We start from the raw sequence: 57,671 nt of genomic DNA on the forward strand, positions 1-57,671 counted from the left end.
GACGGCATCGAACTAGACAGCCCGCTAGTCACGAAAGAAGAAATTGAAGAAGCGTATACCTTGCTGGATTCACAGCTGCTTCAGGTGATGAGGCAGGCAATTGAAAATATAAGGGACTATCACGAAAGACAGCTGCAATCCTCATGGTTTTATCACAGAAAAGACGGCTCAATGCTGGGGCAGAAAGTAACGGCGCTTGATTCCGCCGGCGTATATGTGCCGGGGGGGACGGCGGCATATCCATCATCTGTTTTGATGAATGTCATCCCGGCGCTGACAGCAGGTGTGGAAAGAATCGTCCTTGTAACGCCTCCGGGAAAAGACGGGAAGCTGTCTCCCGGGGTTTTAGTTGCCGCTTCCGAGCTAGGCATAAAAGACATTTACAAAATGGGCGGCGCTCAGGCGATTGCGGCGCTGGCGTACGGAACCGAAACCATTGCGCCGGTGGATAAAATTACAGGTCCGGGAAATATTTATGTCGCGCTTGCCAAACGAGAGGTGTTCGGTGATGTCGATATTGATATGATTGCCGGACCGAGTGAAATCGTCGTGCTGGCTGATGATACTGCGATTCCGGGCGAAATCGCGGCCGACCTGCTGTCACAGGCGGAACACGATAAGCTTAGTTCATGTGTGTGTGTCACAGATTCCCTAGCGTTGGCCGAGGCGGTTTCAGCCGAGGTAAGCGAGCAGCTGAAAACGTTGCCGCGAAGAGAAATCGCGGAAGCCTCAATAAGTGATTACGGTTGTATCTATGTAGCGGAAACAATGGGTGAAGCGATTGACACGGTCAATACGCTCGCACCGGAGCATTTAGAAATCCTCACCCAGTCTCCCGAAGCGTTGCTCGGCAGAATCAAACATGCGGGAGCGATCTTCTTAGGCAGATACAGCCCTGAGCCTGTCGGCGATTATTTTGCCGGACCGAATCATGTGCTTCCGACAAACGGAACAGCCAGATTTTCAAGTCCATTAAGCGTAACGGATTTTCAAAAGAAATCGAGCATCATTTCTTACAGCCAAACGGCTTTTGAAGAACATGCCGAAAGCATTGCGGCTTTTGCCAGACTTGAAGGGTTAGAAGCCCATGCCAGATCAATTGAAGCGAGAGAACGGAGGAATTCAAAATGAGAAAAGCACAACGCGCCAGAAAAACAAACGAAACAGATATTGAGCTGGCATTTGCATTAGACGGCGAGGGGCAAGCGGATATCAAAACAGACGTGCCGTTTATGACGCATATGCTGGATTTATTCACGAAACACGGACAATTCGATCTCTCCATTCACGCAAAAGGCGATGTTGATATAGATGATCACCACACGACTGAAGATATCGGCATCTGTTTAGGGCAGGCGCTGCTCGAAGCCTTGGGCGATAAAAAAGGAATCAAGCGCTATGGATCAGCGTTTGTGCCAATGGATGAGGCGCTTGCCCAAGTCGTCATAGATCTAAGCAATCGACCGCACTTGGAAATGCGCGCGAACTTCCCTGCGGCTAAAGTCGGGACCTTTGATACGGAGCTTGTACATGAATTTTTGTGGAAGCTGGCGCTTGAAGCGCGGATGAACCTGCACGTCATCGTTCATTACGGCACAAACACCCACCACATAATTGAAGCTGTTTTTAAAGCGCTGGGGCGTGCGCTTGATGAAGCGACTACGATCGATCCGCGTGTTAAAGGGATACCATCAACGAAAGGGATGCTGTAAATGATCGGCGTGATAGATTACGGAATGGGCAATTTATACAGTGTCTCAAAGGCGCTTGAGCGTGTCGGCGTGCCGTACTTTGTTTCTGAAAAGCCGAAGGAGCTGAAAGAAGCCGATGCCTTCATTTTGCCCGGAGTCGGTTCATTCGGAGACGCGATGGTCAATTTGCGCAACGCGAAGCTCGATCAATTGATTCACGATATGGTTTCAGAGGGAAGACTGCTTCTCGGGATCTGCCTCGGCATGCAGCTTTTATTTGACCAAAGCGAAGAAAACGGGAGCGCGTCAGGCCTTGGGCTGTTAAAAGGAAAAGCAGTCAGACTGAAAACAGAAGATAAGGAAAGAAACAAACTGAAGGTTCCGCATATGGGCTGGAATCGCCTTTCTTTTCATAACGAATCTCCGCTGCTGGCCGAAACAGAAGAAGGCTATGCTTATTTCGTGCATTCGTATTACATCGAGGGGATGGAGGGGGACGCGCTTCTGGCAAGCGCTGATTATGGTGTGCGAGTGCCCGCTGTCGTCGGAAAAGGAAATGTCTTCGGCGCCCAATTTCATCCGGAAAAAAGCAGCACAGTCGGAATGTCCATCCTAACCCAATTCACGAAAATGGCAGCAGAAATGAAGGTGAAAAAATGAGTACTTTTACATTATATCCGGCAATTGATATGAGAAACGGCAAATGTGTCCGTCTCGTCCAAGGAGATTATAATAAGGAAACCATTTACGGCGATTCACCGTACGATATGGCCGCGTTATTTGCGAGTGAGGGTGCCGAATGGATCCACCTCGTTGATCTCGACGGAGCCAAAGAAGGGAAAAGAGTGAATGACCGCCATGTGATTGAGATTGCGCAAAAGCTGAACCTGAAAGTCGAAATCGGCGGCGGAATTCGATCTGAAAATGACGTCTATGAATATTTATCGGCAGGAGTCGATCGAGTGATCCTGGGAAGCTCAGCTGTTTCTAACCCTCCGTTTGTCAAAAAAATGCTGAAACAATATGGCGGAAACATCGCAATCGGCCTGGATGCGAGAAACGGTTTTGTTTCAACTGAAGGATGGCTGGAAACATCAACCCTTAAAGCAGCTGAACTCGGCAAAGAGCTTGCCAATGAAGGAGCGGAGGTCTTTATTTTTACTGACATCGCGACAGACGGGATGCTGTCAGGCCCCAATATTGAAAGCACGGTCGAGCTTGCGAAGGAAACGGGGAAATCGGTGATTGCTTCCGGCGGCGTCAGCTCCGTCGAGGATCTCGAAGCCCTCGCCCGCTACCAGGAGGACGGCGTCTCTGGAGCGATCATCGGAAAAGCGCTGTATACCAATCAGTTTACACTCAGCGAGGCGTTTGAAAGGATGAAGCGCAAATGATCACAAAACGGATTATTCCATGTCTTGATGTCAAAGAAGGACGCGTTGTCAAAGGAATTCAATTTCTCGAATTAAAGGATGCCGGTGACCCAGTTGAGCTGGCGGAAGTGTACGGCCAGGAAGGGGCGGATGAACTCGTTTTTCTTGATATCTCCGCCTCGCATGAAGGGCGCAAAACGATGGTTGACGTTGTGGAGCAGGTTGCCGCGAAGCTTGCGATCCCGTTTACAGTCGGCGGCGGCATCAACCAGCTCAGCGATATGAAAACGATTCTGCGTGCCGGCGCGGATAAAGTTTCTGTGAACACAGCAGCTGTTCTCCGGCCTGAGCTGATTACAGAAGGAGCCGAGTTTTTCGGTTCACAATGCATCGTTCTTGCCATCGATGCCAAGTATGACCAAGAATCCGGCACATATAAGGTCTACACGCACGGCGGCAGAAAGAAAACAGACTGGGAAGTCACCGCATGGGCAACAGAAGGCGTCAAACGCGGAGCAGGAGAAATATTGCTGACAAGCATGGACTCCGACGGTGAAAAAAAAGGCTTTGACCACAGGCTGACAAGGCTTGTTTCTGAAGCTGTCCCCGTACCTGTTATCGCCTCGGGCGGAGCGGGGAACGGACAGCATATGCTTGAGGCTTTTACAAAAGGAGAAGCCGACGCCGCGCTGGCCGCTTCTATTTTTCATTATAAAGAAACATCGATTAAAGAAGTGAAATCATACTTAAAAGAGCACGGGGTGAATGTGAGATGAAACAGGCAGATGAACTGCGTTTTAACGAGGATGGATTAATTCCCGCCATCGTGCAAGATGCGGCAAGTAAAGAAGTGCTGACCCTTGCCTATATGAACAAGGAATCGTACGAAAAAACGCTGGAAACGAAAGAAACATGGTTTTACAGCCGTTCGCGCCAAGAGTTATGGCATAAAGGAGAAACCTCAGGCAACACGCAAGCCGTTAAGGGCATCCGATATGACTGCGACCAAGACGCATTGATCGTACTCGTAGAGCCATCCGGCCCGGCATGCCACACAGGCAGCTACAGCTGTTTTACAAAGGAACAATCAGAAGAACAGGCTGCGGGACGATTTGACATCATGAACGAACTGGAACGCGTGATCGCGGAGCGGCAAGCGGAAATGCCTGAGGGAGCATACACCACTTATCTTTTCCGTGAAGGTGTCGATAAAATTCTGAAAAAAGTCGGTGAAGAAGCATCCGAGGTGATCATTGCCGCGAAAAACCGAGACCGCGAGGAACTCAAATGGGAAGCGGCAGACTTGCTGTATCACCTGCTTGTCTTGCTCAGAGAACAAGCTCTGCCGCTGGATGATGTGCTTGATGTGTTGAAGAAACGCCATACTGAAAAGTAAGAGGAGTGGAGCTGTTCATTAGCAGCTCCCTTTTTATGCATCTTTACGCCTGATCCATTTGTCGTGTTTCGGTAAATAAAGTGTAAAAAAGCACTGCTCACAAAAAATAGACATCAAAAAACCAATCGAATTCCCTATTCATCGAAAATTTTCCATGATGTAACATAACTAAGGATGAAAATCCCTGTTGGATAGCAGGTCTTTAGCATGATTTTGTGGAAACCGGTAAGGAGAGCAAAAAAAGGCATATCATGAAAAAGGAAGTACATTCGAAAATGGGGAGAGAATGGTGAACGAAAAAATTGATGAACTGAACAAAAGAGTTGGACGTTTGGAACAAGAACTGGCCAATGTCAAAAAAGAGATCGCATATCTCACGGCAGGCAAGCAAGAACAAGTTATAGCCAAAACGGTAGAACATCCAAAAATCAACAAAGAAACCGAAGTGCCAAAACAAACAACGGCTCCGTCAAAAGAGCGCCGCACTTTAGAAAACATAGCAGGAAATTGGCTTCCGAAAATCTTTATTTTTGTTTTTCTTCTTGGCATGATTTGGGCGTTTGCGGCAGCTGCTGAAAAAGGCTGGGTCAACACATATATGAGGGTGGCGGCAGGGCTCATGGTCTCCATTGTGCTATATGTTCTCGGCAGCAGGCAATATAAGAAAAATGCCAGTGTGCTGGGCGTCTCATTATTGGCGGGCAGTAACATTGTCTACATCGTTTCTTTATTTGCGGGGAACATGCTGTACCAGATGATCCCGACCCCGCTTACAGTGATCCTTCTTGCTGCAGGCGTTGCGGGCGGTGTGTACATATCAAGAAAATATCGGTCACAAGCACTCATTGCGATTATCGGCGCAGGTGTTTACTTGTATCCGTTTTTATTTGGCGGGGAACAAGGAAACGAATACATTTTTTATGTATATGAGTCATTGGTTTTCGCAGGCTTAATGTATGAGACAGTCAAACAAAAGTACAGCGTGGCGTGGAATATAGCAAACTATGCATTTATATTAGCGATTTTTGCTTTCTTATCATTTACCGATGCACAGGTATCGGTTTGGACACTTACTGTCTTTACGATGCAGCAGGCGATCATGATCTTCTCGGCCTTACGATCGCACATCCCATTTCAAAAAGCTGTCTACCTCACAGCTGTTTCAATCGGAGCTTTTGTCGTTTTCATTACAGGGTTTGTCCTGTATCTAAAAAACGATACAGCGTTATACGCCTTTTATACTGTTGCTTTTGTCATTTACCTATTGTTAAGTTTATGGAAAAGAAAAGATTTAGTCGAAATCACACATACGTTTTTTCTCATTTCTATGATTTATTTTAATGTATTAGCAGCGGATGCATTAGATGAAAATGAAATTTGGCTGTACATCATGTTTACGTTGCAAGGAATCATGATGTGTTACGTGTCATACCGCAAAAAAAGCTGGCTGATCGGCATTGCCGGAGTGATTGTCGTTTTACAGGCATCGTGCGGCCTCATGCAATACCCGGCACGCTCATTACACTTTCTCAGCGTGGTCTCTTGGCTGCTGCTGATCAGCTCACTATTTGCTGCCTATCTGTATTCGAAAAACATACAAAATAAACAAATCACGATTGTTGTTTCGTACGCTGTTTCCTTCCTGATGCTTGTATTCTTCAGCAAATTATCCATATGGATGACGGATAAGATTGACGGCGTATCCAATCATGTAGGAGTATCCCTGTCTTGGTTTATATTTGTCATCGTGATGTATGCTGTTTATTACGCAACCAAAGACAAGACATGGAACCGAATCGGGCTTGTATTTTTATTTATGACACTGGCCAAAATGATTTTAATAGATTCTGCTTCGATAGATATTGTTTGGAGAGCGGTCTTATTCATCTTGTTAGGGGTCATCGGGCTGTTTATATCCAGAATATTTTATTCGAAAAAAGAGAAGCTATAATGCCTGGCCACGACTGCCGAGAGAACTCGGCGGTCTTTTGTTCGTTTGATTCTATCAGTTAACGATATGGAGGTTTGTCATGAAAAAAACCATCTTGATTTGCATCAGCTTAATACTTGTTCTGACAGGTGGATGCGGTATGAACGACAATGAAAAAAGTATCACAAATAACAATAAAACAGAAGCCGTAAAACCAAAAGACATGGACCCAAAAAACCTGCCGAAAGTTCCTGCGTATCAGGACGAGAAAACGAGAGAGTACATGGTCTCAACGAAGGAAGAGGAGCCGGGGTATTATGTGCTGGAATCTAAGCTGAAAGGATTTAGGATGTTGTTTCCGGAGGAAGCGAAATATCTATCAAGAAGATCCTCGTTAACTGGAAAACACAAAGAAAGCATTGGATTTAACAGTTATGATAAAGACACCAATGTAATGTTTGATGGGCATGTAACATATTACAAAGAAGAAAGTTTTGTAGATGAACCTGAAATAATGCTAGATATTGTAAGTGGAAAAAATGATTATAAAGGTGAATACAAGAAAAGTAGTAACAAGAACAAGGATATCTATTTTGGTAAGAAAAAAGCCATCTTTGAAAATATTGATAGAAAATATAATGATTCATACAGTTACTTTGGATATGTGAAATCTCTAGAAGAAGATAACCTAGGAGTTGAATACGCCTTTACTTTTGGATGCAAAAATGAAAATCAACCATGCTCTCTAGAAGAAGAAAAGGCTAAAAATAAAGTTGAGAAATTAATACATTCCATCAGCTTTTTAATAGATAAAAAGGACAAATAAAGTTAAGGCTAATTGATTAGAATATGGCTATTAACAACAGTTTGCCTTAATGAATGCAAGTGAAATGATAGAAAACCATTATTCGTGTAAACAACGAAAACCTGCGGAGGTTCTTCATGAAAAAGATCATCTTGATTTGCTTCAGCTTATTACTAGCCCTGACAGGAGGGTGCAGTATGAACGACATTGAAAAAAACAGCACCAATGACAATAAAACAGAAGCCATAAAACCAAAAGACATGGACCCAAAAGAACTGCCGCAAGTTCCGTCGTTTCAGGACGGGAAAACGAGAGAGTACATGGTGTCAACGCAAGAAGAAAAGCCGGGGTATTATTTGCTTGAGTCTAAGCTGAAAGGGTTTAGAATGTTGTTTCCGGCAGATGGCGAGTATCTTCCAGACTATTCTACGTCAAATGGAAAGAATAGCGAATCGATAGGGTTTCAAAGCTATAATGAAAAATCAAATATACTCTTAGATGCGCAAATTAGCTACTATAACAAATCTTCTTTTATTAATAATCCAGAAACAATGCTGCACCAAATTAGTAATGAGAATGGTTACGAAGGTGATTTTAAGAAAGAAAAAACTGATGGAAAAACAGTTTATACTGCATCAAAAAAAAGCACTTTTAAAAACAGTGATCGTAAACACAATTATTCCTTTGGTTATTTTGGATATATAGCATCCAGTGATGAAGAGTGTCTAGGGATAGTATATTCCTTTATCGTCCGGTGTAAAAAAGATAATAAACCTTGTACTTTGGATGAAGACCAAGCAAAAGAAAAAACGGATACTCTAATTCATTCTATAACCTTCTTTAAAAATAAAAAGAAGAGTAGAGATGGCGAATAAAAATGTTTTCGCATCTTCGCAGCTGTAACATGAATAAGAACAAAATAAGCAATTTGCATCCGGGTTATTAATATCAATTAGTTAACCCCATTGGAGGTTCACTTTGAAAAAGAACACTTATATTTACATCATTTTATTACTTTGCCTGACAGGCGGATGCAGTATGAACGACAATGAAAAAAACATCACAATTAGCAATAAAACGGAAGACGTAAAACCAAAAGACCAGGATCAAAAAGACTTGCCGAAAGTTCCGGCGTTTCAGGATGAGAAAACGAGAGAGTACATGGTGTCAACGATAGAAGAGGAGTCGGGGTATTATTTGCTGGAGTCTAAGACGAAAGGATTTAGAATGTTGTTTCCGGAGGATGGGGAGTACTCAGACTCTGAAACTTCAAAGAAAAACGAATCACTATTTTTTGACAGTGTGAATAAAAAAACGAATATAGTAATGAACGCTTCAGTAAAGTTTTATCAAAATGAATCATTTATAAACGATCCGGAGACTATGTTGGATATCGTTAGCGGTAAAAATGAATACAAAGGTCATTTTGAAAAATTTGAAGCAAAAGATAAGGATATTTATTTTGCTTCAAAACATGAAAACTTTGACAACGAAGAAAACCCATCTTATATCTTTCTTGGTTATATAAAGTCAAAAAAACAAGATGATTTAGGGATGGAATATTCTTTTATGTTTAGCTGCTCAGCCAATGCAAAGACATGCAAACCAGACCCAAAAGCAAATGAAGAACAGGTTAAAAGAATAATAAACTCTGTTACCTTTGGCGATGTGTAAGAGAAAAATACAAACATTGATGTCGAAGGTTTTTTTATCTCGAAGAGGTTTTATTCGAAACAGAAGTAGTAATCGCTCAAAGACTGCCAAGGGAAACAGCGTTTTTTCGAGTATGAGAAATTCAACCTGTATCTTAAGCCCTCCTTTCTGTTTATCAAATTTATTCCATTTTATAATATGAATAAGGATAAAATAATCACTTTTTAACAGGGTCATTAGTATGGATTTTGATAAAACAGCTCAAAAAACCACGGAGGTTCATAATGAAAAAGATCATCTTTATTTGCTTCAGCTTATTTCTTGCCCTGACAAGCGGATGCAGTATGAACGACAATGATAAAAACACTACCAATGACAATAAAACAGAAGCCGTAAAACCAAAAGACATGGACCCAAAAGACCTGCCGAAAGTTCCTGCGTTTCAGGACGAGAAAACGAGAGAATACATGGTGTCAACGAAAGAAGAGGAGCCGGGGTATTATGTGCTGGAGTCTAAGCTGAAAGGGTTTAGGATGTTGTTTCCGGAGGATGCGAAGTACGTAACTAAATTTTCAAGTGTTGGCAAAAATGAAGAAACAATAATATTTGATAGTTTTAATAAAAAAACTAACATTCAATATGATGGGCAATTGGATTATCATCGAGAAAAAAGTTTTGCGAATGACAAGGATACAATGCTGGACATTGTAAGCGGTAGAAATAGCTATAAAGGCAAATTCGAAGAAAGAGAGCTATCTGACAAAATTGTATATTCTGCTCAAAAGAAAAGTGTTTTTGATGATGTAGAGGGAAAGAACAATTTTTCTTATAGATTTTTTGGTTATGTCAAATCTACAAAAGAGGATGATCTGGGGATAGAGTATTCGTTTCGATTTGCCTGTTATAGTGATGAAGAGGATTGTTCATTAAAGAAAGATGGAGCAAGAAAAAAAGTCCAAAAAATAATAGACTCTATAACCTTTTTAAAGGTTATAAAGGAGAAGTATAGGAAATGAAAAAGAAGAATATATTGAAAATGAAAATGTAAAACTGCGTTTAATCTTTGAAGCAGAGATGCGCTGAATATAAAGGAGAAAAACATAGAATCATCCGGAAAATGTGGAACGATACACATCTTGTTAAAGGTGTATCGTTTACTCTTCTCCTATTCAAAACACGAGTGGGAGATTTTTATTTTCATCACGGCAAAAATATACTGAAAAAGTCTCTCTCCATTGATATGATTGAGAAAGAGTAAAAATCATCCTTTTGATACGACATTTCACCTTTCTGAACGCTGAAACAGGAGGAAAAAGTATATGCCAACCCAGCAACAAAAATCGAAAAGTAAATTGAAACCCTTTTTTGCATTAGTAAAGAAGACCAATCCTTCTTATGGAAAGCTTGTCTTTGCGCTGGCCCTCAGTATTGTGACCACGCTGGTCAGCCTGCTGATTCCATTATTAACGAAGCAGCTTGTCGACGGATTTTCCATGTCAAACCTGTCAGGCACGCAAATCGGGCTGATCGCGCTTGTTTTTTTCGTACAGGCCGGTTTAAGCGCCTATGCCACCTATGCGCTTAACTATAATGGACAAAAAATCATTTCCGGGCTGCGGGATTTATTATGGAAGAAATTAATTAAGCTCCCTGTCCCTTATTTCGATACAAACGCTTCCGGAGAAACCGTCAGCCGCGTGACGAATGATACGATGGTGGTCAAAGAATTGATCACAACCCATATCAGCGGGTTTATTACAGGCATCATTTCAGTCATTGGATCTCTGACAATCTTGTTTATTATGAATTGGAAGCTGACACTGCTTGTATTAGTTGTCGTTCCGCTTGCCGCTCTAATCCTAATCCCGATTGGCCGGAAGATGTTCACCATTTCTCGGGAAACGCAAGATGAAACAGCCCGTTTTACCGGCCTGCTGAATCAAATCCTTCCGGAAATCAGACTCGTCAAGGCTTCAAATGCGGAGGTTGTCGAATATGGGCGCGGGAAACTGGGGATTTCTTCATTATTTAAACTGGGAGTTCGTGAAGCCAAGGTTCAGTCGCTTGTCAGTCCGCTTATCTCACTTGTATTAATGGCAGCACTTGTGGCAGTCATCGGATACGGGGGCATGCAGGTCTCATCAGGCGAGCTCACTGCCGGAGCGCTCGTGGCCTTTATTTTATATTTGTTTCAAATTATTATGCCGATGGGCCAGATCACAACGTTTTTTACACAGCTGCAAAAATCAATCGGCGCAACCGAACGGATGATTGAGATTTTGTCAGAAGAAGAGGAAGATACTGTCACAGGAAAACAAATCGAAAACGCGCATTTGCCTATCCAGCTTGATCGTGTGTCTTTTGGATATAAGCCTGATCAGCTGATTTTGAAAGAGATCAGCGCCGTCATTGAAGCAGGGAAAGTAACAGCGATTGTCGGTCCGAGTGGCGGAGGAAAAACAACATTGTTTAAGCTGCTTGAACGTTTTTATTCACCGACTGCAGGGATCATTCGGCTGGGGGAAGAGCCGGTTGACACTTACTCGCTTGAATCGTGGCGGGAGCATATCGGGTATGTATCACAGGAAAGCCCGTTAATGTCAGGAACGATTAGAGAAAACATTTGCTACGGGTTAGAACGTGATGTAACGGACGCTGAGATCGAAAAGGCCGCGGAGATGGCATACGCGCTCAATTTCATAAAGGAGCTTCCGAATCAGCTTGATACGGAGGTAGGCGAACGCGGCATTATGCTGTCAGGCGGACAAAGGCAAAGAATCGCGATTGCGAGAGCGCTTCTCCGAGATCCGAGCATTCTCATGCTTGATGAAGCGACCTCAAGCCTTGACAGCCAATCTGAAAAATCAGTCCAGCAGGCGCTCGAGGTGCTGATGGAGGGCCGCACAACGATTGTCATCGCTCACCGCCTCTCTACTGTTGTAGACGCGGACCAGCTGCTGTTTGTTGAAAAAGGAGAAATTACCGGACGGGGAACCCATCATGAATTAATGGCTTCGCATGATCTATATAAAGATTTTGCTGAACAGCAGCTCAAAATGAACGCGGATTTAGAAAACAAAGCCGGGTAAATTTTGGTCGAATCAGCCAGCAAAAAAACGGGGGGATTTTCCCAATCCTTCCTTTTGAACTATTGAGGGGCTGACGATTTATGGTATACTACTGACGGTAATATTGTATAAAAACGGAGGGTAGTTGTGGGAAAACACACTTCTGAACATAAAAATCACGCACAAATTGTCCAGCTGCTTCAAGATGGACAATATTTTTTTCATAAAGGCTTGAAAGCGTATAAAGAGCGCAATCTGAAACGGGCAAGCAAACTGATTCAACGCGCGGTTCATTTGGAGCCGGAGGATTCAGAGATGCTTTCGCAGCTTGCGGTCATTTATTCAGAAATGGGCCAATATCAAGAGTCGAACGATCTTCTTGATTATATTATGGCAAATCTGGAGACCGAAATGCCGGAGTGCCATTACTTTAAAGCGAATAATTTTGCCCATCTGGGACTCTTTCAAGAAGCTTATAAAGAAGCGGCCGCTTATTCAGATGCGGATCCGGACGGGGAATTCGCTGAAGAAAACGATAGTCTGCTTGAATTGCTAGATTTAGGAGACGGCGGGCCTGAGGATTCTCTGTATGATCAGGATGAATTGCTGGTGAAACAGGATCGGGCAAAGTCCCTCTTGGAAAGCGGCCAGCTTGCTGAAGCTGTGGCGGCGCTTGAGGAAATCACAGCTGAATATCCGGAGCTTTGGTCAGCATACAACAATCTGGCGCTCGCCTATTTCTATTCAGGCAACATCGTTAAAGCAAAGGAAACCGCTTATCAAGTGCTCAGTCATAATGAAGGAAATCTTCATGCCTTATGCAATCTTCTCGTTTTCTACTATTATGAAAGAGAAGACGAAAAAGTGGCGGAATTGAGTGACCGGCTTTCTAATGTGTATCCGATGCTATTGGAACAGCGATACAAACTTGGAGCTACTTTGGCGCTTGTCGGCCGCTATGAGCTCGGATATAAATGGCTCAAGTCATTATATAAAAGCGGTTTTGAAGGCGATGACACATTCTTTTACTGGCTCTCGTGCTCCGCTTATTTTACAGGGCATACTGAATTCGCCGAGACGATCTGGAGAAAAGTCGAGTCGCAATATCCCGGAGAAGACCGCCCGGCTCCCTGGGTTGAACGGAGGGAAGCACTCCCTTCATCGGTAGAGCAGCGTCTCGCAGCCTATTATATCAGCAGCACAAAGGGAGAAACGGAGCATCTTGAAGCGGTGATACACTCGAAGAGAATCACCGCTCCTTTCGAAAATCATTTTGTAAGGCTGCTCTTGAATGGAGAATCGGCGGCTGCTGATGTATCAGAGGATGCGCTTTTCGCTTATCAAACCGTCAAATTATTGGAGCAAGCTGAAAAAGAAGAAATGAAAACAGAGGTCATGAGCTGCTGGGTGTTCCATGTCATTCAGCAAATCCGGGCTGCCGTTCCATTGAAAAATGAGAAGGGCTGGGCAGCTGCGATTTGTTATATTTGGAAAGAAGCTCACGGAAAACATGATACGAAAAAAGACACAGCGGCCCGATTTGGCATCTCTCCGGCAACGCTGACGAAATATATGAAATATATTGATGATATTCTAGAATAGAATATTTTGAAGAGTCGATTTGTATAATCGACTCTTTTTTTATTTGATAGATTATAGTAATAGAATAATATCGACAGTTTTTTTAGGTGTTTAAGAAAAATGACAAACGATGAATGACTTGACATCTGTTTGAAACACAAATGTAATAAAATTTATCGCTAATTTGTCGAAACTTGATGGTATAATGATTCTCGTACATAAGGAATTAGTGTTTTTTACATATGATGTGAAATAAACGCTATACAGCCAGAATAAGAGATACACAGAAACATTAACCATAAACAACCATCATTCCTCGTAGAGTATGAGGAACGAAACTTGATGTTTAAAATACGATTCCACATGAGAACAGGTTCACAGTAAAGGGAGGATATTAAAAGTGAGAAAGAGTTTATTGACACTTGGTTTGGCTTCCGTCATCGGGACAAGCAGTTTTTTGATCCCATTTACAAGTAAAACTGCATCGGCGGAAACATTAGATGAAAAGAAACAAAATATCGAAAGCAAGCAATCTGAGGTTGCTTCCAGCATAGAAGCGAAGGAAAAAGAATTAACTGCGCTTCAGGAAAATCAATCAAAGATTGAAAAAGAACTAAAAGACATTAACGATAAGGCGCTTAATACAAGCAACGAGATCGAAGATAAAAAAGAAGAAAACGCTAAAACAAAAGAAGAAATCAAAAAGCTGAAAAAAGAGATTAAAGAAACAGAAGCCCGTATTGAAAAGCGTAACGAAATCCTGAAAAAACGCGTTCGTTCTTTACAGGAAAGCGGCGGATCTCAAGGATACATAGATGTCCTTTTAGGGTCAACAAGCTTTGGTGACTTTATCTCTCGCGCGACTGCGGTTTCATCAATTGTTGATGCAGACAAAGATTTAATCAAGCAGCAAGAGCAGGATAAAGCGAAACTTGAAGATTCTGAAGCGGATTTGAATAATAAGCTGAAAGAAGTTCAAGCTGCATTGGCTAAATTAGAAACCATGCAAAAAGAGCTTGATAAACAGCTTGATGAAAAAGACAAGCTATTCGAAGAAGCAAAAGCAAGCCAGAAGAAAACGGCTGACGCGATTTCTGAATTAAAATCAGAAGCGTCTGAGCTTGCGAACCAAAAAGCAGATACCGAAGCAGAACAAGCACGCATCAAAAAAGAACAAGAAGCTGCGGCTGCTTTGATCAAAAAGCAGGAAGAAGCGCAAAAAGCATCTGATGAGACACAAACAGCTACAACTGAAACAGCAAGCTCATCTCATGATGATTCTTCAAACAACAATTCTTCTAAGAGTTCATCAAACAGTTCGTCTAACAGCTCATCTTCTAAGAAGAGAAGCAGCTCAAACAGCAATTCAGGCGGCACTGTCATCAGTAACTCAGGCGGAATTGAAGGCGCGATCAGCGTTGGTTCAAGCATTGTCGGAAGATCACCGTACAAATTTGGCGGCGGACGCTCTCAGTCTGATATCAACAACCGTATTTTTGACTGCTCATCATTCGTACGCTGGGCATACGCTTCTGCAGGTGTCAACCTTGGACCTGTCGGCGGAACAACAACTGATACGTTAGTTGCTAGAGGACAAGCTGTCAGCGCGTCTGAAATGAAGCGCGGAGACTTAGTTTTCTTTGACACATACAAAACAAACGGTCACGTTGGAATTTACTTAGGAAACGGTACTTTCCTAAACGATAATTCATCTCACGGTGTATCTATTGACTCAATGAGCAACGTTTACTGGAAAAAGGCATTTAAAGGCGTTGTAAGACGTGTTGTTCAATAATAAATAAGACAAGGGCCTTCTTGAACAGAAGGCTCTTTCTTTATTAATACATATACCCTTTTAAAAAACATTTAATCATGATCAGAAAAAAATGAGCAAAAAAATAGCGTATCACCCTGAGATTTTATAGGATATGGGTAAGGTATACGTTAGATGGGGACTCTTATCATATAAAGAAGCGCCCCAACTTGAAAAAGACGTGTTAAGGAGTGGATAGTGTGTCAGAAGAAAAAGTATATGACGTGATTATTATCGGCGCGGGTCCTGCTGGGATGACGGCCGCTGTATACACATCAAGAGCAAATTTATCGACATTAATGATTGAAAGAGGAATTCCAGGCGGGCAAATGGCCAATACGGAAGATGTAGAAAACTATCCTGGATTCGAAAGCATTCTCGGACCTGAGCTTTCTAACAAAATGTTCGAACACGCGAAAAAATTCGGCGCTGAATACGCTTATGGCGATATTAAAGAAGTGGTTGACGGAAAAGAGTACAAAGTGGTAAAAGCCGGTTCTAAAGAATATAAAGCGCGTGCAGTGATCATTGCCGCAGGTGCGGAATATAAGAAAATTGGCGTGCCTGGCGAAAAAGAATTGGGCGGCCGCGGCGTGTCTTATTGTGCGGTATGTGACGGCGCTTTCTTTAAAGGCAAAGAGCTTGTCGTTGTCGGCGGCGGAGATTCCGCTGTGGAAGAAGGCGTGTATCTGACACGTTTCGCTTCAAAAGTAACGATTGTTCACAGACGTGACAAACTCCGTGCGCAAAGCATTCTTCAAGCGAGAGCATTTGATAATGAAAAAGTTGACTTCCTTTGGAATAAAACCGTGAAGGAAATTCATGAGGAAAACGGCAAAGTCGGCAGCGTAACGCTTGTTGATACAGTAAACGGTGAAGAAAGTGAATTCAAAACAGACGGCGTATTCATTTACATCGGCATGCTTCCTCTGTCTAAACCGTTTGAAAATCTGGGCATTACGAATGAAGAGGGCTACATCGAAACAAACGACCGCATGGAAACAAAGGTTGAAGGGATTTTCGCTGCCGGAGACATTCGCGAAAAATCACTGCGCCAAATCGTAACGGCTACAGGAGACGGAAGTATTGCGGCACAAAGCGTACAGCATTATGTCGAAGAGCTCCAAGAAACGCTGAAAACTTTAAAATAAAAAGGCTGTCATACGAGTTTCACATTACGTTACTGGGTTTTAATTCCGCTGTAACAGTTGTGTAATGCTTTTCGGTTATGATTAATAACGTAATTGACCCCCTTTTTATAATGAATACACTTTTTTGGCACGGATTCTCCAGTTATCCGTGTCCTTTTTTTGTCCAAAAATAAAAGGCGGTTGCCTATTCCATTAAAAATCACCTGAATTCATGAATGAATATGCTGTAAAATAGAAGAAAAGATTGTCAATGTCTCTTCATTGTGGGAGGCATCTTGAAGCGGTATAATAAAGAGACGATGACAGGACGAGAAGGTTAGGTGAACGTACTTGCAAAGAGTGACAAATTGTGTGCTTCAGACGGATGACAAGGTCCTTCTGCTGCAAAAGCCGAGACGCGGCTGGTGGGTCGCGCCGGGAGGCAAGATGGAGAGCGGGGAATCAGTCAGAGATTCCGTCATCAGAGAGTACAGAGAAGAGACAGGTATCTATATCATAAACCCTCAGTTAAAAGGCGTTTTTACCTTTATCATTAAAGAAGGTGACCAGATTGTCTCTGAGTGGATGATGTTTACGTTTGTCGCTGATTCATATACCGGACAAAATGTATCCGAATCAGAGGAAGGCAAATTGCAGTGGCACAATATTGAGGAGATTCAAAACTTGCCTATGGCCCCGGGAGACGGCCATATTCTTGATTTTATGATGAAGGGCCAAGGGCTGCTGCACGGCACCTTTACGTATACACCGGACTTCAAGCTGCTCAGTTATCGTTTAGATCCGCAGCATATCAAGTAAAAAGTACAGTCAGGGGGGAGAAAGATGAGCGTTAGTGAATCACATGATATTCAGCTAGTCATTATAACCGGAATGTCGGGAGCGGGAAAAACGGTCGCCATTCAAAGCTTTGAAGACCTCGGCTATTTCTGCGTCGATAATCTTCCGCCTTCATTGCTTCCGAAATTTTTAGAGCTGATGAAGGAATCAAATTCGAAAATGAGCAAGGTTGCGCTCGTGATGGATTTGCGCGGCCGTGAATTTTTTGACCGGCTGATTGAGGCGCTGGATGAGATGGCGGAAAATCCGTGGATTACTCCTCGTATTTTATTTTTAGATGCAAAGGATTCCATTCTCGTCACGAGATATAAAGAAACGAGACGTTCGCATCCGCTGGCATCGACTGGCCTGCCGCTTGAGGGCATTGGGCTGGAACGGGAGCTGCTTGAGGAATTAAAAGGCCGCTCTCAAATCATTTATGATACGTCAGACATGAAGCCGCGTGATTTACGTGAAAAAATCGTACAGCACTTTGCGTCAAACCAAGGAGAAACATTTACCGTGAATGTCATGTCATTTGGTTTTAAATACGGTATCCCGATTGACGCAGACCTCGTCTTTGATGTCAGATTTTTGCCGAATCCTTACTATATTGAAAGCATGCGTCCGCTGACTGGCAAGGATAAAGAGGTTTCCTCTTACGTCATGAAGTGGAATGAAACGCAGAAGTTCAATGAAAAATTGATCGATCTGCTGAGCTTTATGCTGCCTTCATATAAAAGAGAAGGAAAAAGCCAGGTTGTCATTGCGATCGGCTGCACAGGGGGCCAGCACCGCTCTGTGACACTTGCCGAACATTTAGCTGATTATTTCAAGAAGGATTACTATTCTCATGTTACTCACCGGGACATTGAAAAGAGAAGCCGGAAATAAGATGGAACAAAAACCGAAAATCGCAATCTTTGGCGGCGGTACGGGTCTTTCTGTATTGCTCCGGGGCTTGAAGCATAAACCAGTTGACATTACGGCCATTGTGACAGTTGCCGATGATGGAGGAAGCTCCGGGCGTCTGCGCAATGAACTGAAAATTCCGCCACCCGGAGACATCAGAAACGTGCTTGCCGCTTTATCCGATGTCGAGCCGCTTGTTGAAGATCTCTTTCAGCACCGCTTCAATAAGGGGAATGACTTAACAGGCCATTCTCTCGGGAATTTGATTTTGGCAGCGATGACGAATATAACCGGTGATTTTTTTCACGCTGTCACAGAAATGAGCAAGGTGCTGAATGTAAGAGGAAAGGTTTTGCCAGCTGCTAATGCCAGTGTCGTTCTGCATGCAGAGATGGAAGACGGCCGCGTGGTCTCAGGCGAGTCCACGATCCCGGCGTACGGACAGCGCATTAAGCGTGTGTTTCTTACGCCGGAACATATTGATCCGCTGCCGGAAACGATAGAGGTAATCAGGGAAGCGGATTTGATTATTATCGGCCCGGGTAGCCTCTATACAAGCATTCTTCCCAATTTGCTCGTTCCAAAAATCGGGGAAGAAGTCATAAAGGCGCCGGCGAAAAAAGTATACATTTGCAACGTGATGACTCAGCCCGGCGAAACGCTCCATTACACCGCTGCTGATCATGTAAAAGCGCTCAATCAGCATATGGGCTGCGATTTCATTGATACGATATTAGTGAACAGTGAAGACATTCCTGACGAAATCAAACGTAAGTACGAAATGGAATCGGCGCGCCCTGTTGATTTTGATATCGAAGAGCTAAAAGCGCTAGGGCTGGAAGTCATCAGAGATCAAATCGTAACGCATAAAAATGACGTAATTCGTCACGATACACATAAAGTGGCCTCTCTTCTTGTCGATTTACTAAAAGAATGAAGCCTTGAAATGAGGTGGCTATATGTCATTTGCATCAGAAACAAAAAAAGAATTAACGAATTTGGAAGTGAAAGACTGCTGCATTAACGCAGAGCTGTCTGCGCTTATCCGGATGAACGGAGCATTATCCTTTACAAACCGCCATCTCGTACTTGATGTTCAAACTGAAAATGCGGCGATTGCCCGCCGCATCTATACATTGCTGAAAAAACAATATGATGTGTCGGTCGAGCTGCTGGTCAGAAAGAAAATGCGGCTGAAGAAGAATAACGTCTATATTGTGCGTTTTTCGGAAAATGCCAAAACAATTTTAGAGGATTTAAAAATACTCGGGGAGAATTTTGTGTTTGAACGAAGTATTTCGGAAGAGCTGGTCAAAAAGAGATGCTGCAAACGTTCTTATATGAGAGGGGCATTTTTGGCGGGAGGTTCGGTCAATAATCCGGAAACCTCCTCGTATCATTTAGAAATCTTCTCTCTTTATAAGGAGCATAACGATTCATTATGCGACCTGTTAAATGAGTTTCAGTTAAACAGCAAAACGCTCGAACGGAAAAAAGGCTATATCACTTATTTAAAAGAGGCTGAAAAGATTACCGAATTTCTGAACGTCATCGGTGCCCACAATTCGCTGCTGCGATTTGAGGATGTCAGAATCGTCAGGGATATGAGAAATTCGGTCAATCGCCTCGTGAATTGTGAAACAGCCAACTTAAACAAAACGATCGGCGCTTCGCTCAGGCAGGTGGAAAATATCAAATACATCGATGAAAGAATCGGCTTGGATGCGCTTCCTGAAAAGCTTCGGGAAATCGCGCAGCTGCGGATTGATTATCAAGAAGTGACGCTGAAAGAACTAGGGGAAATGGTAACAAGCGGGAAAATCAGCAAATCAGGGATCAATCACAGGCTGAGAAAACTTGACGAAATCGCAGAACAGCTGCGGACAGGGCAAACCGTCACTTTAAAATAACCGTAAAGAAAAGGGGAGATCTTATGGTTCAACAGAAAGTGGAAGTTCGATTAAAGACAGGACTGCAGGCGCGTCCTGCTGCTTTGTTTGTACAAGAGGCAAACCGGTTTACGTCAGATGTGTTTCTTGAGAAGGATGGGAAAAAAGTAAATGCAAAAAGCATCATGGGGCTGATGAGCCTTGCGGTAAGCACAGGCACTGAGGTTACCTTGATTGCCCAGGGAGAAGACGAACAAGAGGCGCTGGAAAAGCTGGCTGCTTATGTTCAAGAAGAAGTTTAGGTGATAAAAATGAGTGATTTTTTAAAAGACTGTTTTCAGAAAATCGGCTGGGAGAAAGACCATGTCAGCTTCGGCGATCTCCCCCTTTTTCTCGAAGCAATGGCATACCGTTTTCCATTTGAAAACCGTGCCGTACTCGCAAAAGAGAATTATAAGGTAACAAAAGAAGAGCTGTTGCGCCGTCTGGTCAAAGAACAACGGGGCGGCCTGTGCTACGATTTAAATGGTTTGCTTTATTTTGTCCTGCGTGAGGCCGGGTTTCATGTGAAGCTCATTCGGGGAACGGTTTATGCAGGAAAACAAGAAGAGTGGGCATTAGACGGGACGCATGCTGCTGTATGGCTGTCTGCGGAAAAAGGCGAGTACATCGTTGATATCGGCTTCGGCATCAACCTGGCGCTCCAGCCGATACCGCTTTCTGGAGAAACGGTACAATCACCTGTCGGGTCATTTCGAATCAAAGAAGAAGAAACAGAAAAGGGCAGCCATGTTCTATTGATGGACAAGGGAGACGGCTGGCAAATCGGTTACGCTTTTACCCTTGATGAGAGCGATGCCGGTGATTTAGATGACATGAAGGACATGATTCACTCTCATGAAAAATCTCCTTTTAACAAATCACCGCTCGCTTCAAAGCTGACACCAAACGGACGGATGGTCATGACAGACCGCCATTTCACGATTCATGAAAACGGCGGTGAAGGCCAAAAACGTGACATCGGCCCTTCAGCGTTTGAAGAGAAATTAAATACTTATTTTTTGTAACGTGAAAAGCTTGCAGCATGTCTGCAAGCTTTTTCTTATGAACATGTATTGATTACTACATCAAATGCATCATCTGGAACATATAGTTTTCCCTTTTCATATTGATAAGGAATTTGATGCTCTTTAAAGCACTCTTTTTCGTATTCAGTTAGTGTATCCCCAATTTCTATGTATTTTCCGGTATAGCTGGGCTGACATGCTGAAAGAATTGACGTTATTGTCAGAAGCAGCATAATTTTCTTCATGACGACACCTGCTTAACAGCAAATTTTTTCCTTTTCATTCTATCATAACGTATGGAAAAAGACCATTTGCGATTCTGCCACATGCTATAATGAATTTTGGAATCTTCTAGAAAAGTCATCGCGACATACATGTAAGGGGGATAAACGTGTATCGGATTTTGCTTGTGGAAGATGATGACCGGATTGCTTCTTTGCTGGGCGGACATCTTCAAAAATACGGATATGAAGTGAAAATAGCTGAACAGCTGAATGATATAAAATATGAATTTATAGAAATGAAACCGGATCTTGTCCTGCTTGATATCAATCTTCCTTTTTTTGACGGGTTTTATTGGTGCAGGCAAATCCGTACCATTTCCAATGCGCCGATTATCTTTATATCGGCACGAACCGATGAGATGAACCAGGTCATGGCGATAGAAAATGGGGGGGATGATTATATCACGAAACCATTCCATCTAGAGGTAGTGTTGGCCAAGATCAAAAGCGTCCTCCGCCGCACGTATGGTGAATACTCGCCTTCTTTGTCACAGGAATCAAGAATAGTGGAGGTTGGCGGGCTCACGATTTATCCTGATCAGAATGAGGCGGAGTGGAACAGCACCCGCATTTTGTTTTCACAAAAAGAATTCCAGCTCTTATCCATTTTCGTGAAAAAACATAAAAAAATCGTCTCCCGTGATGAATTATTGGAGGCGTTATGGGATGATGTTGATTTTGTCGATGATAATACGTTAACGGTCAATGTCAATCGGCTGCGGAGAAAACTGGAAAATGCCGGACTGAAAAATTGCATTACAACGATCAGGGGACAAGGCTATCAATTTCAAGTCAATCGGAAGGGTGAACCGGAGTGTTAAAGACTTATCTCATTGACCGCTTAGCCATTATTTTATTTTCATTATTAGGGATAGGGACCGCCATGCTGATTGCGTATTTAAGCATCATAGAGAGCGGCGCAGAGCCTCCCGCAGAAAATATGATGTACATATGGATTTTGCCCGGTGTTCTTTTAGCCGCCGGTTTTGCCGCTGATTATGTTCGGCAGTTTTCCTTTCTCACTTATGTCAAAAAGCTTGCGGAACAAGCGTCTTCTTCGAATGACATCGGCCAGTCTTTGAAAGCCCGAAAGCCAAGAACTCGAGAGCAGGCGCTTTGGACGAACATGATCAACGCACTCGGTCGGCAATACGAAGGCAGGCTCTCACACTATACGAATCAGCAAAAACAGCATTATACCTTCACCAATCAATGGGTTCACCATATGAAAACACCGGTTTCTGTCATTTCCTTAATGATTCAAGAAGGAAAAAACGGGACCGCTTCTTCTTTTCCAACGTTTTTAGAGGAGCTGGAAGATGAAAATGAGAGATTTCGCCATGGGCTTGATATGATGCTGCAGACGGCCCGGCTGGAGGAATTTGCGTTTGATGTAAGGCCGCAAACTTTCGATTTAAATGAGCTTGTCCGTTCACTTATTAACCAGGAAAAACGGCAGTTTATCAAACGGCGCCTTTTCCCAACATTACATGTGCCGCCAAACCCGGTTCAGATTTCGAGCGACCAAAAATGGCTTTCTTTTGTTGTCGGGCAGATCCTTTATAATGCCTTGAAATATTCAAGGCAAGGGGTGGGAGACCATATTACAATCCGGATAGAAACAGTGGGCCATGAAACGCGCCTGTCGGTTGCTGATGAAGGCATTGGCATACCGCCGCAGGATCTGCCGCGGATTTTTGACGCGTTTTTTACCGGGGAAAACGGAAGAAGCATGAAAGAGGCAACGGGAATGGGTCTTTATTTAGCAAAACAAGTGTGCAGCCGGCTTGGCCATCAGCTGTATGCAGAATCAGAACAAGGGACGGGCACTGTGATGACCATCGTGTTTTCAAGTGACACCCTAGTGAATGTGACAGCTTTGTAAGATTGGAGAGCGGAATTGCAAGAAAGTTCGATGGGAGGCTGCCGACTTCCTTTTTATAATAAAGAAAAAGGAGGAGCAGAACATGAATGTGCTACAAACAACGAACCTGTCGAAAACGTACTATTCAAATAAAGGAACAATATCGTATCAAGCGCTCAGCGACTTTGATCTTAGCGTGGCGAAAGGAGAATTTGTCGGAATTATGGGGCCGTCGGGAAGCGGAAAAACCACGCTTCTGAATGTGCTGGCTACCATTGATAAGCCGACCCAGGGTGAGATGATGATTAACGGCATTCAGCCGAAAACGTTAAAGGATCAGGAGCTGGCTCTGTTTCGCAGAAGAGAACTCGGCTTTGTCTTTCAGGACTTTAATCTGCTTGATACGCTGACCGTTCGGGAAAATATCCTGCTGCCGCTCGCACTGGATAAGGTAAAGCTGAGAGAAATGGAAGCCCGTTTGGATGAATTGGCTGATGCATTGCAAATCAAGCATATTCTCGACCATCGGACTTATGAGGTGTCGGGCGGGCAGCAGCAGCGCGCAGCATGTGCCAGAGCCATTATACACAATCCGGCGCTCATTCTAGCCGATGAGCCGACTGGCAACCTTGATTCAAAATCGGCAAAGCAAGTGATGAACACACTGGCTCAGCTGAATGAAGAAAAGGAAGCGACGATTCTACTGGTCACACATGATGCAACAGCGGCGAGCTTCTGTAAACGGATTGTCTTTATTAAGGATGGCCGTTTCTTTTCAGAGATTCACAGAGGAACAAATCAGCAGGTGTTTTATCAAAGTATATTGGATACCTTGAGCGTGTTGGGAGGCGATTTTCATGAATTTGAGAACCATCGCCCGTAAAAACATACTTGGGAACCTGCAGCGATATGTCGCCTATTTTTTAAGCTGTGTGTTTGCCGTTTCGGTGTTTTTTATCTTCACATCTTTCATTTTTCATCCGGATGTCAATGAAGACAATATATATGGCGGAAGCCTTGTCAAAACGTGCTTGAGCGCGGCTCTTGTCGTCATCATTGTGTTTTGTATATTTTTTATCTCCTATTCGAATTCGGCGTTTTTGCAGGCGAGAAAGAAAGAGTTTGGGCTGCTGACACTGTTCGGAACATCAAAACAGCAGCTCCGCAAGATGATTTATTATGAGCAGTCTCTGATCTCTCTTGCGGCGATTGCTGCTGGCATTGGAGCGGGGCTGTTATGTTCAAAGCTGTTTTTCATGATCATGACATGGATGCTCAGCGTGAAGGTTCCGATATCGTTTGTCATTGTGCCGAAAGCGTTTGTGATGACGGCTGCGGGCTTTCTCATCCTGTTTCAGGCATTGCTCATTTTTTCGCTGGCACGGATTCGAAAGCTTGAAATCATTGAGTTGATGAAATCGGCCCAAAAGCCGAAAAGCTTGCCGGCCTATTCGAAATGGCTCACTGTGCTGTCCTTGTTATGTCTCGCTGGCGGTTATTATCTGTCTGCCACTGCTAATGCGATTGATATGGTATTTCGTGTTTTTCCGATTTTGATTCTCGTGTTAATCGGGACGTATTTCTTTTTTACACAAAGCGGTGTTGCATTTTTCCGCATGCTGTACAGAAAAAAACACAGTTTCTATAAAGGCACGAATATCATTGTCCGTTCCAATATGATCTTTCGGCTGAAGGATCACGCCCGCATGTTGTTTTTAACGTCTGTCATAACAGCGGTCATACTTACAGCTACAGGTGTCATCTATATGTTTTATGCAGATTTGCAAAGGCAGGAGGAGCAAAGCATTCCTCAGGCTGTTGCATGGGTGGAAAAAGACGCTTCCCATTTTCAGGTGATGGAGCCTGCAAGAGCGGAGAGCACACTGAGAAAAGCGGGTGCTAAAATCAAGTATAAAGTAAATGCGACAGGGATTCCTGTCACTTTTCAATCAGACCTGCCGTATAAAAACAAGAAAACGGAAGCGAAAGCCTTGCTGATTTCAGAGAAAATCTATAATCAAGTCGCAAAGGAAAAAGGTTTCCCTGTTATTCATTTGCAAGAAAATGAAGCGTTTATCAATGTTCCGTTTCAGATGATGGTGAAAGATACATTTGGAGAAGGGGAAACAGCAGCATTTCAGATGAAGTCAGGAAAAACACTTTCCTATGTCATGAAAAAGCAGCAAAACAAAGGGATATTGATGTCAGTCGGTGGAGTCAGCCGTTTATTGGTCGTCAGCGAAAAGAGCTTTGCCAGCCTGTCACAGGATGTGCCGCTGAAGCAGCAGATGCGAGTAGTCGGTTACGAGCTTGAGCATTGGCAGGAGACGGTGGATGTCTCTAAAAAACTTGAAAACATGGTGCCGAAAGAACATGTATCTGATTTTCAAACACGTGCCCCCAGTTATCAGATTGTAAAGCAGGCCGTGGCATTAACGCTGTTTATAGGAATGTTTGTCAGTGTGCTGTTTTTTGTCGTGCAAGGAAGCATGCTGTATTTGCGGATGTTTACGGAAATAGAGGATACGAGGGTACAGGTGTTGGCATTAAAGAGGATAGGAATTACGGACAAAGAGATTCATGCCATTCTAGGAAAACAAATGGGGTTTTTGTTCTTCATCCCATTTATTGCGGGTACCATTCATGCAGGATTTGCGTATGCGGCGTTAAGCAATATGCTGTCTTCAAACTTATTTCTGGAGGCCGTACTGGTCATCTTCGTTTATTTTGTGTTTCAGGCGGTATATTATCTTGTCACCCGCCACATCTATAAGCGTGCCGTTCTGCAGCATATTCCATTTTAACACCCGGTCTGTATCAGACCGGATGTTTTTTTATTATTGAAATTCTTTTGTGAGATGTTTCGGTGTTTGCCCTTGGAGGGCTGCGATCATGTTTTCGGCAGCCTGTTTGCACATGTTGAAGCGCACTTTTGCTGTTGCGGAACCGATATGAGGAAGCAGCGTGACGTTATCTAGCTGTAAGAGCGGATTATCTTGTGTGACAGGCTCTTTGTCGTATACATCTAGGCCGGCTCCCCTAATCCAGCCTTCCTGAAGGGCGCGAATCAATGCTTTTTCATCAACTGTCTTTCCCCGGGAAATATTGACGAAAATTGCTGAGTTCTTCATCATCTTAAATTCGCGTTCTCCTATCATGTGATACGTTTCATCAGTCAGCGGCGTAATGAGCAGAATAAAATCAGACTGTTCGAGCAATGTATCAAGCTCAGCGTACTTGACGCCGATGCTGTCTTCCGTTTCTTGTTTGCGATGGCGGTTATGATAAAGCACTTCCATATCGAAGCCGAATTTGGCGCGTTTTGCGGCTTGTTCACCGATTCTGCCCATCCCGATAATGCCTAATGTCTGATGATGAACATCAATGCCGAAAAGCGCTTCCTCATCAACTGTTCCCCATTTTCCGGATCTGACGAATCGGTCCAGTTCAGCAACACGTCTGGCGGAAGATAGAATCAGAGAAAAGGCCAAGTCCGCAACTGTGTTATCCAGTGTATAAGGTGTATGAGTGCCGGCGACATCTCTTTCTTTCATGGCTTCTATATCGAAGTTATCATAGCCTACGGATTGGTTGCTGACCACTTTAAGCTTTGGCGCATGTTCCAGCAATTCACGATTGATTGACGGTCCGGACGTTCCTGACGTTAAAAGCCCTTCTGCTTCTTTTAATTTCTCAAATAGCACGTCATTTGGAAGTGTATCCTCCCTCCATATTTCATAACGGCAATGTTCACCGATGAATGATTCAATCTCTTCAGGAATCGGTTTAGTGATGAATACAAATGGTTTCAACAAGGCTCCCCCTTTATGGCTGTTGTCTATTTTATTATATCGGAAATAAATATTTGTTAAAATGATAGCTGTGTTCAATTTAATTTCTGGTTCTTTTGAACTTAAAATGAATCTGAAAACTGGGTAAACAGTTAAAATTGCTTTAAAAAGTTTTTTAATTATCTGAATTCACCTATATTTTTTGTCAGACAAACCACGATTATGCGAGCTGAATCCAGACTATAGGATTCAATAAATATAAATTTTATTATCTTTGAAAGATATAAATGTGTATGTTTTGTTTCTACCGTCCATTTATAGTGTCTTTTTTTGAAAGCCGTTTCACTTCGTGTTCCTATGCTATAATTCCTTACTGTAAGCTGGGTAAGAAGGCTTGCAATATCATATGGATGGGAGATGAATCAAAATGGTTTCTTTAACATCAATTTTGGAACACAATCAGCGGTTTGTCAGAGAGAGGAAGTATGAACCGTACAAAACGACAAAATTTCCTTCAAAAAAGCTCGTCATTGTCACCTGTATGGATACACGGCTCACCGAACTTCTTCCGCAAGCAATGGGACTGAAAAACGGCGATGCTAAAATTGTAAAAAACGCGGGAGCCATCGTTTCTCACCCATTTGGAAGCGTGATGCGCAGCATACTGGTGGCAATTTATGAACTGCAGGCTCAAGAGGTGTGCATTGTCGGCCACCATGAATGCGGGATGTCTGGACTGAATGCGTCCTCGATTCTCGAGAAAGCAAAGGAACGCGGAGTGGAAGAGAGCTGCCTGAATTTGCTGGCGAGCGCCGGACTTGATTTGAAAACATGGCTGACCGGTTTTCACAGCGTAGAAGAAAGCGTTTCCCACAGTGTGAATTTGATCAAGAACCATCCGCTGCTGCCGAAACAGGTGCCGGTTCACGGTCTTGTCATTCACCCTGAAACAGGAAAACTTGATGTGGTCATTAACGGTTATGAAACTGAGCTCATAAACACTCAATCATAAGGGGGTTATAGCAAAATATGCGATTCTCAGGGAGATTCAAGGACTATAATTTGCAGAAATTTCAGAAAGACTTGATTGCAGGTATCGTAGTAGGTGTCGTGGCAATTCCTTTAGGGATGGCGTTTGCCATTGCCTCGGGAGTTCAGCCTGAATACGGGCTGTACACTGTTGTTGTGGCGGGGATTTGTATTTCTTTGTTTGGGGGATCCAAATATCAAATTGGCGGTCCTACAGGCGCCTTTGTCCCGATTCTATTTGGCATTGTGATGCAGTATGGCTTTGAGAACCTGTTGATCGCAGGGTTTATGGCGGGAGTGATGCTGGTGCTGTTCGGGCTGTTTAAGCTCGGAAAAATAATGAAATTCGTGCCGAAACCTGTTATCGTCGGTTTTACAGCCGGGATTGCCGTGCTGATCTTTACAGAGCAAATCGCTAACTTTCTTGGTTTGAGTCATGTTGAGAAACATGAAAATTTTCATCACAATATGTTTGAAATTGCACAGAACCTTGGCACCTTTAACGTGTATGCCATTTTGACAGCGGTGATTGGGCTCGTCATTTTGCTTGTATCCGCGAAAGTGATGCCGAAAGTGCCCGGCGCTTTATTGGCGCTTCTTATTTCGACATTGGTCGCGGTTGTCTTTTTCCCTGACCGCATGGCAACGATCGGATCAACGTATGGAGAAATTCCCCGTCATTTGCCGGAATTTCAGTTTCCTGAGCTGACATTGGATAAAATGGTGATGCTGTTTCCGGCGGCGCTTGTCATCGCGCTTCTTGGCGGCCTTGAGTCGATTTTGTCCGCGATGGTCGCTGATAACATGAAGGGCTCAAAGCATGACAGCAATAAGGAGCTTGTCGGCCAGGGGATTGCGAATATGGCTGCGCCGCTGTTCGGTGGAATCCCGGCTACGGGAGCGATCGCCAGAACGGCGACCAATATTAAAAACGGAGCGGTTTCGCCTGTTTCCGGCGTCGTTCACGGTGTAGTCGTTCTTCTTGTCCTGCTCGTATTCGCGCCTTATGCATCGCATGTGCCGCTTGCCAGTATGGCGCCGATCCTCATGGTCGTCGCATGGAATATGAGTGAGCGCAAGGAGGTCGCGAATATGCTGAGACTGAAGACCGCTGATTCCTTTATTTTGGCGGCGACCTTTGCGCTAACGGTTCTGTTTGATTTAATCGTCGGTGTGGCAACCGGCTTGCTCCTCGCATTTGTGTTCTTCATCAGAAGAATGAGCGAAGCGACCCGCATCCACAATCAGGAATCGCATCCTGTTTTGGCGAATGCGGCAAAGAGAGAAGACCCGTCTGTCAGCATGTATACTATAGAAGGGCCGCTGTTTTTTGGGTCCATTGATTCGCTTGAATCTTCACTGCTGGAGCATGTGCAGAAAAAGCCGAAGACCCTTATTCTGCACATGAATAAGGTGCACTACATGGATACGTCGGCTGAAGCAGTGCTTGGGAACATTATGAACCGAATTAAACGCCACAACGGAAAGCTGATGATTGTAGGATTGCAGTCGCAGCCGAAGGAGCTGCTGCATAAAACAGGCCTGTTTCACAAAATAGGAAAACAGCATTTCTTTGATCATCATGATGAAATCACAGGTTAAAAAAAGCGGCCATTGCGGCCGCTTTTTCATGCATGCTCAAAACGTTTGGTCAGTTTTTCTTGGTGGGTTTTGATGATCTCTTCTAAGGAGACATCGTACATATCAGCAAGGATGGCAATATTTCCAATGACATCTCCCATTTCCTCAATCAATTCTTGTTTTTGCTCAGCACGTGTCGACTCTTTCTCATCAGGCCGGTCTCTCCCGATTTCATATGCTCTGACAGCACGGGCCAGTTCACCGGCTTCCTCCATTAAAAAGCCGACTCGAATAAACGGTCCGTACTCTGTCCAGCCTCTTTTTTCGTAAAATTCCTTCATCCATTTCTCCGCATCAGCCAGCTGCAACATCATCACTCCGCATTCTTATGTATTTCATATTGATATTATCACATGAAGGTGGGACAATATATAGTGTGTTTTTGAATGTATGGCACGATATATAGATACGGAGATGAAAAAAATGAAAACCATTTGTGTATTTGCGGGGTCAAACCCGGGGGGAAATGAAGCGTATAAACGAAAAGCGGAAGAGCTTGGCGCCTACATGGCTGAGCAGGGAATCGGCCTTGTCTATGGGGGCTCCCGCGTAGGCTTGATGGGCGCGATTGCTGACGCAATAATGGAAAACGGCGGGACTGCGATCGGGGTCATGCCGAGCGGTTTGTTCAGCGGGGAGGTTGTCCATCAAAACCTGACTGAGCTGATTGAAGTAAACGGGATGCATGAACGGAAAGCCAAAATGAGCGAGCTGGCTGACGGTTTTATCGCCATGCCGGGCGGTTTCGGTACATATGAAGAATTGTTTGAAGTGCTTTGCTGGGCACAGATCGGCATCCACAAAAAGCCGATCGGACTGTACAATGTCAACGGATATTTTGAACCGATGATGAAAATGATCAAATACAGCATTCAAGAAGGGTTTTCTAACGACTCGCACCTTAAGCTGATCCACAGCTCTTCACGGCCGGATGAGTTAATTGAGCAAATGCAGAATTACTCGTATCCGATTTTAGAGAAAAAGTGGACGGAAATCTAAAAAGTAATGAAAAAACCTGCAAGAGACATAGCTCTTGCAGGTTACAGTATTACTTTTGCTCTTCTGTGTTGCGAGTCAGAATTTTATCAATCAAGCCGTATTCGAGCGCTTCTTCAGCAGACTTGAAGTTATCGCGGTCTGTGTCGCGTTCGATCACTTCAAGCGGCTGGCCAGTACGCTCAGCAAGAACTTTGTTTAATTTGTCGCGAAGCAAGAGAATGCGTTTCGCGGCAATTTCAATTTCTGTCGCCTGACCTTGCGCACCGCCAAGCGGCTGGTGAATCATGACTTCACTGTTTGGTAGCGCATAGCGTTTGCCTTTTTCTCCGGCAGCAAGCAGGAACGCGCCCATTGATGCAGCCATACCGATACAAATGGTAGATACCTTCGGCTTAATAAACTGCATGGTATCATAGATCGCCATACCGGCTGTAATTGAGCCGCCCGGGCTGTTGATGTAAATAGAAATATCTTTTTCAGGGTCTTCCGCTTCTAAGAATAAAAGCTGTGACACGATGGAGTTCGCAACGTTGTCATCAATCGCAGATCCAAGCATGATGATACGATCCTTCAATAGACGAGAATAAATGTCATACGCTCTTTCCCCGCGGTTCGTTTGTTCAATGACTGTAGGTATTAAATTCATAATGCTCCTCCTTCACCTTTTAGGTAAGTATGTAGTTACATGATACATTTTTGGTCAATAAAGGTCAAACAAAAAGCTGGCTTGACACGCAAAGTCTTCTCTTTTTCCCATTTTCCCCAAAAATACAAGGGTTCAAACCATCGTATGCCAGATTGCCAAATAAGATGATGTGATAGATGAAAAAACGGTCTGCTGAAATAGAGGGTTGTTATTTGGATGAACTTATCGTATAATGGGTTGTGCTGACGTTCTCATTACGCAGTCCATATGCGCTCGTAGCTCAGTTGGATAGAGCGGTGGTTTCCGGTACCACGTCTGTCGGGGGTTCGAATCCCTCCGAGCGCGTCCAATAGAACAGCAGAAAGACAAGGGTTTGGCATTTTGCCGCTCTTGTCTTTTTTGTTTGATGTTAAAATTTTTCTCTTCGATACATATATTTTCCTCCTGCTGGGCACGTTAGAGATGTGCGATATTGACATTTGCAAGGAGGATGAAATATGGGTATTTTAAGCGGAAATCCGCAAGAGGAACCGATGCATTATGGTGAGGTTTTCAGCTTGTGGAGTTATGTGATGGCAGGCAACAAAATGATCGGCAATTACCAGATGTTATTGCATCATGTCGGTGATGACGATTTGAAAAAGCTGCTTCGTGAGTCCATTGAGAAGTGCCAAGATGAAGTGAAACAAGTCAGCAGCATCCTGAAGGAAAACGGGGTGGCGCTCCCGCCGGCTTCTCCTGAACCGCCGGCAGCGGATCTGAACGATATTCCGCCGGGCGCGCGGTTTCTCGATCCGGATGTGGCAGTCTCATCAGCAGCGCAAAATGCCGCAGGGCTAGTGACATGCAGCAAAATCATGGGAGAGTCAATTCGCGAGGATATTGCCATGATGTTTGGGCAGTTCCATATCTCTAAAGCGGCAACCGGCGCAAAATACTTAAGGCTGCTAAAAAACAAAGGCTGGCTCATCCCGCCGCCGCTTCATCTTCACAACCATCAAGACGAGGCTTAATGGCAAGGGCATATACAGTTGTATATGCCTCAGCGTGTCGACAAACCCTCGCATTCGTTGTCAGGCCTGCGCGTCGGTGCTCACGAATGACGAAAGGAACGGCGGCTAAATGCTTAAGCGTCCTGCCTAAACGCCGCCGTCATCATATCCTGTGAAAGTCTGCTCCGATGCTCGTCCTTCCTAGACTTCAAGGGTTTTCAATCACGCTGAAAAGATGACAAAATCCTAAAACGAAAACCGTTTTAGGATTTTGTCAACAATCTGGGGCATATACAGTTGTATATGCCTTTATTTTATGATGAAGACGTAAGACGCAGGCCGATGACACCGGCAAGGATAAGGCCCAGACAAATCAGCTGTGAAAGCTGAAAACGTTCCTTAAACCAGATAAAGCCGACTGCAGATACGCCAATGCTGCCAATGCCGGTCCAGACGGCATAAGCGACTCCAGCAGGCAGGATCTGCATCGCTTGTGAAAGGCAGTAAAAGGATAAGCCAAATCCAACAGTCATTACAATGATCGGCCACTTTTTTCTTGTTCCATCTATATATTTCATGGCGACGGCAGCTATAATTTCTTCTATGCCGGCAACGACTAATAAAAACCATGCCATTACGAGTCACCTCCCGACTGTGTTTTGCTTTCTTTCGTGAAGAGCTTCATTCCTAAAATACCAGCCAGCAATAAAGCTAAAAAGAACATTTGCGCTGCTGAGAAGGATTCGCCCAAAACAACGCCGGTGATATATGTTCCGACAGTTCCGATTCCGACAAATACAGTGTACGCCGCAGCCATGGGGATTTTTCGATAAGAGCGGATCAACAGCATAAAGCTGATCGCGATCAAAATCAAAATCATGATCCAATCCAAAAGCGAATCGGCATGTTTGAGGGAAGAGGCCCAAACCACTTCTAAAAGTCCTGCAATCAAAACAAGCACCCAGTTCAAAATAAACACCTCTCATTTTATGAATGAACGTCAGTCATTTTTATGCCAGTAAAAAATGAGCGGTATTACCAGTCATTTTTTACACTGTAGCTAAGCTCCGTTTTAAGAAAGTAAAGATTTCTTTTTTAGTCACTTCAATATTTTCATCTTGTTCAAATCCGATATAGAATCGTTCAGCTGTGTTCTCGACCAAGTTGATAATCGTTCTGGCCGTCCATTTTGCATTGATTCCTTCCGTTACCTCGCGGCTTTCCATCGCCTTATGGATGACTTTTTCGAGCCAGGAATAATAAGGCTGATAGATCGTCTCCCATTTTTCCATGGAGTGGTCGATCGCAAGCCCGGAGTAACAGAGAACGATAATATCCTTATGGCGTTCGGTAATGAGAAATGTCTCATCAATTAATATATCTAAAACGGTCCAAAAATCCTCGTCTCCATGCAGCCTTCCTTTGATTTGGTCCAGCGTATGGGTGAGAAGATTTTCTGCGATTGCCGGGATGAGGGCATTTTTAGATGAGAAATACAAATAGAACGTTCCTTGGGCAGTGCCGGCCTTTTTGACAATATCTGATATAGAGGCTTTGTCGAGACCTTTTTCAGAAATCACGTCAATGGCAGCCTGCAGAATTTTTTCATATTTGCCCGATGTATGTTTTGGCATAAGGAATCCCTCCATTACTGACTGACTTTCATTCATTTTATAGCCGGTTTATTTGTTTGTAAAGAATAAAGAAGCAAGAAAACCTCTTGCTTCTTTATTGATCATAATCAATGGCGGCTTTCGGGAGCCCGGTATACTTTGCCCAGTAGTAAATCGCAATTGAGCCGATGGCGACCAAAATTAGGTCGACGGGATTGCTGATGATGCCTAAACCGTGTCCGAAAGAACCGATGTAGGAAAAGACCAGCATCATGATATAAAACCCGATCAGCCACCAGGCAGATTTCAGCTGCTGGGCAAGACTGACATCTTCTTGAGGCGCATATTTGCTGAAAAAGAGATAAACCAAAAACATGATGAGCTGTGAACCGAGCAGCCAAGAAACGGTCGTCCATCCTGACCAGTACACGATAAAGGCCGTGAAGATAAAGGAAAGCGGCCCGATAATGCTCATTCCTCTTAAATAAAACGGCCTGTTCAAGTCCTTCGCATTCACCCTGAGCGCTGCTGAGCAAATGGGTGCGATCGCATAGGAAAGGATGAGTGCGACAGAACAGACATTGACGAGCGCGTTCCACGAAGGGAAGGGGAGCGTCCAGAAAATCGACATGGCAAACGATAGCCAGAGTGAAGCGCGTGGTGTTCCGGTTTCTTTATTGACCTTTGAAAATATGCGAAATAATGTGCCGTTCCGCGCCCAGGCGTAAACAAGGCGAGACGTCGTATTCATAAAAATATTCCCGTTTCCACCCGGTGACAAAATAGCGTCTAAAATGACAAGCGTTGCAAGCCAGCCCAAACCGAGCATGACCGCAATATCTTTAAACGGCAATGAAAACTCCCGTCCGATTGCAGGCCAGCCGTTTTTAAGCGTTTCTGTCGGGATTGCGCCAATAAAAGTGACTTGCAAAACAGTATAAATGATGGTGGAAACGATGATGCAAACGATTAAAGCGATCGGGATGTTGCGTTTTGGATTTCGCACTTCGCCTGCAACAGCCACAATCGGGTGCAGGCCCAGGTACGCAAACATCACGCCCCCTGTCGATATCGCAGCCTGAATACCTGTAAAACCAAACGGCGCAAATCCTTCAACAGATAAATTTTGTGCGTTAAAATGAAAGATCAACACGATAATGATCGTAATCGGGACAATATATTTAAAAATCGATATGATGAAATTGGCCTTGGCGAAAGTTTTGACACTCCAATAATTCAGGAGAAAAAACAAGCATAGCAAGGCAAATTGCAAGAGCCAGCCTGCAATGGTCGGTGAATCAGAGCCTTCTTTGGTCAGGCCGGGAAACCAATAGGCCACGTATTGCCGGACTGCCGTGACTTCAATCGAAATCAGGCTTGTATAAGCGACAATTGTGACAAATGAAATTAAATAACCGACAAGGTGACCATGTGAATAAACGGGGTATCGAATGATGCCTCCGGTACGGGGCAGAGCGGCTCCGAGTTCAGCGTACACGAGCCCGATTAACAGAATGATAGCTCCGCCGATGATCCAGGAAAAAGCGCCGGAGGGCCCCGCTTTTGAGGCGACATTGCTGACAGCGAACAGCCACGCTGACCCAAAGATTGCCCCCATCCCAACCAAAATCAGATCAAACAGTGACATTGATTTTTGAAAATTTCCTTGTTTAGACATCCGCTTCCTCCTTTGCAACCAGCCTTATATTCCTTACAATGCCCAATATGCAGGAGAGAATACCGCTCTCATCAAAAAACAGATGCAGCACGGGCTGCATCTGTTTTTTATTTATGAATCGTATCCAAATGTTTCACCGTTATCTCTTTAAATGAAGCTGTGCCGCCTTCAGAATAAAGGGTAATGCCTTTATCTTCAGGTCTCGGGAACACTTGATTTGAAAAAACGGTTTTTCCATCGCCGACAAATACTTCTATCGTTGTTTTATCGACGAGAATTTTTAAATGGGTCTTCTGTTTGCTTACATCGAAAGGTGTCTTGCTTTCGACATAGGTATTGCTTTTGTCAGGCTGATTTGCAGCCGCTCTGTTGACATATGCATAGCCGTCTTCGGCGAAAATGCCGACATCAATATGGCGTTCTTGGTCTTCCGACTCTCTCAGCCTGACGCCTGCGTTCTTTAGCTCTGACCAAGAAAGATCCATATCAAGCTGGTACGTATCAGCAGTGATCGACAGTGTTTTTGATCCGCTCACATCCTGATCCTCTATGTGGTCAGTTGAAACAGTCAGCTGCTCTAAAGCTTCGATCGGCTGTGAGACGAGACTGTATGTGCCGTCCTGCTCATGCAGCCGGAGTTCACGTATAACAGAATCTGTGCCATTAAACCCATTCTTCATTGTCGGTGTGTTGTTGGCGTAATCCCAATTGTTCATCCAGGCAAGCGCATACCGCTTTTCTAATGGATCTGTGCTTTTGCCGTCTTCGAACGTCACGCCGCCGTACCAGTCAAAGCCGTAGTCAAGCCATTGCGGTCCAGTCTGATCCGCTGTAAATTCTTTTCCGTCAAAGCTTCCAGTCCAGTAAGCGTACGTATTTGGTTTGCCCCATGGTTTACCGTTCGCGCTGGCACCGAGAACCCACTTATTGGTGCCGTCACTTGCCCGCATCATGTAGAGGTCAGGACATTCCACAATGCCCGCTTGCTCTGGGAAAAATCCGCTTGTGTAATGCCAGTTTTTTAGGTTATCGGATTCATAAAAGCTGATTTTTGTCCCTTCAGCCATGGCCATGACCCATTTGTTATCCTGGTCATCCCATATGACTTTCGGGTCTCTGAAGTCGTCTGTGCCGGGATTAGGCATAACGGGGTTATCACGATAGGACTTGAATGATTTTCCTTTGTCTGTGCTATACCACAAATATTGCTCCTGTTTTTTGTCTTTGGCAGAAGGCTGTGTCACTATCGCGACAAGCGCATTTTTCCCGAATCCTGCTGTGTTATTTTTATCGATTACAACAGAACCGGACCAAATATCGCCGTCCGGGTTTGTATATTTCGGAATTGCCACGCCTTCATCGGTCCAGTGCAGGAAATCCTCTGAAACGGCATGGCGCCATTCTGTGCCGTTTCCGTTTGGGTAATCCCGATTATAAAGATAGAAATAATGGTATTGTCCATCAAAATAGATTGGTTTTTGAGGATCATTTTTCCACTTGTCCGGCGTTGTAAAATGATATGCCGCCCGGTAGTCCGGTTTCTGTGTTGATTTTGTTTTTTTGACAGGTTCTTCGTTTGGCAATAAGTCGATAAACAGCAATATTCCTGCAAAGATGAGGAAGACGGTTAGCCATTTGCCTGCTTTTTTATAGTTCATATGGGATTCACCTTTATGATGGAAATAAGAAATAAAAGAAAATGCCAATAGGATATTGGCATTTTCTTTCGCGTTTTTATTTGTTAACGGTTAATTGTCCTTGTTCAAGGATGCTGTCTTTTACAACAGATGTTTTCTTGCCTTTGATGTTCAAGAGGAAGCTTGGCGCAAACGTTGCTTGTTTGTCAGCAAAGAAACCTCTGTTTGTCATGTAGCTTGTAATGACGACATTGTTTCCTTTAGCTTGAGGCACAGCGAAGTGTGAGTAAGTAAAGGTCACATCGTTAGGATCAAGATCCATTTTTAACACAAGGCCTGTTTTGTTTAGCGGCTTGTATGGGCCTGTTAAGGAATTAGAAACATAACCAAGCATATAAATGTCATTAGATGTAATGCCGTCGATTGTCATTTTTGATCCGCGAGAGTCAGTGAACAGGTACCATTTGCCATTCATTTTAAAGACATTCGGGCGTTCAATTTCATCTGTAACTGTGTTAGATGCAATCAGCGGTTTCATCACTTTTTTCATTGTGTAGTCATCGTTTAGCTCAATGATGCCGAGTGCGCCGTTTGCTAATTCTGCTGCGCGTTTTTTATCGCTTTGCAGAAGTTTTTGACTTTCTTGACGGAAGAATGATGTGCTTTTGCCGTAGTACGCTTTGTTAAATAAAGATTCTTCGCCTTGGTAACCGTTGTCAGTTCCAGTGTTCGCTTCAAATACTAAGTATTTGCGGCCTTTATCTTCCACGTAGTGCGGATCTCTCAGCGTATGGTTATCACCGGAGCTGTAGTTGCCTTCATCGATGAACTGCTGTACATTTTGATACGTTTTGCCGTCACCGTCAAAGATTGATTTATAATCTTCTACACCGTCGATATTCAGAGAGCTGTCTGACGTTGATACGTTAACCTGTGCAGTTGTCAGTGTTTGTTTGCCGTAATGTTTACCAGAAAAGTCAGTGTAGAACAAACGAATGTGACCGTCAGATGTGAATGTCGCTGAACCAGACCATTCTTGTGTTTGGTCTTTCAGGATTGAATCATTTGCATCGAATTTGTCGCTGTCTTTGAAGACACGGCCAGCGTTTTTCCAGCTGTCAATAGACGTTTCGCCGACTTTTTGATAGAACATGTAAATCGATGTGTCATCCGCATCTTTAGGGTCTCCCGCTAACGCAAAGACAATGTGGTAGCCGTGATAGTTTGCGACTGTGCCGTCAGCGTTTTGCAATGGCCAGCTGTCCCAAACGTCCAGGCCTTTTGCAGAAGAGATATTTTTAATTGTGGATGGATCAAATTCAGGCACTTGATATTTTTCATTTTTTTGCTGTTCAGGGATTTTCAGCATGTCATGGCGTGTAATATGGGTAATGCCGTACGTTTCCTTATACGGTTTTTGGTTCGTTTCTTTCGCAAACGCTTGAGTCGCGCCTCCTGCCAGCAGTGCAGTTGTAAAGGTTAATGCTGTCGCTTGTTTTGCAAACTTTTTGATGTTCATCGTTCATGTCTCCTTTTTGATGTACTGTGTTAGCGGTTTGCTTCTTCCGGCCCTCCTGTTGAAGATGGCAAGTCAGTTACCTCAATAAAAAAAGACCTAAAATATGTAAGGGTGACGCCAAAGAATACACTTTGCCCTTTACACATTTTAGGTCTTGCCTGCTTTATCAGTAACAAACCTGCGTAATTTACTTTTCGACATCATTCTATTAGACTCTCGTTTAGATTACAACGGGTCTATTTTCCTCTTTTGTTTGATAGAAAAATGAGAAAAGACCTTCACGGATATGAGTCGGATAGACTAATAGGTGTTGGGGAAAGCTCTTTTCTTTTCAGGAAGATCGGCTGTTTTAGAGACTGGTTGCATAGGTTGTATTCGGGGGCTTCGGCTTCAGCTTCAGCGATTGTGAAACGGAATCAGGATGCAGGCCACTATCACTCTTTCGGAATTATTTTTCTCATATTTTTCAAATTTTTGAAACATAGAAGGGGAAATATCGTAGACATTATGGGAGGTGTAAAAATGAAGCGAGAAAAAAGGATACATCTTGGCACATTATTCTCTGTGTTGGCGGAAAAACAGCAGTTCAACGGGACGGTTCTGGCCGCGGAGGACGGCGATATTTTATATCATCACTCTTTCGGTTATGCGGAACTGGCGGAAAAACGCCCTTTGCAAACCAGCTCTTTGTTTGAGTTAGCGTCTCTGTCAAAGCCTTTTACAGCTTTGGGGATTATATTGCTTGAGGAGAAAGGAATTGTTGGATATGAAGACAAAGTTGAGCGTTGGCTGCCGGGTTTTCCATATCAGGGCGTCACGATTCGGCATTTATTGAACCATACGTCAGGGCTGCCTGATTATTTTCAATGGTTTCTTGACAATTGGAACAAGCACAAGATTGCGGTGAATCAAGATGTTGTCGATATGCTGATGAATGAGGGGCTGCCTAGTGATTTTGAGCCGAACGAGGGCTGGCTGTACAGCAACACGGGGTATGTGCTGCTGGCGGTAATCATGGAAAAAGCCTCCGGCATGAGCTATTCGGATTTTATGAAAACACATATTTTCTCACCGCTCGGCATGAATGAAACGAGAGTGTATAATAGGAGGTTTCGGTCTGAGCAGACAGATCATTATGCATATGGATACGTGTATGATGTCCATTCCGAAACGTACGTCCTGCCTGATGATCTGGAAGAAACAAACTATGTTGTGTACCTCGATGGCATTCAGGGAGATGGGACGGTGAACGCTGTCACAAGCGATTTGTTTCGGTTTGATCAGGCTTTATATCAGGACAATTTCATCAGTAACGATTCTAAGGAAGCCGCATTTTCGCCGGTGCGCCTGAACAATGGTGAAACGGTTGATTACGGCTTTGGCTGGGTGCTGCAACACAGTCCTGAAAAAGGGCGTATTGTCAGCCACAGCGGAGGATGGCCTGGCTACTCGACGATGATGATCCGGTATATAGATCGGCATAAAACGTTGATCTATTTGAGTAACAAGGAAGAGGAGGCGGAATATGAACAAGCGATTTTGAAGGCGGCTGAACATATTTTATTTGGCCAGCCATATGAGATCCCGGAACGTCCTGCTGATAAAAAGAAAAAAGAAGTTGATCCGGCGATATACAGCCGCTATGTTGGCAGCTACTTGTTTCAGGATGGCACGGCCGCGCGGGTGACAGCCGAGAATGAAAAGCTTTATTTGCAGATCCCCGGACAGGTGAGGCTTGAATTGTTTCCTTCCTCGGAAACCCGTTTCTTTTTGAGGTCATTGTCTGTTGAAATCGAATTTTTGTTAGGTGATGATGCTGCGAAAAGCTTTATTCTCTATGAAGATGGAACAGAAGAAGAAGCGGTCCGTACGAATTAAAAAGAAAGAGAAAGGAATGAACGTGATGATCGGTATATTAGCCGGAATGGGGCCGAAATCGACCTCGCCATTTATTGATAAGGTGATTGATTACTGCCAAAAGCTGTATGGGGCTTCACATGATATCGACTTTCCGCACATGATGATTTATTCATGCCCGACCCCATTCTATACAGATCGTCCCATCGACCATGAGGAGATGAAAAGAGCAATTATCGATGGTGCGGTAAAGCTTGAGAAAACAGGCGTTGATTTTATCGCTCTTCCTTGTAACACGGCACATGTGTATTATGAAGAGGTTCAGCAGGCGTTGGCGGTTCCTTTGTTACATATCACCAAGGAAACGGTAAAAGAAATGCCGCACACTGCAAAAAAAGCGGCTGTTTTAGGAACAGAGTCAACCATCCAATCAGGTATCTATCAAAAAGGGCTGAAGGCAAACGGACAAGAAGTTGTTCACAAGGATCATTGGCAGCAGGCTGTAAATCAGCTCATCGCCGCAATCAAACAGCCGAATCATACGGAGCAGACACACGCGTTGTGGCAGAAGCTATACGCTGAAATCAGTCAGCATGCAGACATTATCATTTCAGCCTGCACGGATTTAAATGCGGTGCTAGATCATATTCAAAGTGAGATTCCGATTATCGATTCCTCCGACTGTCTTGCAAAAAGCACTGTCAGCACATATCTTTCCTATCAAAGGTAACAAGGACTGTCTACGAACAGCCCTTGTTTTTTTATGCTCCTATTGTTTGACAGCTACACGCAATAGTGTTAAATTAAACATGTAAATAGTTACATGATTTTTTCGGGATGCGAGGTATGCTGATGAATAAGCCGGTTTTAAAACAATTTGCCTCTTTAGAAATTAAGGTTGATCCGCCTATCACCATTGGTGAGACAGGCCTGGGACTGAGACGGTGGATTCCGATTCGTTCGGGAACCATAACCGGGAAAGTAAAAGGGCGTGTTTTGCCGGGCGGTGCCGATTCACAAATCATTCGCGCTGACGGCAGAACAGATTTGTCTGCCAGATATGTAATCGAAACAGCCGATCATGAACTGATTTATATTCAAAACAATGGAATACGGCAAGTCAGCGAGCCGTTTCGAAAACAAGCCGCAGCCGGAGAAATCATTGATCCGGAGCATGTTTATTTTCGTACGGTGCCGACATTTGAAACAGGCAGCGAAGCTTACCAATGGCTGCATGACCGCTTGTTTATCGGTTCCGCAGAAAGAACCCCTGATTGCGTTCGACTAGACATTTATGAAGTACAGTAAAGACTAAGGAGAGTGTGAAAGATGGAAAACTTTATCGGAAGCCACATGATTTACACGTATGAAAATGGATGGGAATACGAGATTTATATTAAAAACGACCATACAATCGATTATAGAATTCATAGCGGAATGGTTGCCGGACGTTGGGTTCGGGATCAGGAAGTCAATATTGTCAAACTGACAGAAGGCGTATATAAAGTGTCTTGGACAGAGCCGACAGGCACAGATGTTTCACTCAACTTTATGCCGAATGAAAAACGCATGCACGGCATTATTTTCTTCCCGAAATGGGTGCATGAACATCCTGAAATTACGGTCTGTTACCAAAATGACCACATTGACTTGATGAAAGAATCCCGCGAGAAATATGAAACGTATCCAAAATACGTTGTGCCTGAATTTGCCGAGATTACATTTCTGAAAAATGAGGGAGCCGACAATGAAGAAGTGATTTCGAAAGCTCCTTATGAAGGAATGACAGACGATATTCGCGCGGGTAAATGATAAAAACAGAAAAACCCGGAAAAGAGAGTTATTTCTCTTTTCCGGGTTTTCTTTTTGCCGAATATGCGGGAACCATAGCAATTCCCGTGAAAAACAGTACGATTCCAGTCCAGCGGATGGGCTGATAATAGGCTGTGTCCCGCCATAATACGACTGCCGAAAAAATGATGATACATGCTGCCACAACGATGAAAGTGCCTGTGTATCCTATTTTCCCCATGTTTATTCTCCTTGTGAAGGGAATAGTTTTTGCCTTTTTGCAGATTCAGGATCGTTTTCAATCGTAATCTCTGAATCTAAAATCAGCGTCTTTCTTGCTTCTGCGTCGTACGCAGGCCATTTTACATTTTCAGTGCTTGGGTTTCCTGTTTTGGCGAACGCGATCCATGCTGATTGTATGGTATGAGAAAGCTGTTTCACCTCATCCGTTATCTCCGCTTTTGCCATCTGTTCTAACCCGCCGAGATTTCCGAAAACGAAAGGAAGCTCTAATGCGTGAAACGCTTTATTGTACGGCGGCTTATCCGAGTGCCAGTCGAATCGGTACATCCAAACAGGCGCGTAATGGGACTGGGCGGAGGCATAGGCGACGGCCGGACGCCAAAATAGTAAATCAGTCATCATATGAATTTGGCTTTCAAGCGAACGCGGATACAGATCGGCGACTTTCTTGGCCAGCGGCTGCCCTAATAAATACTCGAGCGCGGCATCAAGCGTTTCCTGAGAATGTACGTCTGAATCCGGGGTGAAAAATAAATATCCTTCATCGCGATTTGTTCCGATTAATAGCGGAATTCCGGCCGCAGCACCCTCTTCGATCGCTTTTTCTGGTTCAGCAGGCAGCGTTTTCGGATCAAGGGCGGGCTGAAAGAACAGCTGAAAGATATTTTCATTTTCTGCTTTCCGAAGCTGATCGGCCGCTTTAAGCAAATCTTCCGCTGATAGAGTATGCAATGTGCCCAATTGGCTCTCGTCAATCCCAAGGACTTGTAAAAAGGCTGCCGCGGTGCTTGCCGCTTTCTCTTTCGTCATTGTTCGGGAAGCGCCGCTTTCCATGATCGCTTTCTGGAACAGGCCTTTTGCCGCAGGCATAGCGAGTAGCGCGGCAATGCTCATGCTGCCAGCCGATTCTCCAAAAACTGTTACGTTATCTGGATCACCGCCAAACGCTGAGATATTGTCCCGCACCCATTTCAGTGCGGCGGTTTGGTCCAACAGCCCAAGGTTATCAGAATACGTCTCATCAAACGAAGACAAATGTAAAAATCCAAACGGCCCAAGCCGATAGTTCAGTGTCACGACAATGACGTCTCCCCGCGCGGCAATGCTTGATCCATCATATAACGGCTCACTGCCCGCTCCGAGATAAAAAGCGCCCCCGTGAATCCACACCATGACAGGCAGGTTTTCGCTCTGGGTGTCAGGCGCGAAAACATTGACATACAGACAATCCTCAGACTGGCGGGGTGGCTCAGCATATGAAAGGGACAGCAGATCAGACGGCTGCGGGCAAATCGGGCCATAAGCTGTTGCGTCCAGTTCGTCCTCCCACGCTTCAGGCGGCTCCGGTGCTTTAAAACGCAACTGTCCGACAGGCGGCTTGGCATAGGGGACGCCTTTCCATATATGTACGCCGTTTTCTGTTGTGCCTTTTACTTTCCCATATCGAGTTGTTACTGTTTTAGACATCGCACTCTCTCCCTTTTTCCCCCATTATAAACAAATTTGCCCTGAGAATGCGAACGTCAGCCCTTCGCCGATATTCATCTTCCCATCGTCTTGAAAAAGGATTTGACTTCCTGCACAGTCAAGCCGATTTCTCTTGCTTCCGCCATCAGCGCCTTCCATTCCTCTATATTGGATTCCGTCAGTTTACGGTTTCGGTAGGAAGCGGTTTCAGGCTGTTCTTTCTTGAGAATGTTCGTAAAAGTGAACAGCTCTTCCTTTTCCATCCCGGCTTGTACGGCTTGCACAAGATGCACGCGCCATTCTTCTTCACCGCCGCTGATTTTTTCGTACATCATTGTTTCTGCGTCGAATAATTCTGTTAATTCCACTTCCAGCGTGACGGAAATTTTCTTTAAAAATTGAACGGACGGATTTGAATGAACGCCTCTTTCAATCTTGCTTAAATAGGATTTAGATACACCTGACTCAACAGCCAGCTGATTAATAGAATAGCCTTTTCTTTTACGGTATAAACGGATAATTCTTCCAATCATGATATGAAATTCGCCTCTATTCCTGTCGTTATTTCGTTCATTATAAGGAATTATCCGTTCTTTATAAAATTTAAAATAATAAGGGAAGTGCAGTAAATAAGAGGAAAATCATGATTTTGTTCTCTAAAGAGAACTTATTGGCTTATTTTGCAATTTTTAAATAATATCGTTTTCTTTTATAATCCAATCATTAACAGAAAGGGGCGCGGGAAGCCAGCCGCGGGAAGGCTGAAGGCTATGAATACATGAATGAGAATATGAGTTTTAAAGAATTATATGCGATTGTCAGACACAGATTCGTGCTGATTCTGCTCATCACAATCGGCGTTACCGTTATGGCGGGTTTTGTGCAATTTAAGGTCATTTCACCGACCTACCAAGCATCGACACAAGTGCTGATTCATGAATCAGACGGTGAAGAAAACTCGAATCTCAGCGACATCCAGCGAAATCTTCAGTACAGCAGCACGTTCCAATCAATTATGAAAAGCACGGCCTTGATGGAAAAGGTCAAGGCGGAGTTGCACCTTTCTGAATCAGCTTCATCACTGAAAGGAAAAGTGATGACAGGCAGTGAGAATGAATCAGAAATTATCACCGTGTCCGTCCAGGATCACGATCCGGCGAAAGCGGCTGAGATTGCGAACACGCTAGTGAACAAATTTGAAAAAGAAGTAGATGAAAGGATGAATATACAAGGCATACATATTTTATCAGAGGCGAAGGCTTCTGAAAGCCCGATGATCAAGCCGGCCCGGCTGCGAAACATGGTCATGGCTTTTGGCGCTGCTGTCATGGGTGGCATTACACTGGCATTTTTTCTGCATTTTCTCGATGATACGTGCAAAAGCGCACGCCAGCTCAGCGAGAGAACCGGATTGCCATGCTTAGGCTCCGTCCCTGATGTCCAAAAAGGGCGGAATCGCGGGCTAAAACATTTCGGGGAGTGAAGCGAGTGGTCTTTAGAAAAAAGAAAGCAAGACGAGGTTTGGCTCAAATATCCGTTTTACACAATAAATCAATTGTTGCGGAACAATACCGCACCATTCGGACAAACATTGAGTTTTCATCCGTCCAGACCAACTTGCGGTCTATCCTCGTCACCTCCTCTGTGCCTGGTGAAGGTAAATCGTTCAGTGCGGCGAATCTTGCGGCAGTCTTTGCGCAGCAGCAGGAAAAGAAAGTGTTGCTGGTGGATGCCGATTTAAGAAAGCCGACCATCAATCAGACATTCCAGGTTGAGAATATTACGGGGCTGACAAATGTGCTGGTTGGTAATGCTTCACTCAGTGAGACGGTGCAAAAGACGCCGATTGATAACTTATATGTGCTGACAAGCGGACCAACCCCGCCGAATCCGGCAGAATTGCTGTCTTCAAAAGCGATGGGTGACTTAATATCTGACATTTATGAACAATACAGCCTTGTCATTTTTGATTCCCCTCCGCTCTTGGCGGTTGCGGATGCTCAGATTTTAGCAAACCAGACAGACGGCAGCGTGCTCGTCGTTTTAAGCGGAAAAACGAAAACGGATACTGTCCTGAAAGCGAAGGATGCACTGGAACAATCCAACGCGAAGCTGTTAGGTGCACTTTTAAACAAAAAGAAAATGAAAAAGTCGGAACACTATTCCTACTAAATAGATGATAAAGGTGATGTCTCCTGACCTGTATCAATGGAGGCACTCGGCTCCGCTGTGGGCAGATGAAATTTGCTGCCTTAGATGCTGGTCGTCGCTGGCGGGGCGTGAGGATGGGTTAAATGCCCGCTTATTTAATATATACATAGAATGTGTGGTGGTTGTCGGTTTAGCTGCCGCCGATGTTTTAGAGGACGAAAACCGCCGCAGCTAAACCGATAAAAGAATTAGGGGGGAAAAGGTTGAGTTACCGGAGAAGACTTTCAATGATTATTGCGCTGGATACTTATCTCGTTTTACATTCAGTTATTGCAGGATATCAATTTTTAAAAGATTCTTATCAATTTTATGACTCCGGAGCATTATTGCTTACCGCTGTCAGCTTGCTCCTCAGCTATCATGTCTGTGCCTTCCTGTTCCATCAGTATAAACAGGTATGGACATACACCGGAATCGGCGAGCTGATGGTCCTGTTGAAGGGCATTACGCTATCGGCCGCTGTGACCGGCGTCATTCAGTATGCTGTGTATCATACGATGTTCTTCCGTCTGTTAATCGCGTGCTGGGTGTTGCAGCTTTTGTCCATCGGAGGAACCCGTGTTTTGTCGAGAGTGTTGAAAGAAAGCATCAGAAAGAACCGCAGCGCCTCTTCCCGCGCGCTGATTATCGGGGCGGGCTCAGGAGGGACTCTTATGGTCAGGCAGCTGCTTTCAAAAGATGATCCCGACATCATACCTGTCGCTTTTATTGATGACGATCAAACGAAGCATAAATTAGAAATCATGGGGCTGCCAGTGATCGGCGGAAAAGAAAGTATCATGCCTGCGGTGCAAAGGCTCAAAATTAACTATATTATTATTGCGATTCCTTCACTCCACACCCATGAGCTTCAGGTGTTATATAAGGAATGTGTACGAACTGGGGCCACCATCAAAATTATGCCTCACTTTGATGAAATGCTGCTCGGCTCAAGAACTGCCGGGCAAATCAGAGATGTAAAAGCAGAGGATTTGCTCGGCAGAAAGCCGGTAACCCTCGACACAAGCGAAATTTCGAACCGCATTAAAGGAAAAACAGTTCTCGTTACGGGAGCGGGCGGATCAATCGGCTCAGAAATCTGCCGGCAAATCAGCGCGTTTCAGCCTAAGGAAATCATTCTGCTCGGCCATGGAGAAAACAGCATTCATTCGATTTATACAGAGCTGAACGGTCGATTCGGCAAACACATTGTGTTTCATACAGAAATTGCGGATGTGCAGGACCGCGATAAAATGTTTACCTTGATGAAAAAGTACGAGCCGCACGTGGTCTACCATGCAGCTGCCCATAAGCATGTGCCGTTAATGGAGCACAACCCTGAGGAGGCTGTCAAAAACAACATCATTGGAACAAAAAATGTCGCGGAAGCAGCCGATATGTCGGGGACAGAGACATTTGTGCTGATTTCATCAGACAAAGCGGTGAACCCGGCCAATATAATGGGGGCGACAAAACGATTCGCCGAGATGATTATTATGAATCTTGGAAAAGTGAGCAGAACCAAGTTTGTCGCTGTCCGCTTCGGCAATGTGCTCGGGAGCCGCGGCAGCGTTATTCCGATTTTTAAAAAGCAGATTGAAAAAGGCGGTCCGGTAACTGTGACACATCCGGCGATGACCCGCTATTTCATGACGATCCCCGAGGCTTCAAGGCTTGTGATTCAGGCCGGGGCACTGGCGAAAGGGCGCCAGATTTTTGTTCTCGATATGGGAGAGCCTGTAAAGATTGTGGACCTTGCCAAAAACCTCATTCATCTGTCCGGCTATACGACTGAGCAGATTCCAATCGAATTCACAGGCATTCGCCCCGGTGAAAAAATGTATGAGGAATTGCTGAACCAAAATGAAGTACACACTGAACAAATCTTTCCGAAAATTCATATCGGCAAAGCGGTGGATGGCGATTGGCCAGTCCTGATGCGTTTTATCGAGGATTTTCATGAGCTGCCGGAAGACGATCTGAGAGCGAGGCTGTTTGCGGCAATCCATACATCAGACACAATGACGGCTGCCAGTGTTCATTAGGGGGAGTGGAGTGAAGATGACGAAAAAGATATTGTTTTGCGCGACGGTTGATTATCATTTTAAAGCCTTTCACCTCCCTTACTTTACATGGTTTAAACGAATGAGCTGGGAGGTTCATGTCGCGGCGAGCGGACAAACGAAACTGCCGTATGTGGACGAGAAATTTTCCATTCCGATTCGCAGGTCACCCTTTCATCCGCAAAATCTGGCCGTTTACAGGCAGCTGAAGGAAGTGATCGATACCAATCAATACGACATTGTCCATTGCCATACGCCGGTCGGCGGCGTTCTTGCCAGACTAGCGGCGAGGCAAGCGAGGCGGCACGGAACAAAAGTGCTGTACACCGCGCACGGATTTCACTTCTGCAGCGGAGCACCGATCAAAAATTGGCTTCTTTACTATCCGGTTGAGAAATGGCTCTCGGCCTATACGGACTGCCTAATTACGATCAATGAAGAGGATTACATAAGGGCGAAAGGACTTCAAAGGCCGGGCGGCATGACGCGGAAAATTCATGGCATCGGCGTCAATACAGACCGGTTTCGGCCTGTCAGCCTGCAAGAGAAGCAAAGACTCAGAGAAAAACATGGATTCAGTGAAGACGATTTTATATTGGTTTATCCAGCTGAGCTTAATCTCAATAAAAATCAGAAGCTGTTAATTGAAGCCGCAGCCTTGCTGAAAGATAAAATACCGTCGCTTCGTCTTGTTTTTGCCGGAGAAGGGGCGATGGAACAAACCTATCGAACGTTGGCTGAAAAGCTTGGCGCTTCCGGCAATGTCCGCTTTTACGGCTTTTGCCGCGACATTCACGAACTGATTCAGCTAGCAGATCTATCAGTCGCATCCAGCATGAGAGAAGGCCTCGGCATGAATGTGCTTGAGGGGATGGCCGCGGAAAAGCCGGCGATTGCCACGGATAATCGCGGGCACCGGGAAATCATCAGGGACGGAGAAAATGGTTTTCTGATCAAAATCGGAGACAGTGCCGGTTTTGCCAGCCGGATTGAACAGCTTTACCGTACACCGGAACTCTGCAGAAAGCTGGGGCAGGAAGGCCGGAAAACAGCCTTGCGCTTTTCGGAGGCGCGGACGGTGGAAGAAATGGCAGATATTTATTCCGCCTACATGGATATGGATACAAAGGAGAAAAGCGTATGAACTCAGGACCAAAAGTTTCTGTCATTATGGGCATTTATAATTGTGAACGCACTTTGGCGGAAAGCATCGAATCCATTCTCAGCCAATCCTACAAACATTGGGAGCTGATTATGTGCGATGATGCGTCAACAGACGGCACGCTCCGCATCGCGAAGCAGTATGCCGCTCATTACAGCGACCGCATCAAGGTGATTCAAAACAGAACAAACAAGCGGCTTGCCGCGTCATTAAATCATTGCCTTTCACATGCCACAGGCGATTATATCGCCCGCCAGGACGGAGACGACCTTTCATTCCCGCGCCGTCTGGAAAAGCAGGTCGCATTCTTAGAGAAGCACCGCCACTATCAGGTGGTTGGCACCGGCATGCTTGTATTTGATGAAAGTGGGACAAGGGGCACACGCATCCTGCCTTCTGTTCCGGAACCGGGCATCATGGCAAAAGGGACCCCGTTTTGCCACGGAACGATTATGATGAGAGCGAGCGCTTACCGTACGCTGAAAGGCTACCGGTCGGTGAGGCGGACGAGACGGATGGAGGATATTGATTTATGGCTTCGCTTTTTTGAAGAGGGCTTCAGAGGCTACAACCTTCAGGAAGCCTTGTATAAAGTAAGGGAAGACAGAGAGGCATTCAAACGGCGGTCATTTGCCTATTCGATAGACAATGCCGTCCTTGTCTTTCAGGCATGCAGGCGCTTGAAGCTTCCTTTATCTGATTACCTATATATCGCAAAACCGATAATCCGCGCGTTTATGCCGCCTGCTGTAATGAATCGCTACCACAAAAAAAGAGTGATGAACCAAAAAGAAGGGCTTGTGAAACATGAATAGCATTCCAAAACGCGTGCTTCATGTTCTCAGCGGCATGAACAGGGGCGGCGCGGAGACCATGGTGATGAATTTATATCGAAAAATGGACAGAAGCAAAGTACAATTTGATTTTTTAACATATCGAAATGATCCGTGCGCTTATGATGAAGAAATTTTATCTTTAGGCGGGCGGCTTTTTTATGTCCCGAGCATCGGGCAAAGCAATCCCCTTACATTTGTGAGGAATGTAAGACATGTGATAACAGAAAACGGTCCGTTCAACGCCGTGCATGCGCACACGGATTTTCAGACGGGCTTTATCGCCCTTGCGGCAAGGCTAGCCGGAGTGCCGGTCAGGGTCTGCCATTCCCATAATACGTCGTGGAAGACCGGCTTCAATTGGAAGGATCGCCTGCAGCTGATGGCATTCAGGCGGCTGATTTTGGCGAACGCGACAGCACTGTGTGCCTGCGGAGAGGATGCGGGCAGGTTTTTATTCGGACCGTCCAACATGGAGCGGGAGCGTGTTCATCTTCTTCCGAATGGGATTGATCTTGATTTGTTCGCTCCAAATGGGCAAAGGGCTGATGAAGAAAAAACAGCACGCGGCATTGCAGTTGACCGTCTCATTATTGGCCATGTGGCCCGGTTTCATGAAGTGAAAAACCATGCGTTTCTGCTGAAGCTTGCCGCACATCTCAAAGAACGGAGGGTTCGCTTTCAGCTCGTGCTCGCAGGAGACGGGCCGCTGCGCGACAAAATGGAAGAGGAAGCGCGGCGGCAGAACTTGCTTTCAGATGTCCTCTTTTTAGGCACTGAAGAACGCATTCATGAGCTGATGCGCACATTTGATGTGTTTGTCATGCCGTCTCTGTATGAAGGCTTGCCGGTAGTGCTGGTGGAAGCGCAGGCATCGGGGCTTCCATGCATCATTTCAGATACCATTACAGAAAAAGTCGATGCCGGTCTGGGACTTGTGACAAGATTGAATCTTTCTGAGCCGATCGGCATTTGGGCTGAAACCATTGCCAGGGCGGCCGCCGCAGGCAGGCCGAAGCGGGAGCTCATCAAAGGAACACTCGCTAAACTTGGCTACGATGCACAGCAAAATGTAGGAGCGCTGCTGCATGTATACAACTTGACCAGCGAAAAAGGACAGTAAACGATGATTGTGTATGCCGTCAATATGGGAATTGTATATATTTGGTCTTGGTTTGCCAAAATGTGCGGCAGCCGTGATGATTCGCTCGCCACGGGGTATCGGCCGAATAAGCTTTTGATCTGGATTCCGCTTGCCTCACTTGTGCTCGTGTCGGGTCTCCGTTACAGAGTCGGCACGGATTTTCAGACCTACACATTGCTGTACGAATTGGCGGGCGATTATCAAAATGTGTGGCAGATATTCGGTTTCGGCACAGCGAAAACTGCGACTGATCCAGGCTTTACCACACTCCTTTGGCTGATGAATTTCATCACGGAAGATCCGCAAATCATGTATATCACGGTTGCGGCCGTGACCTATAGCTTGGTTATGAAGACACTCGCCGACTACGGAAGGCCGTTTGAGCTGAGTGTCTTTTTATTTTTAGGAACCTTCCATTATTACGCGTCTTTTAACGGCATCAGGCAATACATGGTGGCAGCCGTATTATTTTGGGCGATCCGTTATATCATCAGCGGGAACTGGAAGCGGTATTTTCTGATCGTGCTGATCAGCTCGCTCTTTCATTCCTCGGCGCTGATTATGATTCCAGTGTATTTTATTGTCAGGAGAAAAGCCTGGTCGCCTGCCATATTCGGCCTATCCGTTTTATTTCTTGGCATGACGTTTTTATATCAAAAATTCATTTCCGTGTTTGTCGTTGTGCTAGAAAACAGCTCATACAGCCATTATGAGAAATGGCTGATGACGAATACAAATGGAATGAATGTGATCAAAATCGCTGTCCTGATTCTGCCCCTGTTTCTCGCTTTTTGCTACAGGGCGCGTCTGCGGAAGCTGTGGCCGCAAATCGACATCGTCGTCAATTTGTGCCTGCTCGGCTTTTTGTTCGGGCTTTTGGCCACAAAGGATGTGATCTTTGCCAGATTCAATATTTATTTCGGTTTGTATCAAATCATCTTAGTCCCTTATTTCGTCAGGATATTTGATGAAAAATCGAATGCCCTTATCTATATCGCGATCGTTGTTTGTTATTTTCTTTACAGTTATTTGCTTATGCCGGTTGATTCGTCCGTTCTGCCTTACAGAACGATTTTTTCCCGGTAATTTATGCAAGAGGAGCCGGTCATTATGGAAACACCTGCGGTTAGTCTGTTAGTCGCTGTTTATAACACAGAAACATATATCAGAACGTGTCTTGAATCACTGCGGAACCAGACTGTGGACAATATTGAAATCATCATCGTCAATGACGGTTCGGCAGACGCCAGCCCGGACATCGCGGAGGAATACGCCAAAAAGGATCTCAGGTTCAAAGTGATTCATCAGGAAAACCAAGGCCTCGGCGCGGTTCGGAATAAAGGCATCGAGGCGGCAAGTGGCGAGTTTCTCGCATTTATCGATTCGGACGATTGGATCGAGCCTGATTATTGCGAGCGGATGCTCCAAGCAGCGGGCGATGAAACTGATCTTGTCATTTGTAATTACGCCGCGGAGTTTGAGGACACTGGAAAAACGATGATCTCTGACATTGCGGAAACCTATCAGGACCAGCCGAAGGCGCACTATATCAAGGCGCTATTCGAAGGGAAGGTCAGAGGGTTTTCTTGGAACAAACTGTACAGGAGAAGCATGATTAATGCACATCGGCTGTCGTTTCCGCTCCGCGGCGAGCTGGAGCATGTCGAGGATCAGTTTTTCAGCTTCAGGGCTCATTTCTTCGCCCGTTCGGTCTCCTATGTGAAAGCGCCGCTCTATCATTACCGAATTCACCTATCTTCCATCGTACAGCGCTATCAGAAAAAACTGTTTGAATCAGGACTTGCGCTGTACGAGGCGAATGCGGCGTTTTTACAGGAAAACAACAAATCTGAGGAGTACCAAAAGGAGCTTGATACCTTTATCGTGCTTCACAGCAGCATCTGTATGCTGAATGAATGGAAAACCAGCGGCAGCCGCCGGCTGTTTGAAAAGCTTAGAAATGTCGGCGTGATTTGCGCAGATCCAGTGTTCCGGGAGAGCCTCTCAAAAACGGGCACCGCGCCTTTTGACGCAAAACGGTCATGCCTGCTTCTGATGGCAAAATACAGAATGATTCCGTTCGTCGCTATGGCGTCAGCCGTGTATCAGCGGGTGATCGAGTACAAAATGAGAAACAGAGGGTGAGGACATGTCGTTACAATCGTTGAAAATCAATCTTGCAGAATGGCTGCTGCTAAAGGTCAAATACCCGTCCCAATATTGGCTGGGTACGGCTGATCAGCCGGTAAAGGCCCCATCGAATCAGAAAAAAATCATACTGACCCTGCTGCCGTCCCATGACAATTTGGGGGATCACGCGATTGCTTATGCCAGCAAGGCATTTCTTGAACGAGAATACCCTGATTTTGACATCGTTGAGGTCGATATGAAGGACATGTACAAATCAGCAAAAGCGCTGCTCCGATCGCGCCATCCGGAGGATATGGTCTTTATCATCGGCGGCGGAAACATGGGTGATTTATACCGCTATGAGGAGTGGACACGCCGCTTTATCATTAAAACATTTCACGACTACCGAGTTGTCCAGCTGCCGGCAACGGCTCATTTTTCTGACACGAAAAAGGGGCGCAAAGAGCTGAAACGGGCACAGAAAATTTATAACGCGCACCCCGGCCTGTTGCTGATGGCGCGTGATGAAACAACGTATCAATTCATGAAACAGCATTTTCAAGAAAAAACGATTTTGAAGCAGCCGGACATGGTGCTGTATTTAGATAAAAGCAAGACCCCCGCAGAGCGCAACGGGGTTTATATGTGTTTGCGCGAGGATCAGGAAAGCGTGTTTAAAGAAGATGAGAGAAACAAGGTGAAGGCAGCGCTTGTTGAAGAATTCGGCGACATTAAAGCTTTTACGACAACGATTGGACGCCGGGTCGGCCGCGATTCCCGGGAGAAGGAGCTTGAAGCGTTATGGTCTAAGCTGCAAAGCGCAGAAGCCGTTGTCACTGACAGGCTTCATGGCATGATTTTTTGCGCGCTGACAGGAACGCCGTGTGTCGTCATCCGCTCCTTTGACCACAAGGTGATGGAAGGCTACCAATGGCTCAAAGACATCCCTTACATGACGCTGATTGAACAGCCGGACCCTAAACGCGTGACAGCCGCAGTAAAAGAGCTGTTAACAAAAGAAACAACCCGCGGCGGCTTTCCAAGAGATTTATATTTCAAAGGGCTGCGTGACAAAATCAGCGGTGAAGCGCAATGACCCCGCTCGTCAGCATTATTGTCCCGATGTATAACGTTGAGCCATTTATAGAAGCGTGCATTGACTCACTGCTTCGCCAAACGCTTTCTGATATGGAAGTCATCCTTGTGAATGACGGATCGCCGGATCGTTCTGGCGAGATTGCAGAGGATTATGCAAAACGGGATGCGAGAATCCGGGTCATTCATCAGAATAACGGCGGGTTGAGTTCGGCACGAAATACGGGAATAAAGGCCGCACGGGGGACGTTCATCGGCTTTGTGGACGGAGACGATTATGTATCTTCCGCCATGTTCCAAAAACTGATAGAAGAAGCGATGGAGAACCGGCTCGACATCGTTGGCTGCGGTTTTTACAAGCAGTCAGCGGACAGTCGGACATACGTGCCTCCGCAGCTTGACACAAACCGCGTACTGACAAAACCGGAAATCGCTGAACAGCTTACATATGCTCACGAAACAAGGTTTATCTGGTATGTATGGCGTTATGTTTATCGCCGTGAGCTATTGGAGAGAGCCAATCTGATGTTTGATGAAGACATCCGTTTCGCTGAAGACTCTCCCTTCAATTTGTCCGCTTTTTGCGAAGCGGAGCGGGTGAAAATGCTGGATGAAGGCTTGTACGTCTATCGCGAAAACCCGAACAGCCTGACAGAAGTCCCTTATAAGCCGGCGATGGATGAACATATTCAAAAGCAATATCAGGCGAAAATTGCATTCTACAATCGTTACGGTTTAGCAGGCGCATGCATAGAAGATTTGAATGTGTACATTTGCAAGCACCAGCTTCCGATGCTTCTGGCAAACGCTTGTGCATCACCAAACCCGTCGAAAGTGATCAAAAAGCAGATCAAACACATTTTATCCTATGACATGGTGCGGCAGGCCGTCAGACATACGCCGGTTCAGCATGAGAAATTATTACGAGGCGAGCGTTTGGTATTAGGCTTGTCCAAATTGCGGCTCGCATTTCTCATCAAGCTGTTTTTCGAGCAGCGGGGAGCGATGAAAGGCAGTGCGAAGCAGGCATGAAATTCACGATCAACTTCAGTGCGAATCTCACGGCTTTTCTCTTGTCCGTTTTCCTCTCGGTCTGGATGACGCCTTTTATTGTCAAAACGCTTGGTGTGGAAGCGTTCGGTTTTGTTCACTTGACGCAAAATGTGATCAATTACTTTTCGATCATCACCGTCGCGCTAAGCTCGGTTGTCGTGCGGTTTTTTTCTGTCGCCGCACATAGGGGAGAGCGGGATAAAGCAAATGCGTATATCAGCAATTATTTGGCGGCGTCTGTTTTGATTTCGTTGCTTCTATTGCTGCCTCTTGCGGGATCGGCTTTCTTTATTGACCGGGTCATGAACGTGCCGCAGGCGCTTTTGGCTGATGTGCGTTTGTCGATTTTGATTGGCAGTCTGCTGTTCATTTTGACATTTCTGATGGCGGGTTTCGGCGCTGCGCCATTTTATGCCAACCGCCTATACATCACGAGCTCCATTCAGGCGGTGCAAATGCTTGTACGGGTGCTGTCTGTGCTGCTTCTGTTCTCATGCTTTGCGCCGAAAATTTGGCAGATCCAGCTTGCCGCTTTAGCTGGTGCTGTCATCGCGTCTGTGCTGTCTTTCTATTTCTTCAAAAAATTGATTCCGTGGTTTACGTTTCGTATGAAGGATCTTTCATTCCGCATAAGCAAGGAGCTATTTCAGGCGGGCGCATGGAGCTCTGTCAATCAAATCGGCGTCCTGCTTTTTTTGCAGATTGATCTATTAACCGCCAATTTGGTGCTGGGAGCATCAGAAGCCGGAAAATACGCTGCGATTATCCAGTTTCCGCTGCTGCTGCGCAGCTTGGCTGGAACGGTCGCATCCCTGTTTGCGCCTCTTATCACTTCGTTTTATTCAGAAGGCGATATGGACGGATTGGTGAGTTACGCCAATAAGGCGGTGAGGCTGAACGGCCTTCTGCTTGCGCTTCCGGCTGCTTTATTGGGCGGGCTGGCGGGGCCTTTTCTGACGATCTGGCTCGGACCGTCCTTTTCGTCTATCGCGCCGATTTTATATATTCATGCCGGATATTTGGTCGTAAGCCTCGCCTTTATGCCGCTGTTTTATATCTGGACCGCCTTTAATAAGCAAAAAACGCCGGCGATCGTTACCCTGCTGTTAGGCGCGGTGAATGTGGTGCTGGCCGTCACGCTGAGCGGGCCGGCTCATCTCGGTTTGTACGGCATAACATTGGCCGGGGCGATTTCCCTTATATTAAAAAATGCCATCTTTACGCCGCTTTATGTATCACGCATGACCGGCTATAAAAAGCACGTGCTCTTTAAAGGGCTTATCGGGCCTCTTTCAGCGGCTGTGTTTGCCTGGGCGGTTTGTGTGGCAATCCAGTTCATGGTGAAAATTGATGGCTGGACATCACTGATAGCGGCGGGAATGACAGTCAGCTGCTGCTACGCCGTTTTCGCTTTTATGTTCGTTTGTACAAAAGAGGAAAGACAGCTGGTGCTAAAACGGATTCGAAAAACGAAAGGAGCTGTGAATCTTTGATCCTGAAACGACTTTTTGATCTGACGGCCGCCATTGTTTTATTGTGCTGTACGAGTGCCATCATACTGCTCGCCATCGCCGTTGTCAGGCTGAAAATAGGATCACCCGTCTTCTTTAAGCAAGTAAGGCCGGGCCTGAACGGCAAGCCGTTCACCCTTTATAAATTCCGAACGATGACGGATGAACGGGACAGTGAGGGACATCTGCTGCCTGATGAAGTCCGGCTGACGAAAACGGGCAGGCTGATCAGAAAGCTGAGCATCGATGAGCTTCCGCAGCTGCTGAATGTCCTAAAAGGCGATCTCAGCCTTG

General features: G+C 45.0%; 59 protein-coding genes and 1 tRNA gene (2 of these 60 only partly in view). 47 read left to right on the forward strand and 13 right to left on the reverse strand.

Annotated elements, in window-relative coordinates; genetic code table 11:
- From hisD to BV11031_RS22255, 21 genes are all read left to right on the forward strand, one after another.
- Positions 1–1,131, forward strand: partial view of a histidinol dehydrogenase gene (gene hisD / locus BV11031_RS22155; protein WP_010328722.1) — the 3' portion only. Its footprint begins 153 nt before the window's first position; only the last 1,131 of its 1,284 coding nucleotides appear in the window; its start codon lies beyond the left edge, outside the window; it ends in the stop codon at positions 1,129–1,131.
- Entirely contained in the window at positions 1,128–1,712 is a 585-nt protein-coding gene (gene hisB / locus BV11031_RS22160; RefSeq protein WP_010328721.1) for an imidazoleglycerol-phosphate dehydratase HisB, read from the forward strand. Before hisD ends, hisB begins: the two co-directional genes overlap by 4 nt.
- Entirely contained in the window at positions 1,713–2,351 is a 639-nt protein-coding gene (gene hisH / locus BV11031_RS22165) for an imidazole glycerol phosphate synthase subunit HisH (RefSeq protein WP_010328720.1), read from the forward strand.
- Positions 2,348–3,085: a 1-(5-phosphoribosyl)-5-[(5-phosphoribosylamino)methylideneamino]imidazole-4-carboxamide isomerase gene (gene hisA / locus BV11031_RS22170; protein WP_010328719.1), complete on the forward strand. Its 738-nt coding sequence runs from the start codon at positions 2,348–2,350 to the stop codon at positions 3,083–3,085. The genes hisH and hisA overlap by 4 nt, the downstream gene beginning before the upstream one ends.
- Positions 3,082–3,840, forward strand: coding sequence for an imidazole glycerol phosphate synthase subunit HisF (gene hisF / locus BV11031_RS22175; RefSeq protein ID WP_010328718.1), 759 nt, complete (start codon positions 3,082–3,084; stop codon positions 3,838–3,840). Before hisA ends, hisF begins: the two co-directional genes overlap by 4 nt.
- Positions 3,837–4,460 carry a bifunctional phosphoribosyl-AMP cyclohydrolase/phosphoribosyl-ATP diphosphatase HisIE gene (gene hisIE, locus BV11031_RS22180; RefSeq protein ID WP_010328717.1) on the forward strand — a complete coding sequence of 208 codons (624 nt, stop codon included), beginning with the start codon at positions 3,837–3,839 and terminating at the stop codon, positions 4,458–4,460. Before hisF ends, hisIE begins: the two co-directional genes overlap by 4 nt.
- Before the next feature lie 286 nt (positions 4,461–4,746).
- Positions 4,747–6,411, forward strand: a complete 1,665-nt coding sequence (locus BV11031_RS22185) for a DUF2339 domain-containing protein (RefSeq protein WP_010328716.1) — start codon at positions 4,747–4,749, stop codon at positions 6,409–6,411.
- Positions 6,412–6,490: 79 nt separating this feature from the next.
- Positions 6,491–7,216, forward strand: a complete 726-nt coding sequence (locus tag BV11031_RS22190; RefSeq protein ID WP_010328715.1) for a hypothetical protein — start codon at positions 6,491–6,493, stop codon at positions 7,214–7,216.
- 116 nt (positions 7,217–7,332) lie between these two features.
- Positions 7,333–8,070 carry a hypothetical protein gene (locus tag BV11031_RS22195; protein WP_026014457.1) on the forward strand — a complete coding sequence of 246 codons (738 nt, stop codon included), beginning with the start codon at positions 7,333–7,335 and terminating at the stop codon, positions 8,068–8,070.
- Between the two features lie 163 nt (positions 8,071–8,233).
- Positions 8,234–8,869 carry a lipoprotein YvcA gene (locus BV11031_RS22200; protein ID WP_411813181.1) on the forward strand — a complete coding sequence of 212 codons (636 nt, stop codon included), beginning with the start codon at positions 8,234–8,236 and terminating at the stop codon, positions 8,867–8,869.
- Positions 8,870–9,132: 263 nt separating this feature from the next.
- Positions 9,133–9,864, forward strand: a complete 732-nt coding sequence (locus BV11031_RS22205) for a hypothetical protein (protein ID WP_010328712.1) — start codon at positions 9,133–9,135, stop codon at positions 9,862–9,864.
- Positions 9,865–10,167: 303 nt separating this feature from the next.
- Positions 10,168–11,937, forward strand: coding sequence for a multidrug resistance ABC transporter ATP-binding protein/permease BmrA (gene bmrA, locus BV11031_RS22210; protein ID WP_010328711.1), 1,770 nt, complete (start codon positions 10,168–10,170; stop codon positions 11,935–11,937).
- Positions 11,938–12,063: 126 nt separating this feature from the next.
- Positions 12,064–13,518 carry a tetratricopeptide repeat protein gene (locus BV11031_RS22215; protein WP_010328710.1) on the forward strand — a complete coding sequence of 485 codons (1,455 nt, stop codon included), beginning with the start codon at positions 12,064–12,066 and terminating at the stop codon, positions 13,516–13,518.
- Between the two features lie 379 nt (positions 13,519–13,897).
- Positions 13,898–15,292 carry a peptidoglycan DL-endopeptidase CwlO gene (gene cwlO, locus BV11031_RS22220; protein ID WP_010328709.1) on the forward strand — a complete coding sequence of 465 codons (1,395 nt, stop codon included), beginning with the start codon at positions 13,898–13,900 and terminating at the stop codon, positions 15,290–15,292.
- A 218-nt stretch (positions 15,293–15,510) separates the two neighbouring features.
- Positions 15,511–16,461, forward strand: a complete 951-nt coding sequence (gene trxB / locus BV11031_RS22225; RefSeq protein WP_010328708.1) for a thioredoxin-disulfide reductase — start codon at positions 15,511–15,513, stop codon at positions 16,459–16,461.
- 330 nt (positions 16,462–16,791) lie between these two features.
- Positions 16,792–17,259, forward strand: coding sequence for an 8-oxo-dGTP diphosphatase (locus BV11031_RS22230; protein ID WP_010328707.1), 468 nt, complete (start codon positions 16,792–16,794; stop codon positions 17,257–17,259).
- A gap of 24 nt (positions 17,260–17,283) precedes the next feature.
- Positions 17,284–18,171 carry an RNase adapter RapZ gene (rapZ, locus tag BV11031_RS22235; protein WP_010328706.1) on the forward strand — a complete coding sequence of 296 codons (888 nt, stop codon included), beginning with the start codon at positions 17,284–17,286 and terminating at the stop codon, positions 18,169–18,171.
- Position 18,172: 1 nt separating this feature from the next.
- Complete coding sequence (mgfK, locus tag BV11031_RS22240) at positions 18,173–19,126, forward strand: gluconeogenesis morphogenetic factor (RefSeq protein WP_010328705.1); 954 nt, start codon at positions 18,173–18,175, stop codon at positions 19,124–19,126.
- Between the two features lie 22 nt (positions 19,127–19,148).
- Positions 19,149–20,099 carry a DNA-binding protein WhiA gene (whiA, locus tag BV11031_RS22245; protein ID WP_010328704.1) on the forward strand — a complete coding sequence of 317 codons (951 nt, stop codon included), beginning with the start codon at positions 19,149–19,151 and terminating at the stop codon, positions 20,097–20,099.
- A gap of 23 nt (positions 20,100–20,122) precedes the next feature.
- Positions 20,123–20,380 (forward strand): HPr family phosphocarrier protein, encoded by a 258-nt coding sequence (locus BV11031_RS22250; RefSeq protein ID WP_003219835.1) that lies wholly within the window; start codon positions 20,123–20,125, stop codon positions 20,378–20,380.
- Positions 20,381–21,145, forward strand: coding sequence for an arylamine N-acetyltransferase family protein (locus tag BV11031_RS22255; protein ID WP_082246306.1), 765 nt, complete (start codon positions 20,381–20,383; stop codon positions 21,143–21,145).
- Positions 21,146–21,180: 35 nt separating this feature from the next.
- On the opposite strand, the gene BV11031_RS22260 is transcribed toward BV11031_RS22255, so the two are convergent.
- Positions 21,181–21,390: a hypothetical protein gene (locus BV11031_RS22260; protein ID WP_010328702.1), complete on the reverse strand. Its 210-nt coding sequence runs from the start codon at positions 21,388–21,390 to the stop codon at positions 21,181–21,183.
- Positions 21,391–21,536: 146 nt separating this feature from the next.
- Between BV11031_RS22260 and BV11031_RS22265 the strand changes: the two genes are divergently transcribed.
- From BV11031_RS22265 to BV11031_RS22280, 4 genes are all read left to right on the forward strand, one after another.
- Positions 21,537–22,250: a response regulator transcription factor gene (locus BV11031_RS22265; protein WP_010328701.1), complete on the forward strand. Its 714-nt coding sequence runs from the start codon at positions 21,537–21,539 to the stop codon at positions 22,248–22,250.
- Positions 22,244–23,314, forward strand: coding sequence for a HAMP domain-containing histidine kinase (locus BV11031_RS22270; RefSeq protein ID WP_010328700.1), 1,071 nt, complete (start codon positions 22,244–22,246; stop codon positions 23,312–23,314). The genes BV11031_RS22265 and BV11031_RS22270 overlap by 7 nt, the downstream gene beginning before the upstream one ends.
- 82 nt (positions 23,315–23,396) lie before the next feature.
- The gene (gene psdA / locus BV11031_RS22275) at positions 23,397–24,176 is read left to right on the forward strand and encodes a lantibiotic ABC transporter ATP-binding protein PsdA (protein ID WP_010328699.1); all 780 of its coding nucleotides are present in this window, start codon (positions 23,397–23,399) and stop codon (positions 24,174–24,176) included.
- Complete coding sequence (locus BV11031_RS22280; RefSeq protein WP_010328698.1) at positions 24,151–26,097, forward strand: ABC transporter permease; 1,947 nt, start codon at positions 24,151–24,153, stop codon at positions 26,095–26,097. Before psdA ends, BV11031_RS22280 begins: the two co-directional genes overlap by 26 nt.
- A 33-nt stretch (positions 26,098–26,130) precedes the next feature.
- Here BV11031_RS22280 and BV11031_RS22285 read toward each other — a convergent pair whose 3' ends face one another.
- Entirely contained in the window at positions 26,131–27,108 is a 978-nt protein-coding gene (locus tag BV11031_RS22285) for a 2-hydroxyacid dehydrogenase (protein ID WP_129551020.1), read from the reverse strand.
- A gap of 403 nt (positions 27,109–27,511) precedes the next feature.
- Between BV11031_RS22285 and BV11031_RS22290 the strand changes: the two genes are divergently transcribed.
- Positions 27,512–28,096 carry a beta-class carbonic anhydrase gene (locus BV11031_RS22290; RefSeq protein ID WP_010328696.1) on the forward strand — a complete coding sequence of 195 codons (585 nt, stop codon included), beginning with the start codon at positions 27,512–27,514 and terminating at the stop codon, positions 28,094–28,096.
- A gap of 17 nt (positions 28,097–28,113) precedes the next feature.
- Positions 28,114–29,715, forward strand: a complete 1,602-nt coding sequence (locus BV11031_RS22295; protein ID WP_010328695.1) for a SulP family inorganic anion transporter — start codon at positions 28,114–28,116, stop codon at positions 29,713–29,715.
- A gap of 26 nt (positions 29,716–29,741) precedes the next feature.
- Here BV11031_RS22295 and BV11031_RS22300 read toward each other — a convergent pair whose 3' ends face one another.
- Positions 29,742–30,062 carry a MazG nucleotide pyrophosphohydrolase domain-containing protein gene (locus BV11031_RS22300; protein ID WP_010328694.1) on the reverse strand — a complete coding sequence of 107 codons (321 nt, stop codon included), beginning with the start codon at positions 30,060–30,062 and terminating at the stop codon, positions 29,742–29,744.
- 115 nt (positions 30,063–30,177) lie between these two features.
- Here BV11031_RS22300 and BV11031_RS22305 point away from each other — a divergent pair, with 115 nt between their 5' ends.
- The gene (locus BV11031_RS22305; RefSeq protein ID WP_010328693.1) at positions 30,178–30,753 is read left to right on the forward strand and encodes an LOG family protein; all 576 of its coding nucleotides are present in this window, start codon (positions 30,178–30,180) and stop codon (positions 30,751–30,753) included.
- Between the two features lie 49 nt (positions 30,754–30,802).
- On the opposite strand, the gene clpP is transcribed toward BV11031_RS22305, so the two are convergent.
- Complete coding sequence (clpP, locus tag BV11031_RS22310) at positions 30,803–31,399, reverse strand: ATP-dependent Clp endopeptidase proteolytic subunit ClpP (RefSeq protein WP_003219849.1); 597 nt, start codon at positions 31,397–31,399, stop codon at positions 30,803–30,805.
- Between the two features lie 269 nt (positions 31,400–31,668).
- Between clpP and BV11031_RS22315 the strand changes: the two genes are divergently transcribed.
- Together BV11031_RS22315 and BV11031_RS22320 are read left to right on the forward strand one after the other, a co-directional pair.
- Positions 31,669–31,744 (forward strand) — tRNA-Arg (locus BV11031_RS22315).
- Positions 31,745–31,896: 152 nt separating this feature from the next.
- On the forward strand, positions 31,897–32,412 hold the full coding sequence (locus tag BV11031_RS22320; protein WP_010328692.1) for a DUF3231 family protein: 516 nt from the start codon (positions 31,897–31,899) through the stop codon (positions 32,410–32,412).
- 293 nt (positions 32,413–32,705) lie between these two features.
- Here the strand turns inward: BV11031_RS22320 and BV11031_RS22325 are convergent, their stop codons facing one another.
- The 6 genes from BV11031_RS22325 to sacB form a co-directional block, all read right to left on the reverse strand.
- Positions 32,706–33,026 (reverse strand): DMT family transporter, encoded by a 321-nt coding sequence (locus BV11031_RS22325; protein ID WP_010328691.1) that lies wholly within the window; start codon positions 33,024–33,026, stop codon positions 32,706–32,708.
- Positions 33,026–33,361 carry a DMT family transporter gene (locus tag BV11031_RS22330; protein WP_010328690.1) on the reverse strand — a complete coding sequence of 112 codons (336 nt, stop codon included), beginning with the start codon at positions 33,359–33,361 and terminating at the stop codon, positions 33,026–33,028. Before BV11031_RS22330 ends, BV11031_RS22325 begins: the two co-directional genes overlap by 1 nt.
- Before the next feature lie 79 nt (positions 33,362–33,440).
- Positions 33,441–34,025, reverse strand: coding sequence for a TetR/AcrR family transcriptional regulator (locus tag BV11031_RS22335; RefSeq protein WP_010328689.1), 585 nt, complete (start codon positions 34,023–34,025; stop codon positions 33,441–33,443).
- A gap of 94 nt (positions 34,026–34,119) precedes the next feature.
- Positions 34,120–35,682: an aspartate/proton symporter AspP gene (gene aspP / locus BV11031_RS22340; protein WP_010328688.1), complete on the reverse strand. Its 1,563-nt coding sequence runs from the start codon at positions 35,680–35,682 to the stop codon at positions 34,120–34,122.
- 107 nt (positions 35,683–35,789) lie between these two features.
- Complete coding sequence (locus BV11031_RS22345) at positions 35,790–37,340, reverse strand: glycoside hydrolase family 32 protein (protein ID WP_010328687.1); 1,551 nt, start codon at positions 37,338–37,340, stop codon at positions 35,790–35,792.
- A 76-nt stretch (positions 37,341–37,416) separates the two neighbouring features.
- Positions 37,417–38,838, reverse strand: coding sequence for a levansucrase (gene sacB / locus BV11031_RS22350; protein ID WP_010328686.1), 1,422 nt, complete (start codon positions 38,836–38,838; stop codon positions 37,417–37,419).
- 522 nt (positions 38,839–39,360) lie between these two features.
- Between sacB and BV11031_RS22355 the strand changes: the two genes are divergently transcribed.
- The 4 genes from BV11031_RS22355 (at position 39,361) to padC (ending at position 42,507) form a co-directional block, all read left to right on the forward strand.
- The gene (locus BV11031_RS22355) at positions 39,361–40,716 is read left to right on the forward strand and encodes a serine hydrolase (protein ID WP_010328685.1); all 1,356 of its coding nucleotides are present in this window, start codon (positions 39,361–39,363) and stop codon (positions 40,714–40,716) included.
- 25 nt (positions 40,717–40,741) lie between these two features.
- Positions 40,742–41,425: an aspartate/glutamate racemase family protein gene (locus BV11031_RS22360; RefSeq protein WP_010328684.1), complete on the forward strand. Its 684-nt coding sequence runs from the start codon at positions 40,742–40,744 to the stop codon at positions 41,423–41,425.
- A gap of 122 nt (positions 41,426–41,547) precedes the next feature.
- The gene (locus BV11031_RS22365; RefSeq protein ID WP_026014456.1) at positions 41,548–42,003 is read left to right on the forward strand and encodes a DUF3237 domain-containing protein; all 456 of its coding nucleotides are present in this window, start codon (positions 41,548–41,550) and stop codon (positions 42,001–42,003) included.
- Positions 42,004–42,024: 21 nt separating this feature from the next.
- The gene (padC, locus tag BV11031_RS22370) at positions 42,025–42,507 is read left to right on the forward strand and encodes a phenolic acid decarboxylase (RefSeq protein WP_010328682.1); all 483 of its coding nucleotides are present in this window, start codon (positions 42,025–42,027) and stop codon (positions 42,505–42,507) included.
- A 28-nt stretch (positions 42,508–42,535) separates the two neighbouring features.
- Here padC and BV11031_RS22375 read toward each other — a convergent pair whose 3' ends face one another.
- From BV11031_RS22375 to slrR, 3 genes are all read right to left on the reverse strand, one after another.
- Complete coding sequence (locus BV11031_RS22375) at positions 42,536–42,727, reverse strand: hypothetical protein (RefSeq protein ID WP_010328681.1); 192 nt, start codon at positions 42,725–42,727, stop codon at positions 42,536–42,538.
- Positions 42,728–42,729: 2 nt separating this feature from the next.
- The gene (gene pnbA, locus BV11031_RS22380; RefSeq protein ID WP_010328680.1) at positions 42,730–44,196 is read right to left on the reverse strand and encodes a para-nitrobenzyl esterase; all 1,467 of its coding nucleotides are present in this window, start codon (positions 44,194–44,196) and stop codon (positions 42,730–42,732) included.
- Between the two features lie 74 nt (positions 44,197–44,270).
- Positions 44,271–44,729 (reverse strand): HTH-type transcriptional regulator SlrR, encoded by a 459-nt coding sequence (gene slrR, locus BV11031_RS22385; RefSeq protein WP_010328679.1) that lies wholly within the window; start codon positions 44,727–44,729, stop codon positions 44,271–44,273.
- Positions 44,730–44,974: 245 nt separating this feature from the next.
- Here slrR and BV11031_RS22390 point away from each other — a divergent pair, with 245 nt between their 5' ends.
- The 13 genes in view from BV11031_RS22390 to BV11031_RS22450 are tightly spaced (at most 28 nt apart) and all read left to right on the forward strand, a layout consistent with a single transcriptional unit that may run on beyond the window.
- Positions 44,975–45,679 carry a YveK family protein gene (locus BV11031_RS22390; RefSeq protein ID WP_121643336.1) on the forward strand — a complete coding sequence of 235 codons (705 nt, stop codon included), beginning with the start codon at positions 44,975–44,977 and terminating at the stop codon, positions 45,677–45,679.
- 5 nt (positions 45,680–45,684) lie between these two features.
- Positions 45,685–46,368, forward strand: coding sequence for a protein tyrosine kinase EpsB (gene epsB / locus BV11031_RS22395; RefSeq protein ID WP_121643335.1), 684 nt, complete (start codon positions 45,685–45,687; stop codon positions 46,366–46,368).
- 16 nt (positions 46,369–46,384) lie between these two features.
- On the forward strand, positions 46,385–46,582 hold the full coding sequence (locus tag BV11031_RS22400; RefSeq protein WP_128568195.1) for a hypothetical protein: 198 nt from the start codon (positions 46,385–46,387) through the stop codon (positions 46,580–46,582).
- A gap of 28 nt (positions 46,583–46,610) precedes the next feature.
- Positions 46,611–48,431, forward strand: coding sequence for a polysaccharide biosynthesis protein (locus tag BV11031_RS22405; RefSeq protein ID WP_197156056.1), 1,821 nt, complete (start codon positions 46,611–46,613; stop codon positions 48,429–48,431).
- A 16-nt stretch (positions 48,432–48,447) separates the two neighbouring features.
- Positions 48,448–49,593, forward strand: a complete 1,146-nt coding sequence (locus BV11031_RS22410) for a glycosyltransferase family 4 protein (protein WP_010328677.1) — start codon at positions 48,448–48,450, stop codon at positions 49,591–49,593.
- A complete protein-coding gene (gene epsE / locus BV11031_RS22415; protein ID WP_010328676.1) occupies positions 49,590–50,426 on the forward strand; it encodes a glycosyltransferase EpsE in 837 nt (278 codons plus the stop codon). The genes BV11031_RS22410 and epsE overlap by 4 nt, the downstream gene beginning before the upstream one ends.
- Positions 50,419–51,567 carry a glycosyltransferase family 1 protein gene (locus tag BV11031_RS22420; protein WP_010328675.1) on the forward strand — a complete coding sequence of 383 codons (1,149 nt, stop codon included), beginning with the start codon at positions 50,419–50,421 and terminating at the stop codon, positions 51,565–51,567. The genes epsE and BV11031_RS22420 overlap by 8 nt, the downstream gene beginning before the upstream one ends.
- 3 nt (positions 51,568–51,570) lie before the next feature.
- Complete coding sequence (epsG, locus tag BV11031_RS22425) at positions 51,571–52,674, forward strand: biofilm exopolysaccharide biosynthesis protein EpsG (protein WP_121643333.1); 1,104 nt, start codon at positions 51,571–51,573, stop codon at positions 52,672–52,674.
- A 24-nt stretch (positions 52,675–52,698) separates the two neighbouring features.
- On the forward strand, positions 52,699–53,733 hold the full coding sequence (locus BV11031_RS22430; RefSeq protein ID WP_010328674.1) for a glycosyltransferase family 2 protein: 1,035 nt from the start codon (positions 52,699–52,701) through the stop codon (positions 53,731–53,733).
- A gap of 4 nt (positions 53,734–53,737) precedes the next feature.
- Positions 53,738–54,814 carry a polysaccharide pyruvyl transferase family protein gene (locus BV11031_RS22435; RefSeq protein ID WP_010328673.1) on the forward strand — a complete coding sequence of 359 codons (1,077 nt, stop codon included), beginning with the start codon at positions 53,738–53,740 and terminating at the stop codon, positions 54,812–54,814.
- Complete coding sequence (locus tag BV11031_RS22440; RefSeq protein WP_010328672.1) at positions 54,811–55,845, forward strand: glycosyltransferase; 1,035 nt, start codon at positions 54,811–54,813, stop codon at positions 55,843–55,845. The genes BV11031_RS22435 and BV11031_RS22440 overlap by 4 nt, the downstream gene beginning before the upstream one ends.
- Positions 55,842–57,359, forward strand: a complete 1,518-nt coding sequence (locus tag BV11031_RS22445) for an MATE family efflux transporter (protein ID WP_010328671.1) — start codon at positions 55,842–55,844, stop codon at positions 57,357–57,359. Before BV11031_RS22440 ends, BV11031_RS22445 begins: the two co-directional genes overlap by 4 nt.
- Positions 57,356–57,671, forward strand: the 5' portion of a protein-coding gene (locus tag BV11031_RS22450) for a sugar transferase (protein WP_010328670.1). 293 nt of this gene lie beyond the right edge of the window; 316 of the gene's 609 nt are visible here — the first part of the coding sequence; it begins with the start codon at positions 57,356–57,358; its stop codon lies beyond the right edge, outside the window. Before BV11031_RS22445 ends, BV11031_RS22450 begins: the two co-directional genes overlap by 4 nt.

The organism is Bacillus vallismortis (genome assembly GCF_004116955.1).
Taxonomy (GTDB): Bacteria; Bacillota; Bacilli; order Bacillales; family Bacillaceae; genus Bacillus; species Bacillus vallismortis.

Bases quoted from the DNA above. Each gene is read 5' to 3' on its own strand.
- clpP (WP_003219849.1), bottom strand. From the start codon at position 31,399: ATGAATTTAATACCTACAGTCATTGAACAAACGAACCGCGGGGAAAGA.
- BV11031_RS22305 (WP_010328693.1), top strand. From the start codon at position 30,178: ATGAAAACCATTTGTGTATTTGCGGGGTCAAACCCGGGGGGAAATGAA.
- rapZ (WP_010328706.1), top strand. From the start codon at position 17,284: ATGAGCGTTAGTGAATCACATGATATTCAGCTAGTCATTATAACCGGA.
- epsE (WP_010328676.1), top strand. From the start codon at position 49,590: ATGAACTCAGGACCAAAAGTTTCTGTCATTATGGGCATTTATAATTGT.
- whiA (WP_010328704.1), top strand. From the start codon at position 19,149: ATGTCATTTGCATCAGAAACAAAAAAAGAATTAACGAATTTGGAAGTG.
- hisB (WP_010328721.1), top strand. From the start codon at position 1,128: ATGAGAAAAGCACAACGCGCCAGAAAAACAAACGAAACAGATATTGAG.
- epsG (WP_121643333.1), top strand. From the start codon at position 51,571: ATGATTGTGTATGCCGTCAATATGGGAATTGTATATATTTGGTCTTGG.
- pnbA (WP_010328680.1), bottom strand. From the start codon at position 44,196: ATGTCTAAAACAGTAACAACTCGATATGGGAAAGTAAAAGGCACAACA.
- BV11031_RS22430 (WP_010328674.1), top strand. From the start codon at position 52,699: ATGGAAACACCTGCGGTTAGTCTGTTAGTCGCTGTTTATAACACAGAA.
- BV11031_RS22335 (WP_010328689.1), bottom strand. From the start codon at position 34,025: ATGCCAAAACATACATCGGGCAAATATGAAAAAATTCTGCAGGCTGCC.
- BV11031_RS22365 (WP_026014456.1), top strand. From the start codon at position 41,548: ATGAATAAGCCGGTTTTAAAACAATTTGCCTCTTTAGAAATTAAGGTT.
- BV11031_RS22290 (WP_010328696.1), top strand. From the start codon at position 27,512: ATGGTTTCTTTAACATCAATTTTGGAACACAATCAGCGGTTTGTCAGA.
- BV11031_RS22355 (WP_010328685.1), top strand. From the start codon at position 39,361: ATGAAGCGAGAAAAAAGGATACATCTTGGCACATTATTCTCTGTGTTG.
- padC (WP_010328682.1), top strand. From the start codon at position 42,025: ATGGAAAACTTTATCGGAAGCCACATGATTTACACGTATGAAAATGGA.
- BV11031_RS22195 (WP_026014457.1), top strand. From the start codon at position 7,333: ATGAAAAAGATCATCTTGATTTGCTTCAGCTTATTACTAGCCCTGACA.
- BV11031_RS22440 (WP_010328672.1), top strand. From the start codon at position 54,811: ATGACCCCGCTCGTCAGCATTATTGTCCCGATGTATAACGTTGAGCCA.
- bmrA (WP_010328711.1), top strand. From the start codon at position 10,168: ATGCCAACCCAGCAACAAAAATCGAAAAGTAAATTGAAACCCTTTTTT.
- hisA (WP_010328719.1), top strand. From the start codon at position 2,348: ATGAGTACTTTTACATTATATCCGGCAATTGATATGAGAAACGGCAAA.
- mgfK (WP_010328705.1), top strand. From the start codon at position 18,173: ATGGAACAAAAACCGAAAATCGCAATCTTTGGCGGCGGTACGGGTCTT.
- BV11031_RS22295 (WP_010328695.1), top strand. From the start codon at position 28,114: ATGCGATTCTCAGGGAGATTCAAGGACTATAATTTGCAGAAATTTCAG.
- aspP (WP_010328688.1), bottom strand. From the start codon at position 35,682: ATGTCTAAACAAGGAAATTTTCAAAAATCAATGTCACTGTTTGATCTG.
- hisH (WP_010328720.1), top strand. From the start codon at position 1,713: ATGATCGGCGTGATAGATTACGGAATGGGCAATTTATACAGTGTCTCA.
- BV11031_RS22190 (WP_010328715.1), top strand. From the start codon at position 6,491: ATGAAAAAAACCATCTTGATTTGCATCAGCTTAATACTTGTTCTGACA.
- hisIE (WP_010328717.1), top strand. From the start codon at position 3,837: ATGAAACAGGCAGATGAACTGCGTTTTAACGAGGATGGATTAATTCCC.
- BV11031_RS22345 (WP_010328687.1), bottom strand. From the start codon at position 37,340: ATGAACTATAAAAAAGCAGGCAAATGGCTAACCGTCTTCCTCATCTTT.
- BV11031_RS22420 (WP_010328675.1), top strand. From the start codon at position 50,419: ATGAATAGCATTCCAAAACGCGTGCTTCATGTTCTCAGCGGCATGAAC.
- BV11031_RS22320 (WP_010328692.1), top strand. From the start codon at position 31,897: ATGGGTATTTTAAGCGGAAATCCGCAAGAGGAACCGATGCATTATGGT.
- sacB (WP_010328686.1), bottom strand. From the start codon at position 38,838: ATGAACATCAAAAAGTTTGCAAAACAAGCGACAGCATTAACCTTTACA.
- BV11031_RS22325 (WP_010328691.1), bottom strand. From the start codon at position 33,026: ATGGCATGGTTTTTATTAGTCGTTGCCGGCATAGAAGAAATTATAGCT.
- slrR (WP_010328679.1), bottom strand. From the start codon at position 44,729: ATGATTGGAAGAATTATCCGTTTATACCGTAAAAGAAAAGGCTATTCT.
- BV11031_RS22435 (WP_010328673.1), top strand. From the start codon at position 53,738: ATGTCGTTACAATCGTTGAAAATCAATCTTGCAGAATGGCTGCTGCTA.
- hisF (WP_010328718.1), top strand. From the start codon at position 3,082: ATGATCACAAAACGGATTATTCCATGTCTTGATGTCAAAGAAGGACGC.
- BV11031_RS22445 (WP_010328671.1), top strand. From the start codon at position 55,842: ATGAAATTCACGATCAACTTCAGTGCGAATCTCACGGCTTTTCTCTTG.
- BV11031_RS22410 (WP_010328677.1), top strand. From the start codon at position 48,448: ATGACGAAAAAGATATTGTTTTGCGCGACGGTTGATTATCATTTTAAA.
- BV11031_RS22205 (WP_010328712.1), top strand. From the start codon at position 9,133: ATGAAAAAGATCATCTTTATTTGCTTCAGCTTATTTCTTGCCCTGACA.
- BV11031_RS22375 (WP_010328681.1), bottom strand. From the start codon at position 42,727: ATGGGGAAAATAGGATACACAGGCACTTTCATCGTTGTGGCAGCATGT.
- BV11031_RS22390 (WP_121643336.1), top strand. From the start codon at position 44,975: ATGAATGAGAATATGAGTTTTAAAGAATTATATGCGATTGTCAGACAC.
- BV11031_RS22360 (WP_010328684.1), top strand. From the start codon at position 40,742: ATGATCGGTATATTAGCCGGAATGGGGCCGAAATCGACCTCGCCATTT.
- psdA (WP_010328699.1), top strand. From the start codon at position 23,397: ATGAATGTGCTACAAACAACGAACCTGTCGAAAACGTACTATTCAAAT.
- BV11031_RS22400 (WP_128568195.1), top strand. From the start codon at position 46,385: ATGTCTCCTGACCTGTATCAATGGAGGCACTCGGCTCCGCTGTGGGCA.
- BV11031_RS22280 (WP_010328698.1), top strand. From the start codon at position 24,151: ATGAATTTGAGAACCATCGCCCGTAAAAACATACTTGGGAACCTGCAG.
- BV11031_RS22260 (WP_010328702.1), bottom strand. From the start codon at position 21,390: ATGAAGAAAATTATGCTGCTTCTGACAATAACGTCAATTCTTTCAGCA.
- BV11031_RS22250 (WP_003219835.1), top strand. From the start codon at position 20,123: ATGGTTCAACAGAAAGTGGAAGTTCGATTAAAGACAGGACTGCAGGCG.
- BV11031_RS22200 (WP_411813181.1), top strand. From the start codon at position 8,234: ATGAACGACAATGAAAAAAACATCACAATTAGCAATAAAACGGAAGAC.
- BV11031_RS22185 (WP_010328716.1), top strand. From the start codon at position 4,747: ATGGTGAACGAAAAAATTGATGAACTGAACAAAAGAGTTGGACGTTTG.